Source organism: Microcoleus sp. B3-D7, assembly GCF_036705305.1.
In the GTDB taxonomy this organism is placed as follows: Bacteria; Cyanobacteriota; Cyanobacteriia; order Cyanobacteriales; family Microcoleaceae; genus Microcoleus.
In genome coordinates this window covers 1-57,671 of the sequence record NZ_JAUBUE010000030.1, presented here as the reverse complement: position 1 = coordinate 57,671, position 57,671 = coordinate 1, and the positions used below count along the sequence as shown (strand labels likewise).

Genomic DNA, 57,671 nt, shown 5'->3' with positions numbered 1-57,671 from the left:
TGCAATTTTAATGCAGTATTTCTAGGGATTGAAACTCCCGACGAAGAAAGCCTGCAAATGACCAAAAAATTCCAAAATACCCGCAATTCTCTGATAGAATCCGTAGAGTTAATTGCCAAATCCGGTTTGCGAGTAATGGCCGGATTCATCATCGGATTTGACGGCGAAAAACCCGGTGCCGGCCAGCGGATTGTCCAGTTTGCCGAAGCAGCAGCAATTCCGAGCACAACCTTTGGAATGCTGCAAGCTTTGCCGCACACTGCATTGTCCCACAGACTAGCAAAAGAAGGGCGGTTGCGCGACAAATCTGGCAACCTCAACCAGACTACCTTGATGAACTTTATCCCGACGCGGCCTCTCGAAGATATTGCCCGCGAATATGTCGAGGCATTCTGCGAAGTGTACGATGCTGAGAAATATTTAGACCGGACTTATCGCCATTTCTTAATGTTGGGTGCACCTACAGCAAAGATACCTGCGAGAGTTCCCAGTTGGATCGATTTGCGAGCACTGTTAACTGTGGTTTGGCGGCAGGGAGTCAAGCGCAAAACTCGCTGGAAGTTTTGGCATCATTTGTTCAGCATTCTCAAGCGCAATCCTGCGGTTTGGGATCATTATTTAACAGTGTGTGCTCACAACGAGCATTTCCTGGAATACCGCCAGATTGTGCGGGATGAAATCGAAGCTCAATTAGCCGAGTTTTTGGCTAATGAGTCTCAAACCGTCTATCAAGAACCTGTTGCTGTTGAGGAAAAGCAAGTGCAAGCGGTTTAGGGTTGAAGAATTCAACCGCAGATGAACGCAGACAAACGCAGATGAATGTAAGATTGTCTGCGTTTATTTTGTTTTTAATCTGGGTTTATTTTGTTTTTAATCTGGGTTCCAGGTTCGGGCTGGAAATGTCATATCCTGCCGCTATGCCACCTTTTGAGAGCAGGCGAGAGAGCCTCCCGAGGGATTCCCAGTTTCTGACAGAAAACTTGAAATACTACTATTGGCTGTAGCAGTTATTTCGGCAGATAGAGGCGCGATCGCCCGCAACTATGAAAATCTAATTACAAGCTCAAAAATATCAAAATAGCGATCGCCCTCAACCCGCCATGTTAGGAACAAATCAACTCAGAACAGCCGCTCTCTTAGGACTCCTAAGCGGTCTTCTCGTTTTAGGAAGTTATTATTTAATCGGCAACGAGCAAGGACTTTACATCGGTTTAGTGCTAGCAGCCTTCTCAAGTTTTAGCTCTTGGTACTATTCCGACACCGCCGCGTTAATGGCTTACCGCGCTCAGCCGATCGCCCGCAGCGAAGCTCCCGAACTCTACGATATGGTAGCATCGCTAAGCGAAAAAGCCCAAATTCCGGTGCCTAAAATATTTCTAGTTCCCACTCAATCTCCGAACGCATTCGCCACAGGAAGAGACCCGGAACACGCGACAATAGCAGTTACTGAAGGCATCATCAAGCTGCTTTCCCGCGAAGAATTAGAAGGGGTTTTAGCGCACGAACTTACTCACATCCGCAACCGCGACACCCTCACTCAAGCAGTTGCAGGCACAATTGCCGGTGCAATTACGTTTGTCGGGCGAATTCTGACTTTTGGAGCGCTTTACGGCCCGGTAACGCGGGACAGCAGACAAGGCGCGAATCCGTTTGGTTTGCTGTTTTTAATCATTTTAGCGCCACTATCAGCAACCGTAATTCAATTGGCGATTTCTCGGACGAGGGAATTTGCAGCCGACAGCGGTGCGGTGGAAATTACCAATAACCCGATCGGCTTAGCAAACGCCCTGCAGAAATTAGAGAAACTGGGTCATGAAATTCCCATGCACGGCAATCCTGCAATGTCGCCGCTGCTGATTGTGAATCCTTTTTCGACTAAAGGTTTGCAGTCACTTTTCCGCACTCACCCGCCGACAGAGGATCGCATTCAACGCCTTTTGGAAATCGCGCAGCAGCAGCAGCAAGGTACTCCAGTTATGGCCTACGTGCCCGGAATTTGATCGGTAGAAAATGCAGCAACAATATTTAGAAACCCGGTGTTTTGAAGCAGCCGGGTTTCTGTATGTTTATTGGGTTTTTGGTTATTAATTAGGTAGGGGCGATCGCTAGTATAAAACTTTTGCCTTCTTCATGACCAAACTCGCTGAATTGGATAAGCATCAAAAGCCTCATGGCGACCAATCAAAACCAGCGAATGATTCATGGTCTGTGCTACCAGAATGCGATCGAAGGGATCTCGATGATGCAGAGGAAGACCTGCATAAATCTCCGTGTCTTAAAGTGTAATTGGTAGAATTTGAGCGTTAATGTATTGCAATTCCTTCGGCAGGTCTTCAACTGGTCGATTCAGTTGAAGCTTACCGACATTAATTTGAATAGAGATTTCCCACAGGCTGGCAATACTAAAATATAAACCTGTTTTAGTATCGATCGCTTCTTTTGCTTTAGTACCTAGATTGGAATCGCCAAGCAAATACCACAGAAAGGCATGAGTATCTAAAAGGGATTCCATGTTACATATATTCCTTTAGATCGTCCAGCGGTTCATCGAAATCATCAGACATAACGATCTGACCGGCCCAACTACCATAACCATGAGGTTGTTCAAGTTGTTCGGGAGATGTTTCTGTTTTGGCGTGTTTTTCAAGTAGATATTTTGCATAATGCAATATCTCTTGTTTGAGAGATTCTGGCATCTTGACGACAGTTTGAAAAATCTGTAGCTCGATAGTGATGATTTCTGTACAATTTTTACTATGTCATATTCACCAATTATACTGTAATGGCAGTCAGAAGGTATTTGGTGCGAAGGGAGAGCGCCCTGTGATTGCTCTCCCTTAATACGATTACTTGCGATCGCACAAACGCGGGTTTGTCCGTTTGCCGTTGTCTGTTTCAGTCGGCTCATCGTGGAGTGCGATCGCAAAACGCAGATGATTTGGAATCATCTGCGTTCATCTGCGGTTTAATTAAACCCTATTAACCTCAAGCCGTAACCTTATCTAAAGCCCGCACTTGATGGAGAAATTCGCGAAGTGCATCGCCTTCCACCACTTCAGTTTCCAACAGCTTCTGCGTAATTGTTTCCAACAATTCCCGATTTGCTTTCAGAATATCCACAGCTTGTTGGTGTGCAGTTTCGACAATTTCCTTCACTTCTTGGTCGATCGCCTCCGCAGTTTGAGCACTGACAGCGCGGCGGGCATTTCCCATACCGTCGTTGAGGAACATTGCTTGCTGGCCTCGATCGTAAGCTAGAGGCCCCAAAACCTTACTCATCCCGTAAGTTGTCACCATCCGTTCAGCTAAATCCGTCGCCCTTTGCAAGTCGTTGGAAGCGCCAGTAGTAATGCTACCAAACACCACTTCCTCAGCCGATCGCCCGCCCAGCAGTGTAGCAATTTGACCCCGCAATTCCGATTCATCCAACAAGAAACGGTCTTCCGTCGGTACTTGCAACGTGTAACCCAGTGCAGCCATACCGCGCGGGACGATCGAGATTTTTGACACTTCGCCGCCGCCAGTCATCGCAGCACCCACCATCGCGTGCCCGACTTCGTGGTAAGCCACAATCTTTTTCTCTTTTTCGTTGAGCACCCGGCTTTTCTTTTCCAAGCCAGCGACAACGCGCTCAAACGCCTCATAAAAGTCTTCCTGAGCTACAGTTAGGCGCTTGTTGCGAGCAGCTAGCAAGGCAGCTTCATTGACCAAATTTGCCAAATCTGCGCCCGAAAAACCGGGGGTGCGAGTGGCGACCGCCTTCAAGTCAATATCCGGGCCCAACTTCACTTTTTGAGAGTGAATGTTCAAAATTGCTTCGCGGCCGGATAAATCCGGGCGATCCACTAAAACTTGGCGATCGAAACGACCAGGGCGCAACAAAGCAGCATCCAAACTTTCCGGGCGGTTAGTTGCAGCCAGCACAATTACCGTAGTATTGCCCGCCGCAAAACCATCCATTTCAGTTAATAATTGATTGAGAGTTTGTTCGCGTTCGTCATTCCCACCGAAGCTAGCGTTACTGCTACGAGATTTGCCGATCGCGTCCAATTCATCAATGAAAATAATACAAGGAGCCTGTTTCTTAGCCTGCTCGAATAAATCTCTAACTCTTGCAGAACCAACACCTACAAACAGTTCCACAAACTCCGAACCCGATATGCTAAAAAACGGCACGCCAGCTTCACCAGCCACTGCTTTTGCTAGCAGCGTTTTGCCAGTTCCCGGAGGCCCGACTAACAGCACGCCTTTCGGAATTCGCGCGCCAATTGCCGTAAATCTGTCAGGGGTTTTCAAAAATTCAACAACTTCGACTAATTCAGTTTTAGCCTCTTCTACTCCAGCCACATCAGCAAAAGTAATTTTAGCCGATTCGCCTTCTACATAGACCTTAGCCTTGCTTTTGCCGAGCGACAGCGCACCCTGCGGTCCGCCACCCTGTCTGTTCATAAAAAATTGAAAAATCGCCACAAAAATCAGCGGCGGAACCACCCAGCTTAAAACACTCCCGATCCAGCCATTTTTAGCCGGCGGAGTTGCCGCAAATTCAACGCCTTTTTCTTGCAAAAGTTTAGGCAGTTCCAGGTCAAAAATTGGAGTAGTTGACAGCACTTGACCGGGTTTGTCACCCTCGCCTTTGAGTTGGTAGCGAATTTCATTTTGGCCTACCGAAGCTCGGACTACATCTTGTTCTTGTACTTGATGGACGAACAAGCTGTAAGGCACTTGCGGAATTTGGGGACCGAACAAATTCGGTAAAAAGATGTTTGCCAGCAGAAACAAACTTGAGAGCAATAACAAGACATTGCTAATTTGTCGAAAACGAGGTGCTTGGGGCTGGTCTTTAATGGCCATTGATAACTGTCATCCTTTGATTTAACGCTGTTTTATTCATCTATTTTCTCATCAAATACCCACACACTGTTAAGCGGATTTCCTCACTTTTTCGGGTGGGTTAACCCGCTAGCACGGATTTGCTATTATTAACAATGTTTTTTTTAACGAACCGCGAAGACGCTAAGGACACAAAGGGAGAGAAGAGAAGAGGGTTATAGTCTGTAGGGTGCGCCCAACCACACCGAATATTTATGCAGCTTCTGGGTTTAATTGAATCATTTCCCAAGTAGTATAAGTGCCGATCGCACCCCAAATCGCGTAAGGCAAAAGTAACAAAGCGGCGGTTTGAGAAATCGGCAAAACAGCCAACGCCAGCACAACTCCCAAAATCTCGCCAGCCCCTCCCAAAATTGTTCCTACTTTGAGACTTTTGGCTCTGAGAGTAGCAGGAATATAAGCAACTGTGACAATTTCTAAAAGCAAGTACAAAGCCATCAACAGCCATGTTTTAATGCTCCCTGGTTCCTGTTCCCACACGAAAGTAGCGCTGCCGGCCCCGCAAGCAAAAATTACCGTCCAAATTAACGGAATTGCAGGCTCAAAAAACATCCACTCCGGTCTTTCAAGTTTGACTGCCCAGTTAATATCGCGCAGTTTAAAAAACAGAGTGCCCATGGCGACTGAGAAAGTCACGCCGCCGATAATCATCCAAGATTGAATCATGGTTTTCAACTTTCCAATTGCTCGATCGCTCATTAAGTCGATCGTGCCAACTCCCAGCCGAACTTAGATCCGCCTTTAGTAATAACTTTTGTAAAGCCCTATGCAATTATTGCTAACCGCCCGACACATTCTTAGCAAACTCTTCGCGTCCAGACACCAAATTAGCTGGAACGCCGTTAGGGTAATTTTGCGCGATTAAAGCTTGCAACTTTTGAACTCGGTTTTCAGGGTTTGGGTGAGAACTCAAAAACTCCGGCGGCGCTTCGCCCTTCCTAGCAGCACCGAGGATTTGCATTACCTCAACAATACCTCTAGGATCGTAACCCGCCTCCGTCATAAACCGAAAACCGAGCCGATCGCTCTCAAGTTCGTCAGACCTACCGTACCGCAAACCGACAACTTGATTGACAGCTTGAGCAATTAATGCTGCTTGCTGACCCCCACCGCGATCGTCGCTAGTAGCCACCCCAACCGCCGTTACCAAAGCCCTGCCCAACTGCTGTTTTGCCAAGTGTTCAGCACCGTGGCGGGCGACAACGTGACCGCTTTCGTGCCCTAGTATAGCGGCCAACTGAGCCTCGGAATTTAGCCGGCGCAGCAGCCCCGCAGTAATGAAAACTTGTCCCCCCGGTAAAGCAAAAGCATTGACAGTTTGGGCATCTCGCAGCAGGTGGAATTCAAACGGATAACCTGCTTGTTTCGCCGCCGAACCGTTGACAACTCGTGCTCCTACTTGATCGATATACTGCTGAATACTTTGGCTGGGATAAAGCCCCCCGTGCTTGGCTGCCATTTGATCTCGCGCCTGCAATCCCAAAACTATCTCCTGGCGGGGAGAAAGCTGCACCCGCTGTCTCTCTCCTGTTACGGGATTTTGTACGTCGTTTGTAAAATAGGTAATTGCCCCAAAAAATGCCATTAATAGTCCGATCGCGGCTCGAAATAAAAATTTGTTCACAGGCTTTTACCTAAAAAGTTTCGCGATTAGACTACTACACTGACAGCTACCTCCACATCTGCCTGAAGTATCAAAAATGGAAAGTTGTTAGAGTTTTTTGGAATATTTTGCGAGCAAGGCTTTTTTTAAGAACCGGGAAGGCGCAAAGAACACGCAGGAAGAGAAGAAGAGAAGAAAATAATAGAAGAAGGTTATAGTTATTAAATCGGTTAAATCTGTTGAATCTATTACACAATCCGTTGCCGAACTTCCTTCGCAATATGTTTCAAGCTACCCGACGCCGCCTCGCTATTTGGTACACTGCCGTTACTGCTGTATTGTTACTTGTATTTGCCACGGGTTTCTATTTCTACGTCCGCACTACTTTGATCGATCGCATTGATGACACCCTCAATCATGTTGTAGAAGTAATAGAGCGAACTCTCGTTATCGAACCGCTAAGTTTGCCTAATACCCACGATAAAAAAAATAAATTGCAAGTTAATATTCAAGCCAGTTTTCGAGATAGCACCGATGCTGTAGAAGACGACCACATTGATTTAGAATGGTTCAGTCCTACGGGCGAATTGCTGTGGTCTACTTTATCGGAACCCCTGAATATTCCCATTCATGCTAACCGCACCGGCGAAACAGTTTGGATAATTAATAATAAGTTGCAGTTTGAGGGTACAAATCAGGTAGAAAAAAGTTTGGCAACAGGCCATGTACGGGATGTCACGGATTTAATGGGTAGAGGGAAGAGGGATTTAACCGCAGAGACGCAGAGGGCGCAGAGGGAAGAAAGAAGAGATTTTGATGGCGGTTTGAATGCAGGTGGGCAGGAAAATCTAAATTTAGGTAGTGAAAAGTCTATTGCACAAAATACAAATCGCGTTTCTACCAAACCAATTAGCATTCGGACAACTCAAAACTATTCCCTCAGACAAGTAACGCAGCGAGTACAAATCGGCCGCCAAGTTCTGGGATATTTGCGAGTTAGCCATCCTTGGTTTGAAGTGACAAAACCCATCCGCCAATTAATTCTCGATTTGATTTTGGGCGCGAGTTTAACTCTAATTTGCGTGGCGACTATTGGCTGGCTGCTGTCGGGATTGGCTATGAAACCTGTGCGGGAATCTTATCAGCGTCTCAAACAGTTTACTGCTGATGCTTCTCACGAACTCAGAAATCCGATCGCCACTATTCAAACTAACGTCCAAGTAGCTTTGGCGGAACCGGATATCGAACCGCAGCAGCATCAACAGCTACAAGTTATCGAACGCCTTACCCGCCGTTTGGGGCGCTTGGTTGACGATTTGCTATTTTTAGCCAGACAAGATAGCGGCATCGTGCAGCAGCAGTGGATTGAGGTTCCTCTCGATGCTTTGCTGATGGAAGTAATTGAAGAACAACAGGCGATCGCCACAACCCAAAATCTCTCTCTTTCTTTGGAAATTGTCGATCTGCCCAACGCTGAGGACAACTTTACACTGTTGGGCGACTGGGATCAACTAGCCCGACTGTTTACCAATCTCGTCAGCAACGCCGTGCAGTACACGCCCTCTGGCGGTCAAATTGAAGTAGAATTGCAACTCGCAGGTAAACACAAAAGAAATTCGCCGATCTTAAATCCAGCGCTGCAAATAAAAGTAACAGACACCGGCATCGGAATTTCCGCAGAAGCACTGCCGCATTTGTTCGATCGATTCTACCGCGCAGATCCAGCCCGAACCCACCGCAGCGCCGCTGGTTCCGGTTTGGGGTTAGCCATCGCCAAGGCAATTGTCGAAAATCACCGTGGCCAAATCCGCATTGACAGCCAAGTCGATCGAGGTACAGCCGTTACCGTCACCCTCCCCGCCCACAAATCCGAAGCATCTCGCGTCTAAAAATTCCCTCTTCCTCTCTTCCTCTGCGCCCTCAGCGCCCTCTGCGGTTAATAAAAAAACAGGACTTAAGCAGAAACGATGAAAAATAGACCCGGAGATTGCTTCGTTTTTTTCTTCGGACACAAATCCGCCTTTAAACTTCCTCTCTTCCCCTCTTCCTGTACGCCCTCGAAAGATTAATCACAAAATCTACCCCTCAAGCCTGATTCTTTCTACCTTGGGCCCAAACCAAGCTATTAAAATTCAATTCCCGCATAGATTAACATGAACTTTGTTGGAAAACCTCGATCAAACTTGTGAGGAGTTATTTATGTTTCGCCACAATCTACCGTTAAAAAAAATCAGCTTGCTAGCAGCCACCTGCGGAGGTTTACTCGTTAGTCTCGCAACACTTTCCCAAGCCGGCGGCCCCCCGCCCCAACAAGGAAAACCCGTTTCCCAACCCGCAGAGACTCCCGCAGCCACTGAAGAGCCCGTCAGCGAACCAACTCCGGCTGCGAGTCCGGGCCTCAGCGGGATGCCCTCTACACCAACAGACGCGCCTGCCCGCTTCCCCATGCCCAGTGCGCGAGTTACGCCTGCCGAAGGCATGATAGTAATTAAACTGGTGAATACCACCAATGCTGTCATCAATTATCAAATCGTAGGCGTGACCCAGCCGCGCACTCTGGGCGAACAATCTGAAATTTTGCTTCAAGCCCTCAAAGTGCCAATCACCCTCACTTATCAGCGCCCAGACGGCGGATTGGTGCTAGTTCGCCCCCAAGCAACCGCGATGCCGGGAATGTTGCAAGTCAGTTTCGGCGCGACAACTGAGTTGGACGCTGATACAAAATCGCTGCAAATTCAGGAAGATGGCAAGGTAATTTTGAATTAGTTTAACTGTTGACTGTTGACTGTTACCATTCGTGTCAACTTAAGACTCAAATCCATAATAAATATCGTTTATAGTTTAGTTGCGATCCCCCCTAACCCCTCTTAATAAGGGGGGGGGGGACAAGACTATTCTTACCTCCCATCTAACTCCCATTAATAAAGGGGAAAGAGCCTTCAAAGTCCCGCTTCTTAAGGGGGATTTAGGGGTATCGAAACTTCGATACAAACGAGATATACACAGGGTTTTAGTATTATGTTGACACCGATGGGCTGTTACTAATTCCCAATTTCCAATTCCAAATTCCCAGTCAACCGTCACTCGCCGAGTAACAAAGGAGGTAACTTAGTAAAAGGTAAATCCTCGTTTACTGCATCAATTTCTTGCTGTTCTCTTTCGTTAATTTGACCGATATAAGACTTGAGAATTTGGGCCAGACGGTTGTTATAAAATCGGTGCAAACTATAATTTGGCGTAGCTGGAAAGCCGCGCCGTTTTTTGTGCCGCCCGCCGGCACCCGGATCGAAGCTTTGGATGCCCCGATCGATCGCCCATTCGATCGGCGTATAGTAACAAGCATCGAAGTGCAAGCAGTCGATTTCCTGCAAACTTCCCCAATAACGCCCGTACAGTCGATCGCCCTTATACAAACAAAAAGACATACCCACAGGCTGTCTGTCATCTTCCTTGTCGTAGGCGGCTACAAATAAAACTCGATCGCGATAATTGTGGTGCAACTGTTCAAAAAATCGCTTAGTCAGATACTTGCTTCCCCACCAACCAAATTTGTCGCAAGTATTCTCATAAAAAGCATACATTTGAGCAAACATGGCTTGGGGAATTTCATCGCCCGTCAGCGTTTTTATCAACAAACCAGCTTGATCGACTGCTTTGCGTTCGCGTTTGATATTGCGGCGCTGGTTGGCATTAAATGCGCCTAAATAATTGTCAAAATTTTGATAGCCTTGATTTTGCCAAATATAACTGTGGTGCAGCCAACTGCTGAAACCGTGGCGTTCCATGCGCTGCCGCCATTCAGGATCTACATAAAGGAAATTGCAGCCGGAGATATTGTGGCGATCGCAAAAATGGTCGATTGCGCTTACCATTACTCCCGTTAACTCGTCTTCATCTTCTCCCTCGGCAATCAAAAACCGATAGCCTTCAGCCGGAGTAAAGGGCGTCATTCCCATCAATTTGGGATAATAGTGAACACCCAAACGTTGGGCTAAATCCGCCCACTGATTATCGAATACAAATTCCCCGTAACTGTGACTTTTGACATAAAGTGGCGCGCAAGCAATCAACTGTTTGTCTCGCCAGACTGTTAAGTGATGCGGTAGCCAACCGGTTTTACCTGTCGCACTTCCCGAGACTTCGAGATTGTTAAGCCAATCCCATTCCAGAAATGGAGTTTTTAGTGGCATCGCCAGGGCATCCCACGACGCTTGCGGGATTTCGCCTATTTTGCTAATCCAGGCTACAGAATATTCAGGTTTTGGCTGTTTCAGCATAGGGAGATTTGAGCGTAGAGCGATCGAACTTCATTTAAGTTAATATAATTTCCCCTGTTCGACACTTCTTACCAGGCTCTTCCTGGTAACGCAGATCCAGAGTTCGAGCCTCGATTTTCCTTGCGCTTGCGAGGCAGAGCCTCGCTTACATGGGTTTCCAGGCAGAGCCGGGGAACCCGTTACAAATGCGCGACTATCGATCGACCCGATAATGCAAAAATACCTCTTGTCCCACCTGTTTAACCGTCAAAAGCTCCAATTTCGGAGCTAAATCTGCCAAAAAACCCTCTCCCTCCACTGGTGTCGGTGCATGCGCCCCGCCCAAAATTAACGGACACACCGTCAGCCAAAGTTCGTCTACCAAGCCTGCAGCCAGCACAGAGGCTACCAATTTTCCCCCGCCCAGAATCGCCAAGCGTTTGATATCGAAGCTTGCTAGCTGTTGAAACGCATCAATCCAATCAATCTCTCCACCTCTGGTTTTCGCATAGATAATTCGATCAAACTTACTGTTTGTCATCGGGTAGGGAGATGGCAATGCCGTTTCCCTACTGTCTTGCCCCGTCAGCAGCCAGCGAGGTACCGGTTGCTGGAAAAATCGCAAGTTTGGGTCAAATTGGGACGATCGCGAACACACAATTTGCACCGGTTGTGGGAGCTTCCCTTGCAGTTCCCTCTGTTTGAGCAATTCCGGCGAAATCACTCTCATCGTCGTCCCATAAGCCTGTAACGTGCCGTTGCCGAACAAAACCGCGTCGCTTGCTGCTACTTGCTGTTCGAGGTGGGCTTTGTCGTTGGCAGAACCGAATCTCGCGGGCGATCGTAGTGCATCTGCTATTTTACCGTCAGCGCTGATCGCGAGTATTACTGTTGCGTGAGGTTCAGTCATTACTTATCAGAATTTCGCAGAACTTTTAACTGTAGCAATTCACAACTATTTGTAAAGTTTTTTTTTCAACTCGCTCGCACTGCTTTTATTTGACGGATAATGTGAGTTTATTTATTTTGCAACGGTAGCGATCGCCCTACCAAAGTATTTACTTTTCTTTACAAACAGCAGACAAAAAACGGCGCGGGAGGTAAAAAATTCGTTGCAGACTTTAAATGCGCCGCGCGATCGACTAGAGTAAAAAAAATGGCTTGATCCGTTTATTCATCGCAAAGGAAAAAAAGCTCATGGTTCAACGCGGTTCAACAGTCCGGATTCTCCGCAAAGAATCCTACTGGTATCAAGAAGTGGGCACCGTTGCTACGGTAGACCAAAGCGGCATTAAATACCCAGTTATCGTTCGCTTTAACACCGTAAATTATGCAGGCGTCAACACCAACAACTACGCCGAAAGCGAATTAGTGGAAGTGGCAGCACCCAAAGCAAAAGCGAAAACAGCGACTGCTGTAGCTTCCGGCGGCAAACAAACCACGCTCGACGAGAAAACTCGGAAAACCGGCAGCGGAGGAGCCCCCTCGCAGCCGAAAACTTCGACGGACAGCAAACCCGGCGCCGAAGTGCCCGGCACCGTCGAAGGTTCGCCTCAGGGTCAAGGAACAGAACAGCGCTAATTGTGCCAGAACTGCCAGAAGTTGAAACTATTTGCCGGGGTTTGAATCAAGCAACCCTCGATCGAGAAATTTTGGACGGGGACGTGTTGCTAAACAGCACGATCGCCCGCTCAATCTCTGCGACCGATTTTTTGACGAAACTCAAAGGAAAGTCGATCGCCCGCTGGTACAGACGCGGCAAATACCTCCTGGCAGAACTATCTCAATTCCCAGAAGGAGAAAGAGAGAAAGGGAAAGGGGGAGAATTTAGGGATCAAACTCCAAGCTCTTCCCCTCTTCCTTCTTCCTTCCTCCTTCCTTCAAAAGCCGGCTGGTTGGGCGTTCACCTGCGGATGACTGGACAACTGCTGTGGGTGAACCGATCCGAACCCCTGCAAAAACACGCGCGAGTGCGGCTATTCTTTGAAGGAAACCAAGAATTGCGGTTTGTAGACCAGCGCACCTTCGGGCAAATGTGGTACGTGCCTGCAGAAACCGAGGTTTCCAGCACAGTCATCGGTCTGAAACTTTTAGGGCCCGAACCATTTTCCGAGGAGTTTACAACAGAATATTTGGCCCGCAAGCTGCACCGGCGGGCGCGACCCATAAAAACAGCTTTGCTAGACCAGGCACTGATAGCGGGTTTAGGCAATATTTACGCAGACGAAACTTTGTTTTTGTCGGGAGTGATGCCCACAACTCTGTGTGCGGATTTGACAGCAGAGCAAATTGGGCGCATCCATACAGCTATTATTCAAGTTTTACAGAAGGCGATCGAATCCGGGGGCACCACTTTTAGCAATTTTCTCAACGTCCAAGGTGTCAACGGCAACTACGGCGGCGTCGCTTGGGTGTACAATCGCGCCGGTCAACCCTGTCGCACTTGCTCCACAACCATCGAACGTATAAAATTAGCAGGGCGATCGACTCATTTTTGCCCCGCGTGTCAGCAATAAGCAGAAGGAAGTTCGGCAACGGATTCGCTTTCTTCGGATGTAACGGATGTCAGTCCGATGTCCGTCGGAAGAAGGAAGAAGGAAGAAGGCGGAGAGGAAAGAAGGAAGAAGGAAGAACTGATATCTTGTACCATTGTCAATAAGGCTGTCAGGGGCGGGCGGGACACCGAGCCCACAATAATATTGAACTATTGTGGAACAGGCCGGAAATCTTGTTAAGCGAGAATGATGCCAGATGTCAGAAGAAATAAGAAGTCCTTTCCCGCCAAATCTAGATTAAAATTTGTATAGTTTTTTAAACTAAACAAAGCAAGTTATGGCAATCAAAAAAGGCAGTATAGTTCGCGCTGTACGCGAAAAATTGGAAAACAGTCTAGAAGCCAAAGCCAGCGACCAGCGCTTTTCCTCGTATATATTTGAAACAAAGGGCGAAGTGATGGATGTTCGCGGCGACTATGCCTTCGTCAAATTTGGCAAAGTACCCACCCCGAATATTTGGCTGCGGGTAGACCAACTCGAAGATTTTAAGTAACTCACCAAAACTAAACATCACTGTTCTTAATGTAGCGAAGGGTGCGCGGTGTGCACCTTTCCGCAATTAAGCTGATTGCTAAAATCTAAAATCTAAAATCTAAAACCTAAAATCTAAAATCCAATGAATTCTCCATCAAACCGCGTATCAATTATTGGTGCAGGCAAAGTCGGCAGTACGTTAGCCCAGCGAATTGCTGAGAAAAATCTGGCAGATGTAGTATTGCTAGATATTGTGGAGGGTTGGCCGCAGGGCGTTGCTTTGGATTTGATGGAAGCTAGGGGAGTGGAACGCCACGATCGCCAAATTGTCGGTACAAATAATTATACAGATACGGCCAACTCAAATATCATCGTAATTGCCGCTGGAGTGCCACGCAAACCCGGTATCAATCGGGAAGATTTAATTAAAATCAATGCTCGAATTGTCACCGAAGCCTCAAAACAGGCGATCGAGCATTCTCCCGAAGCAATCTTAATCGTCATCACCAATCCCCTAGATATCATGACTTATTTAGCTTGGGAAGCTGCGGATTTGCCCAAACACCGAGTCATGGGGATGGGGGGAGTTCTCGACTCCGCCCGCTTTGAAACTTTTATTGCCATGGAATTGGGCGTTTCAATTGCTGAAATCAATGCAACTGTCATCGGTTCTCATGGCGATTTGATGGTTCCTTTGCCTCGCTATTCCACTGTCAACGGTATTCCCATCAATCAACTTATGGATGCTGGGGCGATCGATCGAATCGTACAGCGGACTCGCCACGGCGGCGCAGAAATTGTCGAATTGATGAAGATTAGTAGTGCTTATTTTGCACCCGCATCTTCTGCCTGTTTGATGGTGGAATCTATTTTATTTAATCAGTCGCGACTCTTGCCTTGCTGCGTTTATTTGCACGGCGAATACGGTGTGCAAGATATCTTTTTAGGAGTTCCCTGCCGCTTGGGATCTCAGGGAGTCGAACAAGTAGTCGAACTCGAACTCAGCGATACCGAAAGAGCAGCCTTTATCGATTCGGGCAAATTGGTTGCCGAAAATATTGAGGAAGCCAGGGCGATGCTGAAAACGGCTTCTTAAGCTTGTAGCAATTCGTTGATCACAGCAGTCTGCTGGCCACTTCAATATAATAATTTATATTGAGTATGAAAGTGCGATCGCTCTGTCGGAAGTTGCCTTATCGGATTTCAACCGCGCTTTGATTAATATTATTGATCGTGTTTGTTAGGCTATATTTCACAAGCCCAAAAATGGCAGCAAAGAACCGATCGATAAATATAAAATTTCCTCTCAAAAACTTGCTAAAAACGCAAAAACTGGCAAGCAAAAGCAGTTAAACTTGGTCGGCGCGAGAATACTCTCAGAGTTTCTCTAGAAATTAAAGCAAAAATCTGCCATATTTTCTTTACTACTAAACCAACAGCAGAAGCAGTCGGTTTAGGATTATCTCTCACTCGCGCTCGCATTGTCCAACAACACCGTAGCACTTTAAAGGTAGAAAGCGAAATGCGAGTTTCTACGGAATTTTTCCTTACTTTGCCCAAACTTTAATCCTCGCGATCGCCATTTCTATTGATCAAGATTGAAATACCTTTACTTTAGCCCAAAATGTGATACCCTAAATATTTGTATTATCTAAAATTTTTACAGTTGTCAAAAATCGCAAAAATCGGGCAAAAAGTCTCCGCGCGTGCGGAAGCTATCCCGAACGCGCGTGCGGGCTCGTTGCGGTAGGGAATCCCCCTTGAGTTGAGCCCATTTAACCACAGCCTGCAACTACCTCAACTGTTTGACCGAAAACTAACCTCTGATTCGGTGAATTTTAATCAGTTTTAAAAATCCCATCCCTCGCATGAAATAACGAGAAGGCAAGGAAAAATCTCTAAAATTTCTGCTGATCCTAAAGATTGTAAAAAATCTAATTTAGGAGAGATAAATCGAGCATTACTTAAAACTTTATAAAAGGCGATCGCGTAAGTTTAAACAAATTCAAATAAAGGCGTTACCAACAGGATATTTTCTCGCCAACACAAGGAAACCATTAATCGAGTTTGGGGTAATAATAAAAAGGTGACAATTGCAACCCAATGCGAACAAAAAAAATGTCAAAATTAGTCAGAGACGCTCCTCCAGCTCGCGAAATGGAACCGGGTTTCTTGTTTCCACTTTCGGAGTTTTCCTGAGTTAATTACGTTAAGAAACCGGGTTTATGGGTAAGTTTTGTTAGCATTAGTCCCACTAATTGACAATTAATGAAGTAGCAAATTATGCAACTTTTTCAGTAAATATACGGGAGCTAAGATGGTCGATAGACCTCCAAATATCGAAAAAATACGGAAATGCAGTGTGAGTAGCTGCTAAGTGCTAGCAGAATGAGGAGAATATGTTCTTTGCCTTTTTGAGTTACCAGGCTCAACTTGCAGAGCGCTATTGAGATGCCATCAACCTCGATAACAAACCGCAAAATAACTAAATAAAAATCATTATGTTTCATGAATACCTGTATCACGAAGTCAGCAACCTGCGCGAGAAACTAGCTCACCTAGAAAGAGAAACGCAGTCTCAAACCTGGTTCAAAAAGCTGCAGGCGCTGATGGGAGTTATTAGCAAAATTCGTGAATCCCTAGACTTAGAAACAATATTCACAATCACAGCCACCGAAGTTCGGCAACTCCTAAATGCCGATCGAGTCGCCATCTACCGCTTCTTTCCCGAATCCGAATGGAATGAGGGCGAAGTAGTGTCCGAAGACGTACTGCCCCAATACAGCCCCTCTTTGGGAAGCAGAGTCCGCGACAATTGCTTTGGCGAACAATTTGCAGCCAACTACACCAAAGGTTACGTTCAAGCAGTCACGGACATCTACAAAGCCCGGTTGAGCCCTTGTCACCTCAAAATCCTCAAGCGGTTTCAAATCCGGGCCAACTTAGTCGTACCGCTACTGCAAGGGCAACATTTGTGGGGATTGCTGTGCATTCACTCCTGCGGTCAACCCCGCCAGTGGCAAGAAGACGAAATCGAATTTGCCAGACAAGTAGGCGACCATTTAGCCGTTGCCATCTACCAAGCCGAACTGCACTTGCAAACCCAGAGGCAAATAGCAGAAATCGAATCCGCGCAGCAGAAACTCCGCGACAGTGAGCAAAAATATCACCAAATTCTCGATTCGATCGGCGATATGGTATTAGTCAAAGGCCCCAAATCCAAAATTGTTTGGGCAAATCAAGCATTCCGCAACTATTACGGCATGACTGAAGAGGAACTTCAAGGCATAGTAGACGCACCTTTCGCCGATACCGACAATACTCTCCAGTACATCAAAGATGACGCCTTCGTCTTTGAAACCGGACAGACTCTGCAAATTTCCGAAGAACCGGTGACGCGCTACGACGGAGAAGTGCGGCTGTTCAGCACCGTCAAAACACCGATCCGCAACGCAGACGGCGCAATCGTCATGACTGTCGGCGTCTCCCGCGACATGACGGAACGCAAAAAAACAGAAGAAGCGGTCAAAGCCAGCGAAACCAAATACCGCAGCCTGGTAGAAACCTCCCAAGACATGATTTGGTCGGTCGATGCGATCGGGCGCTATACCTTCGTCAACCCAGCAGTTAAGTACATCTACGGTTACGAACCAGAAGAAATGATCGGTCGGCCCTTCTCCGACTTTGTGACACCAGAACAAAGCCAGAAAGATTTAGAAGTGTTCGCCCGCCTGTTTGCCGGAGAATCAATTTTCCAGTACGAAACCACCCAAATCGCCAAAGACGGTAGCATGAAACATTTGATGTTTAACGCCATCGGCCTCTACGACGAAACCGGAAACTTCCTCGGCACCACGGGCACAGCCACCGACATTACCGATCGCAAGCGAGCAGAAGCAGCCTTACAACACGCCAACGCAGAACTAGAGCGCAGAGTAGAAGCACGCACGGCAGAACTGCGCCAGACTTTTGCCGCCCTCACGGCCAGCGAAGCCAGGTTCCGGACGATCGCGGCCACCATCCCCGGAGCTCTGTTTCAGTTTTGCAACCGGGACGGAGTTTGGCAAGTTGACTACGTTAGCGATCGCATCTTCGATCTCACGGGCGTCACAGCAGCAGAAATGACGCGAGACTTAAATACATTCATTTGTCGCATCCACCCCGAAGACTCGGAAAGCCACCTCGCTTCCGTCAACGAAGCCGTAGAAAATCTTTGTCCCTGGCACTACGAAGGGCGGTTAGTCAAGCCCGACGGTGAGATTCGCTGGTGGCAGGGCGACTCCATGCCCACCCGCAGCGAGAACGGCGAAATAATATTTTGCGGCGTTTTGCTCGACATCACCGATCGCAAAGTTGCCGAAACCGCCATCCGCAACAGCCAGCGGCAGCTCAAAGAAGCCCAGAGACTCGCCCATGTCGGCAATTGGGAACTTGACGCAGCCACCGAAACCCTCACTTGGTCGGAAGAACTTTTCCGCATCTTCGGGCTCGAACCGGCCCCCATCGCGCCCAACATAGCCGAACAGGTAGCTCTGATTCATCCAGAAGATTTGGAATTGTGGCAAACTCAAGTGCAGCAGGGACTCGCAACAGGCATCCCTTTTGAGTTTGACTTTCGCCTTTACCGTCCCGACGGCATCTTGCGACACGTGAACGCCCTGGGCAAAGCCGAAACCGATGTGAACGGCAAGGTTGTAAAACTGTTCGGTACGGTGCTCGACATTACCGATCGCAAAACCGCCGAAGCAGCACTGCGGCAAGCAGCAGTCGAGTTAGAAGACAGAGTGAGCGATCGCACGGCCGAACTTTCCCAAGCAGTCACCCAATTAGAACAAGAAATTGGCGATCGCAAACAGGCAGAAGCAGCGCTGCAAGTTTCCGAGCAAAACCTGCGGACGATATTTAACAATGTTTACGATGCTATCTTCATTCACGATTTAGAAGGAAACATTCTCGATGTCAACAATCGAATGTTAGAAATGTACGGAGTGAGCCCGGAACAAGCAACAAAATTATCAATTAAAAACGACTATTCAACACGCAGCAATCCCATTGAGAAAATGGAAGAACTTTGGGAAAGAGTATTAGCCGGCGAAACAGGTCGCGTGGAATGGAAAGCGAGGCGTCCCAACGACGGTTCAACTTTTGATGCAGAAGTGGCCCTGTCCAGAATTAATCTCAACGGCAATCTCAGCATCATTGCCAACGTCCGAGATATTAGCGATCGCAAACAGGCAGAAGCAGAACTGCAACACGCTCAAAATTTTATGGAATCAGTCCTCAAAACCATACCCGTAGGAGTGGTTGCCAAGGATGCCCAAGAACTGCGCTTTGTTCTGTGGAACCCAGTAGCTGAACAGTTGCTCGGTTTCAGTGAAGCAGAAGTTATCGGCAAAAATGATCACGACTTTTTCCCAACAGAACAAGCTGATTTTTTCACCGCCAAAGACAGGGAAGTGCTCAACAGCGGGCAAATTGTAGAAATCGCCGAAGAAGAGATTGAAACCAGCCAAAGAGAAATGCGGATATTTCATACCAAGAAAACATCAATCCTCGATGCTGATGGGAAACCGCAATATCTATTAGCTGTCATCGAAGACATTACCGATCGCAAGCGGGGAGAAATTGCCTTGAGGCGATCGGAAGCCCGACTCAGGCAGCAAGCCGATCGAGAAAAATTGCTCAACAACCTCACGACTCAAATCCGCAATTCCCTCGATTTCGACAGCATTATTGCTGTCGCCGTCCAAGAAATTCGGGCTTTCATGCAGATCGATCGGTGCTATTTTTCCTGGTACCGCCGCGAACAAGAAGAGGCTTTTTGGGAAATTATTCAAGAATCTCGCAGAAGAGAACTTCCCGATTTAATAGGTTGCTATAAAGCTTCTGACTTCGGCACTATAGGAGAACAGATGTTGCGTCTAGAAACGCTGCAAATTGATGATGTCGGAGCGCTCGCAGACCCTGTTTGGAGAAAGTCTCTTAATTCTATGGGCTACCAATCTGTGTTGGCAATTCCGATGCAGGCACTTTCGGGAGTAGTGAGCGTTGTTACCTGCGCCCACTCCGCTGCTGTGCGACCTTGGAGCGAGGGCGAAGTAGAATTATTGCAAGCGGTTACAGTTCAATTGGCGATCGCTCTCAACCAAGCCGATCTTTACGCCCAAACTCGCAATAAAGCTCGCGAATTAGAGCAAACCTTGCAGAAATTAACCAGCACTCAATCGCAGTTAATTCAAAATGAAAAAATGTCAAGTCTCGGTCAACTTGTGGCAGGAGTCGCCCACGAAATCAACAACCCAGTTAACTTTATTTACGGCAATCTCAGCCACGCCAACGACTATACCCAAGACTTGCTGCACCTGATCGAACTTTACCAAAACCACTATCCCGATCCAGTCCCGGAAATTCAAGAGGAAGTAGACAATATTGAACTCGACTTTTTGATGAAAGACTTGCCAAAGTTGCTTGCTTCAATGAAAGTCGGTGCAGACAGAATTCAACAAATTGTTGCTTCTCTCCGCACATTTTCCCGCATGGACGAAGCGGAAATGAAAGCAGTCAACATCCACGACGGCATAGATAGCACCCTGATGATTTTGCAGCATCGGCTCAAAGCTAAACACAATCATCCAGAAATTGAGGTGATTAAAGAATACGCTCAACTGCCCTTAGTAGAATGTTATGCCGGACAGTTAAATCAAGTATTTATGAACATCTTGAGCAATGCTTTGGATGCTTTGGAAGAACGGGACCTGCGCCGTTCTGCTGAGGAAATGCGGCAAAAGCCCAGCAACATCCGCATCCGCACTGAAATATCGCCAGCGGGCAAAGTAATCATTCGGATTGCTGACAACGGGCCGGGAATACCGGAGACTGTCGGCACTCGGCTTTTTGACCCATTTTTTACCACTAAACCTGTGGGTAAAGGCACTGGGATGGGGTTGTCGATTAGCTATCAAATTGTTACAGACAGACACAATGGGTCGCTGAAATGCACTTCTTCGCCGGGACAGGGTACAGAATTGGTGATCGAAATACCCCTCAAAGCTAATTGTTAATAGGGAATTGGTAAGTTGTAAGTTTTAATTGGCAATTGGCAATTGCGAAAGTGTTACTGTGCGTCAGCTTTGTAATTCTCAACCATATCAATTCCGGTAGCATCGTCGTCGGACGTAAAATTTCCTCAACAATCAGTAATCAGGGACGGTACAACCGGAATTGATCTCATTCATCTGCGTTACTCAGTGTTAATCTGCCCTCATCTGCGGTTTAAAAAAGAGAATTTTTCTGACCGCAGATGACAAGGGATTAATGCGGATTCACGCAGATGAAGAATTCCGATGCTAACCAATTTGATATGAGCACCGAAAATCTAATTTTGATGCACCATTTATTCCCTGGTGCATCAGTTTTGAGATTGTGAGTTTGTAGCAAAAATGTCTTCACGGGGTGAGGCACTATTTACCAATCCGTCCCTCACTCATTCCATAATTGCTCTATTACCGAGATTTATCAGGATTTCTGTCACGGCAGAACTGTCCAAAGGTTTAGAAAACCAATATCCCTGAGCTAATTCGCAGTCGAGTTCTCGAAGCTGTGCTAACTGTTCGCCTGTCTCTACACCTTCGGCGATCGCATTCAATCCCAAATTGTGAGCCAAAGTTACGATCGCCCGCACAATCTGCAAAGGCTGACCCCCGTCGTCACCGTTTTCGGCAGCCCCCAAGCGGCTCACAAAAGATCGATCGATCTTCAGTGTATCCAGCGGAAAACGGTGCAAGTAACTCAAAGACGAATAGCCAGTACCGAAATCGTCGATCGACAATCGAATATTTCTACCTTTTAATTGGGCTAGCACAATATTGGCTTTCTTGACATTTTCCACGATCGCGCTTTCAGTAATCTCCAATTTTAAACAGCTCGAATCGCAGCCTGTTTCTGCTAAAATTTCATCGATTTCATCGATTAAATTCGGCATACCTAACTGTTTAGGAGAGAGATTGACGCTCATTGTTAATTGCGAAGGATCAATAATGGGTAATTTAAAATTCGGAATTGGTACCTGGGAAGTTGTACTGAACGTAGCCGAAGTATTGGTAATTGGGAATTGGGAATGGGTAATAGATGAGTGGAAATCAGTAATCGGGAATTGGTAACTGGGAATTGGTAATTTTTTACCGATTCTTTCTTCCCTGTGACCAATATTGGGGCTAGGCTCAGTAAAAGTTCCGTGTTCCTCATTCCCTGTATCTGTTACATCAGTTAAATTCCCTCCATTGCCCGTTGCCCTCTTCTCTGTTGTTACCCTGAGCGAAGTCGAAGCGCCTTCTTCCTTCTTGTTACGCTGAGCTACTCGCCCTGAGTGCAGCCGAAGGGAGTCGAAGGGCCTTGTTCCGACTTCCATGGGACTTCTTCCCTGTTGCTCGGTTAACATTTCTTGCCAAATCCGCAATTGCTGACAAGCTTCCCGCAACACCCAGGCTCCCAGAGGCACGATCAAACCTGTTTCTTCAGCTACAGGGATAAAAGTAGACGGCGGAACTAGACCCCGAACAGGGTGGTGCCAGCGCACCAAGGCCTCAAAACCTTCGAGCGCACCGCTGGCGATCGAAACAATCGGTTGGTACTGCACAATAAAGTGCGAACGTTGATCCTTGCTCTCTCCTAATTCCTCCTTGCCCAAAATAGCCAACCGCAGGTCAGTTTCTAACTGCAACAGCGACATAGTTTGGTCGTGCATCGCCAAATTAAACACTTCGTGGCGGGCCTTACCCAAAGCTTTAGCGCGGTACATAGCGATGTCAGCATCGCGTAGGAATTCTTCGGGGTGAGTGTACGAATTTAATTCGCCACTGGCGGTGGCTTCGCCTCGACTGAAAACAATGCCAATGCTAGCGGTGGTAAATACTTCGTGTCCTTCGAGATGAAACGGCTTCGTCAGTTCTTTTTGTATCTTTTTAGCTGCGAGGGTGGCGTCACTGAGGCTCTGAATGTGGTCTAGCAGGATGGTGAATTCGTCTCCCCCCAGTCGGGCGACGGTATCAGAAACGCGGACGCAGGTTTGCAGTCGCTCCGCGAGGGCGATTAGCAGTTTGTCTCCTAAAACGTGTCCTAAAGAATCATTAACTACTTTGAAGCGGTCTAAATCTAGGAAAAGTAAACCAAATTTGTAATCGGGGGACTGATTGGATCGGCGGATGGCTTGTCCTAGCCTGTCGATGAACAAAACCCGGTTGGGCAAACCCGTCAGCGCATCGTGAAAAGCGCCGTGCAGCAGTTGCCGTTCTACTCGCTTGCGCTCGGTGACATCTCGGATAATAATCTGGCCAGCAGTCGAGCCTTGATAAATAGCGGGGATGCCCGCCATTTCAACGTCTATTATTTGTCCGTCGAGCCTCATCAGTTTTTGTTCGGCAAGGTCGAGTGGCTGATTTTCTATCTCGACTAGCCGAATGCGCTCTGTGGCTATTTCCACATAGTTTGGATGGACGAAATGCAATATGGGAAAGCCGATTAGCGCATCGGGAGAGTTCGCACCGAGGAGTTTCGCGCCGGCAGCATTGATGTAGGCGATTTTCCCTTGACTGTGAACGGCGATCGCTTCGGGAGATAGTTCTACTAAACGGCGATAGCGTTCTTCACTTTCTTTGAGAGAGACTATTAACTCGCATCGCTCTTTTTCAGCTTGCTGGCGTTCGACTTCCATTTGGTGAACCGCCAGAATTTTGCCAATACTTTGAGCCATCAATTCTATAATTTCTATTTCCTCGTACTTGAACTTTCTTTTCTTTATTTCTGGCGAACTAAAACTCAACGTGCCGTAAGTTTTATTGTTAACAAATATCGGCGTTCCAATGTAAGATTCCGCCTTGCAGTTCTGATAAGCAGGATGTTCGCGCATCTCAATATCTGCTCCTATATGAGAATACGCAACTGTTTTGTTAAGTTTAATGACTGCGGCGCAGTAAGTATCGCTGAGGTTCAATTCTAAGCCTCGCACGAAGTATTCTAAATCGCTTTTAGCTGCTCTGACAATAAAAGTCTCGTTGTCAACTTCAGCCATGATGCCCATAGAAAGTCCAAACATCAAACAGCCTGCTGTTAGATAATCGTCAACCAGTTCTTCAAAGTTTTGATAATGATAAGTTGTAATCCGATGCAAATGTTTGAGATTAGCGCTAAATGCTGCTAAAGCTTGAGAATTTACAAATAATTCTTCTTCCGAGCGCTGGCGGTCGGTAATGTCTGTTTGTACTCCAATAAAGTGGGTTAAGTGTCGCCGCGAGTTGTAAACTGGAGCGATCGAAAGTTCGTGCCAAAAAGGAGTGCCGTCTTTCCGAAAGTTGCGTAATATAACTTGAGATTCTCTGCCTTCTTCAATCGCAATTCGCAATTGTTTGGCAGCGGGGGTGTCAGTGTCTGTACCCTGCAAAAATCGGCAATTTTTCCCCATTAACTCGTCTCTGCGATAACCAGTAATCCGCTCAAAACTGGGATTGACATAAATAATCGGATTATCTGCAACGGTTGCGTCGGTGATTGCAATGCCGTTGCTGCAACTTTCGATCGCCCGTTCCATCATTTGTAAGCGCTCTTGCGATAGAATGCGCTCGATCGCCGCAGCTAACAAGTTGGCGATGGCTTCTACAAAATAAACGTCATCTTGGCTGAAAACGCGCCTTTGGCTGGTATGAACCCCCAAAATGCCCCAGGCCTGCGAGGACGAACTGTTTGTTGGTTCTGCTTGTCCCCAGTTGCTTCCCAGTTTTCGATTGCCGGGAATAATTACAGTAACGCCGCTGACAGCCCGGTGGTTGTGTAGTAGCGGCAACTCGCTAAAGCGCGTTTCCACCCGCAAATCTTCGACGATTGTCGGTTCGCCCGCTAGCAATGTGTAACCTGCTTGCGATCGGGCAGAAGCGGCAACAGTAGCGCTGCCGACGAGGCCCTGCTGCCAGCCCACCCCCGCTCGCAGCAGAAAAGCATGACCGGAGGGCAACAGTTCTAACAACTGGCAATAATCAACGTCCAGGGTTTGAGCAATTAAAACCGCAGCTTTGTCCATCAGTGCAGACAAATCTGTTTCTGCCAGGGCCTGCTGCCCCAAGTAAGCGACGGCCGCTTGCTGGCGGGCCCGCGAGTGGATTGACGTGAGCAATTCCTGCTCCTTCGCGGCGGCTCGTTTCCGATCGGTAATGTCGCTGAACACCGACAGAACAGCTTTCCCCGACACCAATATCAGATACCGCATCGATACACTTGCCCAAAACAGCGTGCCGTCAGCTTTTTTAAGCCGGACTTCTCTCTCGCAGACGTGTTCGTTGCGGGCGAGCCGCAACAGCAATTCCTGGCGATCTGCAGGTTTGTGGTAGAGTATTTCGGCTTTTTGGCCGTCGATCGGCTTGAAGGCTGTGAACCCGAAAGCCTGACGGCATAAATCGTTACTATAAAGAATTGTGCCGTCCGCCAGACTGCTGACGATCAGTGGCATTGGCATCGAGTTGGCGATCGTCAGCAGTAATTCTTTGGTTCCTTGCAGCTCTTTGTACAAGTCTGGCTTGGAGGTCCAGCCGTGACAGTTTTCAGAGTTTTCAGGGATAAAACTTTCCATTGTTTAATCGATCCATTAGCAGGACAACTTTTTTAAACTTGTGGTAAATGACGATTTCCGATGCAGAGCATTGGTAACAACTGAAGACTTAATGTCATTTGTCAGTCAGTAAGATTACTCAAAAAAACTGCTTTTCTAGGAGTAGAAAATTCGCGATTTGGGAGTGGGTGGGTCTAAATATGGCACTCGGCATGATTCCTCGATCGCGCCAATCTGAGTTTTGTACCCACAATCCGAGTAAATTCTGAGCATAATTGCTCATTGACAAATGCTTCCCTAGCTTTAGTTGTTAGGGATGGATGCAGAGGACGATCGATCGTAGCCCACAACACATTAATCTTAACCACAACAATGCAACTGACGGCCTCTACACTGCTCGGCTGGAGTGCGATATCGTACACTCGGAATGGAGAACACATCTATCTTTGGTATGACAATCTACTGTTTTTAAAGTTGCGTTAAGTTTTTATAAGAGCGAGGTACTTTACTCAATGTGCAGCGGAAGCTCCTAATCTAAAAAGTAAAGTCACCTGCTTGCCAACCACTGAATATTATCCGAGGAGAGAGGAGAAATGCTTGAATCTTACCGCCGTACCGCTGCCGAACGGGCCGCTTTGGGAATTCCACCGCTGCCGCTAGACGCCCAGCAAACGTCGGAACTGTGTGAACTGCTGAAAAATCCGCCGGCTGGAGAAGAAGAGACCTTAATAGAATTATTGCGCGATCGCGTCCCGCCAGGAGTAGACAGCGCCGCCTACGTCAAAGCTGGTTTTTTAACTGGCATTGCTAAAGGCGAAATCCACAGCCCCTTAATTGCTCCCAAATGGGCAGTTTACCTGCTGGGGACAATGATGGGCGGTTACAACGTCCAATCTTTAATCGATTTGCTCAATCCTACTGCCGAAATCGCCATTCCCGCCACCGCCGCCCGGGCACTGAGCAAAACGTTGTTAGTATTCGACGCTTTCCACGACGTTATAGCTTTGTCTGATACCAATCCCTACGCCAAACAGGTAGTCGATTCTTGGGCGGATGCCGAGTGGTTTACAGGCCGTCCTGTCTTGCCAGAAGCGATTACCGTTACAGTCTTCAAAGTTCCTGGAGAAACCAATACTGACGACTTATCGCCTGCACCTCATGCTACCACGCGGCCCGACATTCCCCTACACGCTTTGGCGATGCTGGAAAGTAAGATGCCAGGAGCTTTGCAAACCATTGCAGACTTGAAGCAAAAAGGTCATCCCGTAGCCTATGTTGGTGATGTTGTCGGTACCGGTTCGTCACGAAAATCGGCGATTAATTCCGTGCTCTGGCACATTGGCAATGATATTCCGTTTGTGCCGAACAAGCGCAGTGGCGGTTATATTTTAGGAAGTGCGATCGCCCCGATTTTCTTCAATACCGCTGAAGATTCCGGCGCTTTGCCGATCGAATGCGATGTCTCCAAAATGGAAACAGGAATGGTGATTATCATCCATCCATACCAAGGCGAAATTACCAACGAAGCCGGAGAAATCATCTCCACATTCACCCTCAAACCCGACACAATTCTAGACGAAGTTCGCGCAGGTGGCCGAATTCCGCTATTAATTGGACGAACTTTAACCGACAAAACCCGCGCAGCTTTAGGACTCGCACCTAGCACTATTTTTACCCGTCCCACAATCCCAGTAGATACGGGAAAAGGCTTCACTTTAGCGCAAAAAATGGTAGGCAAAGCTTGCGGTTTGTCAGGCGTTCGTCCCGGTACATCTTGCGAACCAGTCATGACAACAGTCGGCTCGCAAGATACCACCGGGCCAATGACTCGGGACGAATTGAAAGAACTTGCTTGTTTGGGATTTAGCGCTGATTTGGTTATTCAAAGTTTCTGCCACACCGCCGCTTATCCAAAACCAGTGGATGTCAAAACTCACCATGAATTGCCCGATTTCATGGCAGAGCGCGCAGGCATAGCTTTGCGCCCCGGAGACGGCATTATTCACTCTTGGCTGAACCGAATGTTATTGCCGGATACAGTGGGAACGGGCGGCGATTCTCACACTCGTTTTCCTTTGGGAATTTCCTTTCCTGCGGGTTCGGGATTGGTGGCATTTGCTGCTGCTTTGGGCGTCATGCCTTTGGATATGCCGGAATCAGTTTTAGTGCGGTTTAAAGGCGAATTGCAGCCCGGAGTAACGTTGCGGGATGTTGTGAATGCAATTCCCTATGTAGCAATTCAAAAAGGTTTGCTGACAGTCTCGAAACAGAATAAGAAGAATGTCTTTTCTGGGCGGATTATGGAGATTGAAGGTTTGCCCGATTTGAAGGTCGAGCAGGCTTTTGAATTGACCGATGCTTCTGCCGAGCGTTCTTGCGCTGGATGCACGATTAAATTGAGCGTAGAGACTGTTTCGGAGTACATTCGCTCCAATGTCGCGCTGCTGAAAAACATGGTGGCGCGGGGCTATCAAGATGCGCGGACGATGATGCGCCGCGTAGCGAAGATGGAGGAATGGCTGGCAAATCCGGTGCTGATGGAGGCGGATGCTGATGCGGAATACGTTGAAATCATCGAAATAGATTTGAACGACATTACAGAACCCATTGTGGCGGCTCCGAATGACCCGGATAATGTTAAGTTGTTGAGTGAGGTTGCGGGCGATCGGGTTGACGAAGTATTTGTCGGTTCCTGCATGACAAATATCGGTCACTACCGCGCCACAGCGAAGGTGTTGGAAGGTGCAGGGGAAGTGAAAACTCGCCTGTGGATTTGTCCCCCAACTCGCATGGACGAACAACAACTCAAAGAAGAAGGTTATTACAGCATTTTTGGAGCCGCTGGAGCGCGTACAGAAATGCCCGGTTGCAGTCTTTGTATGGGCAATCAAGCGCGGGTTAAAGATGCGACAACGGTGTTTTCAACTTCTACTCGCAACTTTAACAACCGCATGGGCAAAGATGCACAAGTTTATCTCGGTTCGGCGGAATTGGCTGCGGTTTGTTCGCTGTTAGGTCGCATTCCTACAGTCCAAGAATACAATGACATTGTGTCGAAGAGAATCGATCCTTTTGCTGGGGATTTGTATCGGTATTTGAATTTCGATCAAATTGCAGGTTTTGAGGATGAAGGCAGAGTGATTGCTTTGGAAGATATGCCTCGAATTGAGGATATTTTGGGAATTCCAGATGGTGTGTTGAGCAAGTAAAAAGTGCGGCGGGCTAGGGCCCGCCCTTTGTTTATAATAGGAGTAGGGGTTCACGCCTGCATCTCTAATTCACGTCCAGGATATTGATCGACCCGCCCCCCTCCCTTTTTCGTAAATCAATTGAACTTCATATAAATCTGAGAAAGGAGAAAAGTGATTATGCCTGACCAAGCTTTAATCAGGGAAAGCCAAGCGACAGCAACTTCAGCGCCAGAAACTCGCATAGGCGAAGAAATTGTAGATTTTTTGCGGGAGATTCAGCAAACTCCGAGAGAATATTGGCCAAACTTACTTCAGATGATTCGGCTATTTCGCGAAACAGTAGAAATGAAGCCAGGAACCCCCGATACTTCGATAAAAGCTACAGACGAAATTAAGACCATCGATCCCCTACAGCAGCACGAAGCTCTGAGCAAATTGCTACAGTCTTGGGTTGACGATGGAGATGAACACGAGCAAACAGAAACCGCTGAAGTTCTCCGCAAGGCACTAGAAGAAAATTCCGTGCATATATAAGATCATTCCATGAGCCGAATAGTGTTCTTAGATTCTGGGCCGTTAGGAATTGTTACCAATCCCAAAGCCACATCTCCTTTATATCAAGAGGGTAAACTTTGGCTGCAATCTTTGCCACTGAAAGGTTACATTGTAATACTCCCTGAAATTGCTGACTATGAGGTGAGGCGCGAATTAATTCGTGCAGGTAAGGCGGCCGGCATTAGACGACTTGATGAACTTAAATCGCAACTTCCCTACCGTCATTTGACTACAGAGGTAATGCTTTTAGCGGCTCAGTTGTGGGCTGATTCGAGAAGGAGAGGAAGACCAACAGCCGAACCTAATGCACTTGACGGGGATGTGATTTTGGCGGCGCAAGCAATATTGGAGGCAAGTGAAGGCGATGAGGTGGTAAATGCTACAACAAATGTGGGGCATTTGTCGCAATTTGTTGATGCTCGCGAGTGGCGACTAATTGAGTAATGTTTAAATCGATCGCACTTACCCTATCCCTGTTATACTTTGAACTACAGCTATTTTTGCAAACACCGTTGGCGAGATAAACAGGATGGTGGAAACAGTGGACACAATCGAAAAAATTGACGATCGCACACAAACCCGCTATTGGGGTCAAGTTACAGTCATAGACGCGGGCGATCGTTATAAGATCAATCGCATTGAAGTCAAGCCGGGGCATCACATCAGCACCCAAATGCACTATCACCGCAGCGAGCACTGGGTTGTTGTCTCCGGTACCGCTAAAGTTATCTGCGACGACAAAGAGACGATTCTCATGCAGAAACAGTCAACCTACGTTCCCATGAATACTGCTCACCGCGTAGAAAATCCAGGCGTTATTCCTCTGGTGATGATTGAAATCCAAAATGGTGAATACCTCGGCGATGATGACATTATCCGCTTCGCCAAAGATGCTAACGAGGAAGATTGATCCTAGATCCAAATATGAAGCAATCGCAGACGCCAGGGAAAAGCTTCGCACACCGAACAATGACCGAAAGCATCCAGGATACAAGCCCTCGGATTCATCCGTGGAGAAATAAAAAAAACCTGTATCCGATGAAACTTGCCCCCCGGATTTATCCGTGGGGTCAATGCTTCAATTTTTTAATCTAAAATCTAAAATCTAAAATCGATTGACCTACGCAGCGACCGGAAACAAGATAAATCATACAATTAAAACTATAGGGGCAATTTCAGAATTGCCCCTACCTTATTATATTAAGTTTGTTAAGCACCAGCATTTGATATAGCAATTGGCGATCGTCCTACGGCAAAGAAGCGTTTTCTAAATCTACATTTGCCATATTGGCATTCTTTAAATTAGCACCTGTCAAGTCTGAACCGTTCAAATTGGCACCGTTCAAATTTGCATTGGTCAAATTTGCATCCCGCAAGTTGACTCCCTGTACGTCTATTCCCGACAAACTGCCACCTCTGAGGCTGATATTAGCTAAATTCGCTACAGACTGGCGAGCATTTCTCAGGTTTGCACCCGCCAAATTGGCGCTTTCTAAATTAGCGCCGATTAAATTAGCGCTGGTGAGGTTGGTATTTTTCAAACTTGCAATCACTAAACCCGCCAAACTCAGATTAGCGCGGCTCAAATCAGCACCCTCCAAATTAGCCCCGTGCATTTTAGCCCCAATTAAACTCGCACCTTGCAATTTAGCTTGTTTCAGATTTGCTTCATTCAGTTTGGCTTCGTCCAAATTTGCACCGTTCAAATTTGCACCTCTGAGATTCGCACCGCTCAAATCTGCCCCGCTCAGATTCATACCAGCAAGTTGCGCTCCTGTCAAGTCGCATTGGTTACATTTTTTAGTTTCTAATAATTGCTTGACGTGGGATACGTTTTCTGCCTTTACTCCCGAGGCTAAGCCCATCGCAATTACCAGCCCTGTTGTTGTTAAAATCCCAAGTTTCATATACCCACCCTCAGCAATATCTCTCTTTTAATAATATCCCACATTATTAAATAGGTTAGGGTGATCAGTCTCTTTGATAAACTGTGACAATCATCACCCTATTGTGTACAAAATATGCAATAATTATTGACGTTTCAACTCCCCTCTATTATTGTAACGAATTATTGCTTTTTCAGGAACCAAAAAGGAAAAGATTGCGTCGGTTCTAGACGGACGCCGGTGATGCTGTTCTGAGCAAAAGTATAGTCCTTATCCTGCCAAAGAGGGATGAAAGGTACATCTTTACCCAGTATGTCTTGAATTTCGGCAAATATGGCTTTGCGGGTTTCAGGGTTTGTTTCTTTGCGCTGCTTGTCGATCAGTTGATTTACCTGATCGCTATAATAAAACGAACCCTGACCTTGACTTTGACCCTTGGAGCAGCCCTCAGCCTCGGAACCTGTCGCACAATCTAAAAACGGGTGGATGTAATTGTCAGCGTCAAAAAAGTCGGCGGACCAATCCACTAAAACCGCAGGATAAATTCCCTTCTCTATGTTTTGAAACAAAGTCGGAGATTCCACGCTGTTAATTTCTACCTTCATTATCCCGTCCATTTTGAGTTTAGCTTGCGCCTCCATCATGCTCACCACTAAAGCTCGTTTTGTGGAAGATGAAGCATACCAAATTGGCAGAACGAAAGGATTTGTGGCCGAGTATCCCGCTTTCGTTAAAAGTTCCTTAGCCTTTGTCGTGTTGGCATCACCGTAGAGTTCTTTAAAAACCGGTTTTTGAACGTCGAAGTTTGTGGGAATCAGACTGTAAAGCGGTTGTGCTTGTCCCCGCAGTACGCGCTCGTTAATCACCGGGCGATCCATCACTGCTGCGATAGCCTGTCTGACTTCTAACTTGTCCAGCGGTTTAGACTTGGTATTCAGCGTTATGTAATTAACCGTACTGCTTTCCCCCGCGATTTCCTGCCATTTCCCTTTTTTTGCTCCCTCGTCCAAGCTTTGAACTTGGTCTGCATCCAGAGACAAATAAGCCACATCAACGGCACCAGTCTGAAAAGTATTGAACAAATTTGACGAACTAGAAAGCAGCAAAATGTCAATTCCTTGATTAACCGGCTTTTCCCCCCAATACTTTTCAAACACGTCAAACTTGAGAGAATCGCTGCCGTACTTCGCCAGCTTGTAACGTCCAGTTCCCACAAACGAATCGGGTTTAAATTTACCCTGTCCAATCTCGTATGCTTTCGGAGAAACTGCACACATACCGGAAAATGTCAACAGGGAAGGAAAAGCAGAAAAAGGCTTTTTGAGTTGAAAAGTTAATTCATATTCGCCCGTGGCTTTCACCGATTCTACTGCATCGCTCAACAACATAGCCGGACTGCCACCATTTTTGATAAACCGCTGCAAGGAAAATTCCATTGCTGCGGCGTTAAACGGTGTGTCATCGTGAAAAATAACGCCTTGACGCAAGGGGATTGTATATGTCAATCCGTCTTGGCTAACTTTTGGCATTGCTGTCGCTAAGTGGGGGATTAACTTTGTAGTTCCAGACTCGTAGGTGTAGAGAGTGTCGCCCAAATTTCGCAGCAATTGTCCTGATAATGTTTCGTAACCGTCCGCAGGGTCGATCGTCCGCAATTTCAAGGTTGTGCCAATAGTAATGCGGTTATTAGCATTTTCGCCGCTCGCATTCACCGATCGACGTGATCCCTGCCCGCAACTTGCAGTTAACAAGCAGCACAGAAAGAACAGAGCTATCGCTTTAATCACTGAAGGTTTTATATGTATTCTAGGCTGGTGCTTGTTAATTCCCATCGTCTTTTTTTGACACTCCAAATTATTGATTATATTATCAGGACTTACGCACTGTTAGACTAGAAACCGGATTTATTGATAGATTCTCCTGTAATACAAATATCGCTGCCTAACCAGAGCAACTTAAAAGCTTGGTGGTGTCCGCTCGGTCTGAGATCCTTCGGCTCAATTTTTATAGCTGGCTGGCTCATGAGTGTTCTTGCTAAGAAGTGCGGCGATCGTCTTAATTAATTTATCCGGTTCGATCGGCTTTGCCAGATGTCGGTGAAATCCAGCTTGCAAAGCTTGCTTTTGATTAAACTCCCCCGCATAGGCAGTCAGGGCGATCGCGGGAATCAGCCCACCCCGTTCTGGCGGCAGAGCTCGCACTTGCCGCAACAGCATATAGCCATCCATCCCCGGCATTCCAATGTCGCTCAACAAGACATCTGGCTGGAAATTAGTCAACGCTGTGAGAGCTTCTTGAGGGACAGCAACAGTCAGTACCTCTGCACCTGCATCTTCTAGCGAAAAGGAAATCAAGTCTCGCATATCCGGCTCATCATCTACAACCAGTATCCGCATCCCCGATAACGGTTCATCCGCAGTCGATCGTTCGGAAAGTCCTGCAAGAGAGTTTTCTTGTCCCTTTACCTTCTCTGATAGCGGCAGTCTTACAGTAAAAGTAGCTCCTAGCCCTTCACCCGGGCTATCTGCCCCAACGGTGCCGCCGTGCAGTTCCACTAGATGGCGCACGATCGCCAGCCCCAATCCCAAGCCCCCAAACTTGCGGGTTGTGGCGCCATCTTTTTGCCGGAAGTAGTCAAACACGTAGGGTAAAAACTCCGGTGCGATGCCAATCCCTGTATCCGCAACCGTAATTTGAGCTTGATTGCCAACACGAGTTAAGCGCACCTCAACCCGCCCTCCGGCTGAGGTGAATTTGACCGCATTGGAAACAAGATTCCAGATTACTTGCTGCAAACGGCCCGAATCCCCCAAAATCTGTCCCACCTGAGGATCTAACACAGTCCGAATATCAATGGATTTGGCAACTGAAGCCAAATTGACGGTTTCGATCGCCGATTCCACCGTTAAAGCTAAATCGACTGGACGCATATTAAGACTGAGCTTGCCTTGAAGAATTTTCGAGACATCGAGCAAATCTTCAATCAGTTCACTTTGCAGCTTGGCGTTGCGTTCGATCGTCGCTAACGCCTGTGCAGTTTTGGCCGCATCCAGCTTGCCAGTTTGCAGCAGCTTTGACCAGCCCAGGATGGGATTGAGGGGCGATCGCAATTCATGGGATAGTACCGCTAAAAACTCATCCTTGATCCGATTTGCCTGTCTTAGCTGTTCCGCTTGCTGCTGGAGTGAATCGTTCAGGTTTGCCCGTTCCAGAGCGATCGCGATCTGGTCACAGGTCGATCGCAGCATATCGATTTCTGCAGGCGTAAAGTGCGTCCGAGTCCGGCTGGCAAATGAGAGCGTTCCTAATAACTGCCCTTGAGCGATTAACGGTTGACCCGCGTAAGCCGTGATGCCCATTTCATAGGCGACTTTAGCATTCGGATGAGTGGAGAGTTCGGCTTGATTCAAGACAAGTTGCTGCTGCGTTTGGGCAACGAGTCCACAGAGATATTCCCCTAATTCGATCCATGCGAGCGCCTGCGCCCTTTCTTCAGAGATGCCATCATAGTTTCTCAAATGCAGCATCCGGCGGTTGTCTTTTTCTTCCACCATGAAGTTGTAGTAAAAGTGCAGATCGAGTTGCACAGCAAGTTTGCGGAATAGCGTGTCCATCAAAGCCAGAGGCTTTTCTGTCTGCATCAGATCGCGGGTAGTTTCATACAGCAATTGCAGTCGCTCACTTGCTTGCCGTTGTGCGGTCTTGTCCTGCATGATTTTGACAAATCCCTGCGGACAATCCGCTTCGTTAAGCAGGGGCATCATCAATCCACTGGCCCAAAAGCGATTCCCATCTTTGCGGACGTGCCAGCGTTCGTCTTCTGCCCGTCCTTGCAGTAGAGCCGTTTGCCTCTCGTGCTCGGGTTGTCCTTGTTCGTTATCTTCGGGCGTGAAGATCATCCTAGCGGGGCAACCAATTGCTTCTGTCTCGGTATAGCCCAACAACCTTTCTGCCCCTGAGTTCCAACTGGCAATGATGCCGTTAAGGTCGAGGGTGAAGATGGCATAATCTTTGGCGCTTTCAAAGATCAGACGGAGGCGGGATTCACTCTGGCGCAGGGCTTCCTCAGCTTGCTTGTGGTCTTCAATATCGACACAGGAGCCTATGTACCCCAAGAACTGGTCTTCCAATCCGTAGCGAGGAACAGCTTCATCCATAACCCAACGGTATATGCCATCAAAGCGTTTCAAGCGATATTCCATCTTGAACGGTTGACGGGCATCAAAGGCAGTCACATAGGTGCCTAAACACCGATCGAGGTCGTCGGGGTGGACTCCTTCTGCCCAACCATTGCCGCTTTCTTGCTCGATCGTCCGTCCCGTAAAGTTTAGCCACGGGAGGTTGAAGTAATAACAGAGTTTATCGGTGCCAGCCATCCAAATCAGCACAGGGGCGGCATCTGCCATCAGCCGGAACCGTGCCTCACTTTCCCGTAGTGTGGCTTCGGCTTGTTTGCGATCGGTGATATCGTTGACCAGTGCTACAAACCCTTCAACTTTTCCCTGGCTATTGAAGCGGGGAACATAGGTTGCATTGACATAACGGGTTACACCATCTTTGTAGGGAATTTGGGTTTCAAAGGTCACTTCCTCTCCTGCCAAGACTTGCTCAACATAAGGACGAATCCCTTGATAGCCAGTTTCACCTAAAACCTCTCGGAGATGCTTGCCGTAGATTTCTTTTGCCTGAGGTCCAAACCATTCTTCATATGCTCGATTGTGGAAGCGGTAGCATTGATCTGAGTCTACCAAGCAGATCAAGGCAGGCACGGCATTGGTGACTAAACGAAGTTCTGCTTCTCGTTGTTGCAATACCTCCTCGGCAAGTTTTCCATCGGTGACATTTCGGAAATAAATGGTAATCCCGTTCGCGGCAGGGTAGGTGCGAACGTCATACCACCGATCGTGGTCGGGATAAAACGCCGTGACTGATAAAGCCGCGCGCTCGTTGGCCACGCGCCGATAAACCCGCTCAAACTCGCTGCCCTTGAGTCCTGGGAATTCTTCCCACAAATTCTTCCCCATCAGATCGCCCGAAGTGCGGTCTAGCAGAATTTCCGCTGACCGATTCAGGTATGTGAAACGCCAATTCTCATCCAGGGAAAAGAATCCATCATCAATGCTTTCCAGAATGTTCCGACTCTGCTCTTCGCTTTGACGCAACGCTTCTTCGGCTTGTTTGCGATCGCTGATGTCGATTAATACGCCCCGCGTCGAAATTAGGATGCCCTCAGCGTTGTAGGCGCAATCGCCCTTTGCCAAAATCCAACGAACGGTGCCATCTGCCCACAGCGTCCGATACTCTATTTCAGTATGCGGTTGATTCGCTTTTAACTCACTGAGGACGGTGTGAAGGAATGGGCGATCGTCGGGATGCACGGCTTCTAAAAACACCTGCATCGACATTTCTGTATTGACAGGTAAACCAAACATCGCTTTGGCTCTATCCGTAAAACTCAGCGTGTCTGTTTCTATATCCCAATACCACAAACCAAAATTGCCGCCTTCGCAAGCCAATCGGAGCTGTTCTTCGCTCTCGCGCAACGCCTGGAACGATCGATCGCGCTCGAAGGCGATGCTGGCAACTTGGGTGCCGAACTCGGCGAGTTTATGTTCCCAATCCGTCGGCCTCCGCGCCTCGCTAAAGCACAGCATCAGCGACCCCAGAGCTAGATTGTCCTGCCTGAGCACGGGCTGAGAATGACACCCTAGAATGCCATGAGCCACGCATAAATTTCGCCATGCTTGCGACCAGCGATCGTCGTTGGCAATGTCGGCGCAGGTCACGGGCTGACCGCTATACAATGCTTTGCCACAGGTTCCAATGCACAAATCGTTAATCGGAGCATCTTGGAGTCCTTCACTAAAAGACGGTGGAAAGTCTGGAGTAATTGATCTCTTAAACGTCAGCCCCTGAGCATCTGCTAGCAGGAAGCCCGCGCGGGTACCCGGATTCAGCCTGGATACTGAGTCACACACGGCTGCCAGACAGTCGTCTAGTGGCTGTCCGAATGCGATCGACTCCAGCAGTCGTTTCTGCTCGATTAGGAGGAGTTCCGCCTGTTTGCGATCGGTAATGTCAGCAAGCACAACGGTCAGTTCACTGGGCGAAGGGTAAATTCGATGGTTGTGCCAACCTTTCCAAGGTGAGTAGAGATAATCAAACTGGAGCGGCGTTTGTGCGCGCATTGCCCGATGAAACTGCACGTAAGCATCGGTGTCAACTGCAGCGGGAAATAGCTCCCAAACGTTCTGACCCAGAATCGCTGACCGCGGCATTCCAACCATTTCACAGTAGCGATCGTTGGCATAGGTGTAGCGCCAATCGCGATCGAGGATGTAAAACCCATCGTTGATGCTAGAAAGTACCGTTTCTAGCTGTTCTTGCGCCTCAGTCACCGCAGCTTGTGCTGCTTCGCCCTGCATCTGTTGTTCTAGTTCCATTGCCTGCTGTAAATTTTGCAAGGCTGCTTTCGCGTTTTTTATAGCAGTGCGCCACGATAGATTGAGTGAAGCGATCAATCCTGCCGCGATCGAAAACATACCCAGCCGAACAATTGTCTCTACATTAGCGATCTGTAAGGAATATAACGGCTCAATAAAAAAATACTTAATTGCCAGCGTAGATAAAATTGTTGCCAGAAACCCAGCCCCGAAACTGCCATACCAGGAACTCACCATCACCGCGATGAAAAACAGGGGCGTCGTGGTTGGGTAGATCCACGGTAAAAGCGATCGGGTTAGCGCCAGTGCCAGAGCCACGGAGAGGGTCGCCACACCATAGGGAAGTAGTCGAATATTTCTGAAAATGCTGTTGATTCCCTCTACACTCACCCTTTGTACTCCTTATCCGAAAATATCTTGCTCGCAGCGCCTTACTGCATTCGCGAAGCGTTGCATCTGACGAATTACCTAACTCATCCAGCAATATCTCAATTTGCTTGAGTGGCAAGCGAGAAGTTGTAGCGTGTCCATTTTCCCAACGATTAAACGATTAATCGGGGTAAGGTCATCCCTAATTCATTCGCCAACTTTTTCTGAGACAGGTTCAGCGCGCGCCGCCGTTCTCGCACCAAATTACGGATCGCTGGTTTTTCCGCCCTAAGCTGTTCTATTTTGAGAACCCTCAGAAGTAACAAGTATAAAGCTATTTATATTTTACACCTTTTACAGATTTTAGGAGTCAGTCACCACTCTCAAGATATATTTTAGTTGTAGTGTCTTGAAAATATAAACGCTTCATTTTAAAACCCAGTGTCGTACCAGGGATAATTTGGCTTTTCTTGAAAGTCTCTGGGTTGTGCCTAAAAGCTCGATTGTTGATGATGTGGAGGATTTTAAACACGGGACAGGCCTCTGTTTTCTTCATCCCAGAAAGCTCTCCGGGCTTGGATTACTTTGAGACGTAAGCTGTTGTGCATTTAAATTTTGTGTTGAGGGCGGTCTTTCGTTCTCACCCCACAAGAGTGAAAGTTTATTTGACCATGCAATTTAAAGGCGCATTAGCTTAGCTTTTTGTGGAACAGGTTGTCGGGGTCTGTTAAGCAAGAATGGTGCAAAATGTCAGATGTAACCGGATTTGAAATGAGTCATGAGTCATGAATCATCCCAACAACGGATACTGGTTTTCTGACAGAAGTCGTAACCAGCTCAAAATTTTAGACTCTTGTTCAATATCCCCGATTCATCTGTGGAGTAAATCTAAAATCTAAAATCTAAAATCTAAAATCGACTAACTTGCTTTAAATTCCTTTAAGGAGCGATCGCCAATCCCGACAGCGTTTCAGGTAAATGCGAGCTACATGATCGCTGGGATTTGTTCGCAAACACTCTTCAAATAATTTTCCAGCTTCTCGGAAGTCCTTGCGATCGCACAGTAACATAGCTTCATTATATAGAGACAAATTTGCTAGCTTTGCCGACAAACTTTCCGGCGGGTCTGCATCAAATACCTCATAGACTACGACATATTGAGATTTTCCTTTTACCTGTACTTTATCCACAATCCTAATAGCATAATCTGTCGGATTTCGCAACCGTTCCAAAGTCTGGTGAGAAATTAACAAAGGTACGCCGTAATCTTTGGTCAATCCTTCAATGCGAGATGCTAAATTAACAGCATCGCTAATCACAGTGCTGTCCATTCGGCTTATACCCCCGACTGTCCCCAGCATCAAAGAACCCGAATTGATGCCAATGCCAATTTGAATCGGGACGTAGCCGACGCCTTGACGGTATTCGTTATAATTTTTCAGGATATTTAGCATTGCAATACCCGCTTTCACTGCATCATCTGCAAAGTCACTAAACAAAGCCATAATTGCATCGCCGATGTATTTGTCAATAAACCCGTTATTGCTAGTAATTGCAGGCTCCATTCGTGAAAGGTAAGCATTGATAAATTTAAAATTTTCTTGGGGAGTCATGGTTTCGGAAAGCGTAGTGAAGTCGCGGATATCCGAAAATAGCACCGACATTTCCTGCTGCACTTGGTCGCCTAAATGGACATCTATAATACTTTCATATCCCAACAAATTTAGAAATTGGTGCGGCACAAATCTACCGTAGGCATCAGTTAAGTCTGATTCGGCATCCAGGGATTTTTCTAAATTTTGGTTGAGGTCAAATAGTTTCTTAATAAATAAATGGCGATCGGCTTCAGCTTCTTTGCGTTCCGTGACATCTTGAAAAACTGCGATCGCAAAAGCAATTTTGCCACCCTCGTCAAAAATTGGCGTTCCCCAAATCTCAAGGGGAACTTTCTTGTCGGGTTGATGAATTTCCAGATTTTCAGCCGTCGCGTTTTCGCCCCTCAAAGCTCGGACGATAGGCAAATTCTCGAAAGGGTAGATAGTGTCAGTTCCCGCAATATAAATTTGATAACTTTCTGACAAATCCTCAACTGCCTTTAAGGGTAAAACTCCTTGACCGAGTAACTGCTGTCCGGCGTGATTTACGTAGTAAGGTCTGCCTTTAGAATCTAGCACGAGCACGCCTATGGGAATCGCTTCTAGAAATTGAGCCAGCTTGATTTCACCTTCGCGCACGGCCTCGAATGCGCGAGAGCGTAACTCAGTTTCAACCGTATCGGAATGTTCAGCAGTAGTTTCCAGCAAGATTTCCAGATCCGCTTTTTCCTCCTTCAAGTCTTCCACTTGCTGGCGCAATCTTTCTATCTCTAAAAGTAGCTGTTCTCTAGATGGTTGTTCTTCCAGCATAACTCTAGAATTTGCGCCTCGACTAACAAGAAATTGCTCAACAGCTCGCACCCTAAAAGTAATAGTCTATCTATAGAAATTCCAACTGCAAACCCGGCATCAGGCGCTGGAAATTCCTCAAAGATTTGCCGTGCCAACCTATGCTTTGAGAGCCTTGTACCGCCATTTGCACCCGGGCGGTTTTGCGGATCTCGATAATAAACTTCGATAGCATATTGATGCCTGAACTGTTCAAAAATTCTAACTGCTGCAAATTGAGGGTAATTTTCGCCGGTTCCAAGTCGCCAACCTTCGTCAGGAACTGCGCTATCGGCGCGTACTCCGCAGGCCCGCTCAGCCTTAGAGATCCAATAAAACTCACGGTTGCCGTTGCTGGATCGTAACAGATCCGGTAATCTTCTGTATTAATTTCCATAGCCACAAAAAAAAAGTCCCTTAGATATTATCTAGCGCCAGCGTTGCTTATACTGTTAATTGCACCATAGTTGTCACCGCAATTACTTCCGGGTCTTTGTGTACGGTCTGGAATTTCCAGCCAAGTTTGACGCTATAATCTGTGAGCATGGTCAACAAACCCAATCCAGAATTGGTACAGCTTTCGTCAGCAGCATTTTTTTCCAACCGCTGAATGTAAAGTTCGCTGGGATCGGAGGTCAGCAACTGGTGAATGTAAGCCTGAAACTTGTCCACAGATTGGGGAGAGATGCTATTAGCAACTGAGAAAATCATTCCGTCGCTCTCTAATTGCAGTTTAATATCGATCGGGTACTCCGAGGTTTGATCATTAAACTTCATGGCATTTTCCAATAACTCGTTGGCAATGTAGCTAACAGCGCTTTTTATTTCAGCTTGTCTTTCAATTGTCGAGGGATCATCTTGGTTGCCCGGAAAAAAAGTCGTCAGGTAGTCAGCCAGAAAATCCGCCGATAAACCGTTGTTCCGCCACCGCTGCTTGAGAGGAACCGAACTCGGAGAAAATCCAATTATTAAGTATTCTTGGCTAGCGGGCTGCTCGATGAAATCGCCGAAAATTTGACTCATATCGATGTGAGAGCTAAAGTTTGAGATGATGGGGATCACTGAATATATTTTAAACTTTAGAAGGGAGATCCAAAGAGTTATTTTTGTTTGAGTCCCAGCAAGGTGATGTCATCAAAAACTTTTTGTTCGCCGATGTGCGATCGCACGTCCTTAATTACAGCCTGGCTGATTTCGCCAGCCGAACGCTGCCAATTAATCTCTATTACCTCAATTAACCTATCTAAACCATAAAGCAGTTTATCCATATTTTTAGCTTCCGTAATCCCGTCAGTGTACAGCACTACCACATCTCCTGAATGCAAATGCACAATTTTTTCAGCAACAAATTCAGCAATATCTGCATCCAGCCCGATCGGGAAACCCAAATCCATCGTATCAAACCGCTCGACAGAACCGTTACACCGCACGACAATCATTTCTTCGTGTTGGCCGCTCAACTTCAGCATTCCTTGCTGATAGTCTAGCAAAGCAAGGCTGGCGTTTTTATCGGATTTCATCCGCTGCACGTTATCATAAATTACACTGTTAATAGCAGTTAAAAATCTCACCGGCTCGGCTTCGTTATAGGCGAGCAAAGTTCGCACTGCCGTTTGAACCATAATCATTAACACGCCGCTCTCCAATCCGTGTCCCGTCACATCGCCAATGCCAATTTTCACTCTACCTTTGTGCTGCAGTACATCGTAATAGTCGCCGCCTACTTTCTCAGCAGCTTCCATAAATCCCGCAATACCTAAGCCGATAACTTCCTTGAGATCTCGGTCTTTCGGCACCAGCATCTGCTGAATCGTGCCAGTAACATCTAGTTCTGCGCTCATTCGCATATTTTCAGCTTTTAGGCGAACGTTGAGAACAGTAATTTTTTGATTTGCACCAACTAAGGCATCGGTAATTTTGTTGAACGCACCCACAAGTTGCCCGAGTTCATCTCTGTTATCCAAAATAATTTTGTGGTCAAGATTGCCGCTTGCCATCTTTTTTGCAGCTTCGTCAAGGACAAATACAGTTTGCATAACTGTTCGGTAAGAACTTACAAATAAATAAATAAATATGGCTAAAGTTATTAACACCACAATAGAAACTATGCGTTTCTTGGCAACAAAACTATCAATGCGTTTTTGCAGAAAAAAGTCTAATTAATTGAGAGTTCCATCCCACAGTTAAAAACTAGAATCCAGAACTCGATCGCTCCCATCAAGATAGGCATAATATTCTACTAAGGCTGTGGGATTAATCAGTTTATCTAGTTGCTCATTTAGGTGTTCTACTACCGAGTTAAAGTTGGTCAAATGCTTACTTGATTTCGGGCTCAGATTCCCGTGAGAATTATTGCTAAGTCCTACCTCCATATTGATAGCTAAATCCTGATTAAGTTCTCTCAATTTGCGGGTTAAAGTAATCAGTTTCGCTCTTTCTTTAGGTGTGGCATCGGAACGCAAGCTGTTTATTTGAGAAATAAACCTAATCTCTGACAGAATTTTTGGAATTTCTGGAAACTTCAGCAAAGTAGCATCCATCAAATAATAGGCATCTAGATCGGGGTCTAAAATTAGATTATCAGTATCGCCGACGCGAGCGCTCAGTCTATTAAGTTCGGCAGCTAAACGTTAATCTACAAAATTGTAAGTTTCTAAACTACACTGGCTGTGGCGAAGTTTGAAATTTTGCCAATTTTGATAAATTTTATTAAAGTTTTCACTGGACATTAATATGTTTCCTATCTGGCAATCTGTATTTGCTAGCGCTTGAAAGTTCTTGTCTATCTTCTTGGCTTCTTAATCGGTTCGGGATTCTGAATTGCTTAAATTAGGATTGAAACTATGATAATTTAACAGTTGAAGTTTCGGTATGTATTCCCTCAACTGGCGCAGCGGGCGCAGGTATTGATTACCGTAGATTTCTTTTTTGGAAAAATCAACCCTGCTGTTAATTTCGGAAATCAGCAGGTACATGATCAAGGTTAACGGTATTGCAAATAGACAACCGATTAAGGTAAATTTTTGAGGATAGCTCAGCCGATTCATTAAATGGATAGCCAAGGATTTTCTGTTCATAATTGATACATTTAAATAAGATTATACTAAAAAAGTAGCGATCGCTACTAAAGTAGTTTCGGGGACACTCGCTCTAGAAAAGCACAATGCTAATACAATTAATCAGCGATAGCTGATTTAATTTCTAAGGCGTTTTCGTCCTGTTGCAACAAATTTTGTGGCATCCCTGTGATATCCTTGGCTCAGTTCGCCTTCCACAGTCTAAAACACGTTTAGCAGTTTTGGAACGCAGAATAGTAATTTGTACTGAGATTCGGGGGCAGGATTAGAGGCTTTTAAGAATATTTACTTAAGCATAAATTTTTCTTAATACCCGGAGACAAAAAGTAAAAATTAAGTAATAACTGGGTAGTGCAAGTTTCCTGAAACACAACTGCCGGCAGCAAGTAGGAAATACTTCCCCCGCACCAGCAACCAGCAGTCAAGTCGGTTCTGCACAAAGGAACCAATAGCACCAGCAATAGTGTCTAAGTAAGTATCTGCAGTTGAGTGTTCAGGAGCGATCGCGCATTGTGTAAAGTGAGGCAGAGGGCGTATGATGAAAAGAATCTCCAAAAATAAATCCCCAAAGAATAAAAACCGAGAGCAAAAGCAGCCCAATCCTGTAATCTTGGCTTTGGTGCTGACAGGAATTCTGGTATGGGAAATGTATCCGGCGCTAAGACACACCGCTGCGGCTAACGCGGGCGCTCTCAAAGATTCCCTTGCCCAGTTGGAAAGGCAACAGCAGCAAACCGCGCAGCAATTTTCCTCAGCCGCGGTGTCCCATAAAATCAGCTATTCGGTATTGGCACTCAATACTCTAATTTCCGAACCGGGGAATTTTGCCGAGGGTACGCGCAAAAATCCCCCGAACAAATTGCCCGCCACCGTAGCAGCAGCAGTTCGCAGAGAGTTGTCGGACTCCACTGGCATTGGTGCTGACAAGTTGAAAGTAACTGAATCGAGCGAACAAAGTTGGCCGAATACTTGTTTAGGACTCTCGAAAGCGGATGAAATTTGCGGTCAAATGATTGTCGAAGGTTGGCGGGTTGTGGTTTCTGATGGTAGGCAAACTTGGGTTTACCGTACTAATGCTAGGGGAAATATCTTGCGTTTGGAAAAAAAGTTAGCTAGGTAAATGTACCCCTGTGAAATGAAATATAAGTTTCCTTTTGGAACAGGCCTCTTGCCTGTTCCACAAAGTGTGAATTTTCTTGTGGGAAGTTTCTTGTGGGCTTCTTGAAACAGGCAAGATGCCTGTTCCAAAAAGTGTGAATTTTCTGGTGGGAAGTTTCTTGTGGGGTAAGCACGCCTGTCCCTTAAATCAACCTGGGAGTTGGTTTCTTTCGATGATGCCGCCGCCCAACAGCACTTCTCCGTCATACCAAACAGCCGCTTGTCCGGGGGTAATGCTCAACTGCGGTTCGTCAAAAATCAACTTAACTCTTGTACCGCCGACTTTTTCCTCTGCTTGGGAGGATTGTACAGGAATAATGGTAGCGGGGACGGGTTGCGATCGATATCGAATCTGTACCTGAGCCCGAATCGGAGCCATCGGCGCAGCCACAGAAACCCAATTCACTTTCTGGACTGTACATTCAGATTCTACTGCCAACTGTCGATCGCCCACAATTACCCGATTGCCAGCAGCATCGAGTTCAATCACATACAGCGGTTCCGCGGCAGCAATTCCGAGTCCCTTCCGCTGCCCGATGGTGTAGTGGTGCACACCGTCATGCTGTCCGAGCACCCGCCCTGACTTGTCCACAATGTCACCCTTTTGCGGCGCAATGTACTTATCCAGAAAAGCCCGCATCGAACCGTTACTTTCCACCAAGCATAAATCCTGACTTTCCGGCTTATCAGCAGTTGTCAAGCCAAATTCTGCCGCAATTCTGCGAGTTTCTGTCTTGGTAATTTCCCCCAAAGGAAATTCCGTACCCGCCAACAAATCCTGTGTTAGATCGTACAAGAAATAAGACTGATCTTTCGCAGGGTCGATCGCCCGCAGCAACTGATAACGACCCGTAGCAGCATCGTAAGTAATCCGAGCGTAGTGCCCTGTAGCGATTTTTTCAATTCCCAGTTCTTCGCGAGCATACTTAAGCATTGGCCCGAACTTCACAGTTTTATTGCACTGCGAACAAGGCAAAGGCGTAACTCCTGCACTGTAACCCTCCACCAAATAATCGACAATACTTGCCTGAAAGACCTCGCGGCTGTCAACAATGTGGTGGGGAACGCCCAAATCTTCGCAAATTTTAGCTGCATCGACCATTCCCTCAGAGCAGCACTGACCTTTGCCCTTCATCAACCACAGCGTTAAACCCACCACTTCATATCCCTGATGGTGTAAAATTGCGGCTGCTGCGGAACTATCGACCCCGCCGGAGAGGCCTACAACAATCTTGTTCATGGTTGGAGAGAAATTGCTATTTTACTGTTACTTTGTTCGATCGAGCTAATTTATTATACCACAAAGATACTACAACTTGCCACTGCTGCTGTTAGCTGAAATTTTAGCACTAATATGACTATTCAAAAATTTGTTGTCACCGCCGACCAAATGCGGCAAATAGAAACGAGAATTTTTGCTGCTGGAATGCCAGTCGCAGCTTTAATGGAAAAAGTCGCGGGACTGATTGCTAGACGCATTCAGCAGCTTTTGAAGGTGGAAGGAAGTTCGGCAACGGGCAGTGTAAGGGATTTAACGGATAGAAGGAAAAGGGAAGAAGGGAAAAATCTTGTTAATTCTCAATTGCCAATTATCGGCGTATTGGTTGGCCCAGGACACAACGGCGGCGATGCTTTGGTTGTTGCCCGCGAATTGCACTTTCAAGGGTTCCAAGTAGTTATTTACTGCCCGTTTTCTAAACTAAAAGAACTAACAAAAAATCACGCTGATTATGCGCGTTCTTTAAATATTCCATTTGTTGACAAAATTGAAAATTTGAAAAACTGCGATTGGCTTGTAGATGGTTTATTTGGATTCGGATTAGAACGAGAAATTAATAACGCCACTGCGGCAGCTCTTGACGAAATAAATAATTTAGACATACCCATTTTAAGTATAGACATTCCATCGGGAATTCATACAGATACCGGAGAAGTTTTGGGAACGGCAATTCGGGCAAAACATACATTATGTTTGGGTTTGTGGAAAATGGCTTTTCTGCAAGACAGAGCGTTAGAATATATCGGCAGTTCCGAATTAATTGATTTTGATATTCCCGCAGCAGATATTGCAGCAATATTGGGTGAAACGCCAGCAATACAACGCATTACAAAAGCCTCGGCAACTCAGCATTTGCCGTTACCCCGATCGCCAATTTCGCACAAATACACCAACGGTCACTTACTAATTATTGCAGGTTCCCGCCGCTACAGCGGTGCAGCAATTTTGGCAGCATTGGGAGCAAGAGCAAGCGGCATCGGAATGCTGTCAATCGCTGTTCCTGAGTCGATTAAACCGATGTTGAGCAGCCAGTTGCCAGAGGCATTAGTTATAGGATGTCCCGAAACCCAAAGCGGTGCAATTAGCGAGTTGCCAGTAGCAATTGATTTGGGCCTCTATGATGCGATCGCCGCAGGGCCAGGTCTGACATTGGAAGCGGCAATAGCTGTAGAATCTCTACTGGAGAGCGATCGACCTCTGGTTTTAGATGCTGACGGTTTAAATATCCTCGCTCAACTCGGCACAGTCCCGATTTTGTCGGAACGTTCAGCACTTACAATTATCACGCCTCACCCGGGTGAATTCAAGCGTTTATTTCCCGAATTAGCCGACGAAACCGGCGATGATCGAATTGCGGCAACTCAAGCAGCAGCTCAGCTTTGTGGCGCAACGATATTGCTCAAAGGAGCGAGAGTTTGCATAAGTTGGAAGGATGAGGGCGATTCCCTACGGGATAGCTACGCTTCACGTATCATCACCTATCTCAATCCCGAAAGCACCCCAGCCCTCGCCAGAGGCGGCAGCGGCGATGTTCTCACCGGCTTGTTAGGGGGACTATTAGCAACAGCGATCGCCCGCAAGTCCCCCCCCAAATTAGTTGCTGTAACAGCAGCTTGGTGGCACGCTCAAGCGGGAATCATGGCTGCCAAAGAACGGACGGAATTAGGAGTAGATGCCTTTACTTTGACACAGTATTTAATTCCAACATTGCGAGAATTTACTGAGTAAACAATCAACATTAGTTGGTAGGGTGCGTACCTCGCATCTTTGTATTGGGTAGGTGTCCACCGCGCACCTTACCCCTTGGTTTGTATTGACAACGGAAGTCCTCATAAAAATATTACAACTTGTATTCGTTATGACAAACCAACGGGTAACTCAAACGAGTGACACTCACATGAGTGACACTCCAAAAAGTGACTGTGCATCCACAAATCCCACCAGTTATACCTGAAATATCAAAGACGAAAACTTAAATGTTGAGAGGAACCACATTATGTATACCGAAGAAAGAAGCTTGAACAATGAAACTATGGCTCTTGTCGCCGATACTACTGCTCAATCAAGTCTTACATTTGCTGAAACCACTGGAGTAAACAAACCCACTTTACAAATGGGTTCAACAGGTCAAGCTGTCAAGGAACTACAACAGCTTCTATATCATTGGGCTTATTATTTCGGGCCGATTGACGGTATTTTCGGCGTCCAAGTTCAAAACGCCGTCAAAGGCTATCAACACCGCGTCTTTTTAAAAGAAGATGGGATTGTCGGCCCTATCACTTGGGAAGCACTATACTCTGGTGCACCTGTGAATATGCCGATCGTCATGAAGGGCAGTTCTGGTAATGCTGTTAAAATTGTTCAGAATGTCTTGAAAATCAATGGATACTATTTCGGCTCCATTGACGGATTCTTCGGGGCGATGACAGATGTAGCAGTGCGGCAATTGCAACTGAGCAAGGCTTTACCGCAAGATGGAATTGTAGGCTACAGAACTTGGCACGCCCTCAGCAAGTTACCGCATTAATGACTGGTTGGCTTCACTTTCAGTCATCGCCAAAAATCGGTAGCTCAATTAGGGATTTAGGCTTTACCTAAGTCCCTAATTATCGTTAAGGGGAAGGCAGCGCGCGGGAAGGGCGATCGCAAATTCTCTTACCGTTCTCGGCGATAAAAAATATTCTCGACTTTTCCGTGTTTATTTCTTACTATATCTTAGGAAATTGGGAGTCACAATCCGGTTTATTTCTCTTCTGATTTAGTTGTAAATAGTTGCAATCATAAAATTATTATTCCGATACTTACCTAACAAGACTTAGGCATGGAGGGCTTATTCCCGGTTTCTACGAAAAATTCCAGGTTTAGTAACAAGAAATTTAGGAATCAACCGGGTTTTTAAGCCAAGCGCACGCAAGTCCCGAACTAGCCTTTGATGAACTTTTCTAATTTTTGAGCCATCTTCTCTATCATTCCCTCCGAAGTATCTCCCGCCGATGATTCAGCTTCAATACGCTTGACCACATCCTCTGAAAGATTCAGCAACTGCACTAATTTTTGATAAGCTGCGGCTTCTTCAGCGTTAATTTTTGGTTCGTCAGGAGTGCGAGAACTAGATGAAATCACTTCATAGCCGAGTTGCAGGACTAATTCCCTTTCATCTTGAGTTTCTAGTTGACCGATCAACTCGTCAAGGGGAATATTTTGCATAATATAATCCCGCAGTTCTTGTTGCATTTGTTGTCCGTCGGTATCTGGGGCAAACAAACTGCAAAAACGATCGAGCATTAAATCAACTTCTTCTGTCGCGAGTTGGCCGTCAGCCCAAGCCATAGAAGTAACAATCCTCAGCAGATTCATCTGGCGGGGCGTAATTGATGGAGGAGGTGGGGTTTGCATAATTAAAATGGGTAATTGGGAATTGAAAATTGGGAATTGGGAATTGGGAATTAGGAATTGAGCCTGATTCCTTCTTGTCTTTTCTTTCCCGTTCCCCTTCATTTATGTCACAATTTCGACAGAGGAACTCCCAGCCATCCAGTAAAGTTTTGTTTCTGAATAGCGGTGGGCTGTTCCACCGGCACGATCGAGTAGCGGCCAGGCCGCGGCGGCGCGAGAGTCACACGACAAGTCCGCAGTTCGTCTTGGTGAAAAACTGTCACCGAGACGATATCCCCAGGCTTGAAATCTTTTAGTCTCTCGCCCGCTTGTTCTGAATTTACCCGAAAACCTTCGATCGCCAGCAACTCGTCCCCAGCGTCAATTCCCGCCAATTGTGCCGGAGAGCCTATTTCGACAAATTTAACCATTTCCCGCCCGTTTTCCGATCCCAACGTCCAACCGATGCGAGGCGTTCGGTCAGTTTCATCTACCCAAATTTGCAGCCCGAAAGGTTCGAGATATTTGTTGTAAGGCAACTCTTCTGTACCGTCTATATAGCGCGCAAAAAAGTCGCTCAAATCAATGCCGGCGACGGACTCGATCGCACTTTGCAACTCTTCGGGAGTAAAGCCTATTTCTGCGGGCAGCGAAGGAGAATTTAAGTGTCCGTTTGATGTCAAATGCGCCGACTTGCCGTCTGTTTCCGACTTCAGGTCAAAATCGCCATTTTCAGTCGAATTAGCATTGCCAAACTGCTGCCACATCAAACGCATCACATCGTCGAGCGATCGCTCATTGCCGTGTCTAGCTCGAATCAACAAATCGAGCAAAAACGAAACAACTTCCCCTTTCAAATAATAGGAAATCTGCGAATTATCGCTGTTAGCATCCCGGCGATAAAGTTTAATCCAAGCATCCCAGCTCGACTCGCTCAGAGGCTGCACGTTCCGCCCCGGAGTCGTCTGCAAGCGAGTAATTTCCTTAGCCATACCTTGGAAAAAACCTTTCACGCTGTAGAGACCAGCTCGAAAAGGAATCACCAAATCGTAATAGCTGGTAGTCCCTTCAGAAAACCATAAAGAAGGAGTATAATTCTCTTTTTCGTAGTCAAATACTTCCAGAGCTTTCGGTCGAATGCGCTTGACATTCCACAGGTGAAAAAACTCGTGAGCTACCAACTGAATAAAGCGTTCATACTTTTCCTTAGCCCGAAAACCAAAACGCGGATAGTTGAGAGTGCAGCTCTCCTTGTGTTCCAAACCGCCAAAACCAGAGCCAGACAAATGCAGGAAAAACACATAGCGTTCGTAAGGCAAACCGCCGAACATTTTTGCCTCGACTTCGATCACTTTTTGGATGTCTCGAATCGTGCGATCTGGTTCTAAATTGCCTTTCCCCCAAACAACTAGCTGGTGGGCTTTTCCCATCACTTCAAACTCGTACACTTCGTGATAGCCAATCTCAAAAGGACTGTCTACCAGAGTGTCAAAATCCGCAGCAGCGAAAGTAAGATTTTGGCCAGAAACAGGTGGCAAAGTAGTAACGGTGCGCCATTCGGGCTGCGGCGGCACAACGGTTACGGTGTAGCAGTTGCTCTCAAAACCGGGCAAGAAAAAGCACAAAGCCGCCGGATTGAAATAACCGTGAGTCGAGTCTAAATGATTGGTTCGCACTGTCAGTTCATTGGCAAAAATGCGGTAGAAAACCGTGACATCTGACACGGAATTTGTCTCGATTTGCCAGTGATTTTTGCTGAGCTTGCGCCAAGGTAAAGCACGCGCGGCGTAGCTATCCCGTAGGGAATCGCCCACCTGTGAGCTAAAATCTTGCAGGTGGCGGGCGTACTCTCGAACCAAGTAAGAACCGGGAGTCCAAACAGGCATTTTTAAATCCAGAACCTGCTCCGACCAACCTTGCACGCGCAAAGTTACTTCAAAGAGGTGGGATTCAGGATTGGGCATCGCCACCGAATATTGAATTGTCGGTGCTGTTAGTTGCCCCTGACTGTTGCCGGCAGCGGACGAAGTATCCAAACAAGTAACATCAGTCATTGACTTGCCAAATTAATCAAGTGCTTGAGGTTGATCAAATGGATAGTTTGGCGGTCTGGATCGATATTGATCCAACCTTTACTATCGAGTTTTTCCATAATTTTGCTGGTTTCATCTAGGGTGATATCTGTGACATCAGCTAAGTCTTCATAAGGAATATTGAAGATATCTTTGCCCTCAGCAGTTTTCTGACCGTAGTTTTCTGCCAGCTCGACTAAAGTATTTGCTAGTTTAACCGCTGGCTGGCGGTTGCGGAGTTGATAGCGGAGATTGGTTTGGCGCAGCCGCCGTACCATCAGTTGCAGCATCCGGTGGTGCAATTGCGGGTCTTTAAACAGGGTTTGGATAAATCGCTGAGCTGTGACGCTGAGAAGTCGCACTGGCGATAGAGCAAGTACGTCATTCGATCGGGGAGATTCGTCCAGAATGGCCATTTCGCCGAAGAAGGCACCCCGTCCTAAAATAGCCATTGATACAGCTCGATCGTTTGACAAGCGGCGGACTTTTACCCAGCCAGACACGACAAAGTAAATCGCGTTGCCCCAAGAATCCTCCATCACTACAGCTCGGCCCGGGGGATACTCATGCTTGACGGCATTTGATAGCAACCCTCCCAAGGTTTCTGGGTTAGCACCCTTAAATAGAGGGAACAGCTCACTGAAAGCTTCTGTCTTCATGCAAACTCGCGGAGGTGGGAAATATGATTAGGCGACACCCAACAGCTAGGGAACGATCGATGTTTGGGAACACAAACAATCTGTTGCTCCTTTAATTGATGATAAGGGTGCAGAGGCCCGGTTCACGTAAAATCGGCAGATTCTTTAATCTTAAACGGGTTTACAAGCCGGCCACTGCCTGTTGAACTTTACCCAACAGAGGTTCTATGTATTCCGGCCAGCCGATCGCGATTGACTGTGTGTGGGCCAGAGTTTCCGGCTCGATCGCATCTTTAGTCCACCTCAGCGGTTGACCTTGCAAGTCGCAACAAACCAATCCGGCTGCTTTTGCTAGAGCCAGAGGGCCGGCGGTATCCCAAACTTTAACTCTGCCGTTGAGATACAAATACAAACCGGCTCTACCGAAGATAACTTCCATCACTTTTAAGCCAAAGCTGCCCAGCGAGTAAAATTCGGCTCCGGGGATGCTTTGGGCGATCGCCCGGGCGTAGTTTTTCTGGTCTTTGTCTCCAAGAATAATTTTACAATTTTCCGCTGTCGGAGCCGGCGGTTTGCACAGCGCGATCGGCTGCGGCGCTTGGGTTCCCACACTTTGGAACAATCCCCAATCTTTGCCACCAAAATACATTTGGTCAAAAGCCGGGGCGTTGAGCCAGCCGGCCACCGGTTCCCCTTCAAGCAGCAGCCCCACCATCGAAGCGTAGTGCAGTTTTCCCCGAATAAATTCTTCAGTCCCGTCGAGGGGATCGATGCACCAGAGGCGTTGGTAATTGGCCCCGTAAGCTGCTCTGGAGGCGCTGTTTTCCTCGGTGATCCTGCCGTCTTCAGGAAACAAAGCGCTAAATGCTGCCGATAGTTGTCGGTCTAGGTATTGATCGATACTCGTCACGTAGTCGTTGGGCCCTTTCTCGGAAACTTCAAAAGGTTCGGCGGCTAGCTTGTAAGCTTCTTGACCGCACTCGCGTAGGGTGTAGCGAATTTTTTGGTCTTGCTCTGGAGAAATATACATGAGGTTAAACATAAATTCTTTAGCTAACTTCAGCATAAAAGCTTAAGTCCTTTGAATCGATCGGCGCGAGTCACTGTTTTTGAGTCGTACAGGATTTGCGCCCGGTTGTCCATAAACCCGGTTTCCTAAGCATGAGGGCCGTTGCTATACAAGTCCCAGACAGGAGTGGTGGAATTAAAAAAATTTAGACATGACGGAGAACCCCCAGATTCATCATGTGTAGAGTCAATCTAAAATCTAAAATCTAAAATCTAAAATCTAAAATCGACTGACTGACCGCACCACCACTTTCAATAGTTGAGGATAGAATTTTCTGAGGTTAGATAATTTGTGCCAGCACCAAATTGCAGTTTGTTTGGTGGACAATAAATATGCTGCTGGAGTGCAGGTTTTACTGGAAGCAATGGCCGCCCGGTCGTCATGACTGGGACTCAAGGTAGGGTCGATTATTTAGCTGCCCCGGATCTTGCCAAAGTTGTAAATGTGGGAGATGCAACAGGTTTGCGGGATGCGATCGTCCATTTGCTAAAAAATCCTCAAGAAGCTGAATCTCAAGCGCAGCGCGGCTACGAAATGGTTGTGAACCAGCACAGCAGCGAACGTTATGTCGATGTTTTAGCCCAGAAGTGGCGATCGCTTTAATAAAACTGTAGGGTGCGCCTCGGCGCACCATAAATCACGTCTGCAGGATGCACAATGCACACCTTACTGACATAGATAAAAAGCCCAACTATTTATTACCTAAGTCATATAGCGAGCGCAAATGATTTGTAAATCATCGAGCGTGTATAATGAGAGATGTAAATCTAAGTAGAAGTTGAGATGTCCCGAGAGAAATCGTCAGACAAATTCAAAGAAGATGCAGCCCAGGCTTTATTATAACTCGAAAATTTTATTGCCGGCAATCCCGACCCAAGAGAACTAAAAAGAGCTGTCTTCTGTTCGGATGCTAATTGAAGGGATATGTCGCAAAACTATCCCAACTATTTTGGGAGTATCATCTCCATTTATCAGCAAGTGGAAAATCAATTATGCGTTGTATGGAATTGAAGGATTGCTCTTAAATCATCGAGGCTCGCAGGGACAGCTTAAGCCAGAAGAACGAGAGGAAATTATCCAATGGTTAACCGATAAAAATCAGTGGGATATATCTGCTGTTGCCAATTATATAGCAGAGCGATATCAGATTGAATTTAAATCTCAAACCAGCTACTATCAACTCTTTAAGTCAGCGGGAATTAGCTGGAAAAAGTCTCAAAAAAAGAACCCAAAAGGTGATGAAGAGCTTGTCAAAAAAAAGCACCAAGAAATTTGTGAAACTCTCGAAGAACATCGAGAAGCTATAGAGTCGAGAAAGCTTGTGGTGTATTTGATTGATGAGTGTCACCTTCTTTGGGGAGATGCCTGTGGCTATGTTTGGGGAAGGCGCAATGAGAAAATAGAAATACCAGTGGTAAATGAGAGAGAAAAACAAACTTATTATGGTGCGACCGATTATTTAACCAAACAGTTTGTTCTGCGAGAATATGCGACTGCGAATTCCGAGAATACGGTCGATTTCTTAAAGTATTTACAATGCTTAAATCCTGAAGCGAGACACTTGATTATTTGGGATGGAGCTAGTTACCACAAATATAAAGAGATGAAGGCTTACCTAGAAGAAGTTAATCGAGGCAAACCGAAGGATGAATGGCCTTTAACTTGTGTCCTATTTGCTCCCAATGCTCCCGAGCAAAATCCCGTAGAGGATATTTGGCTCCATGCCAAAACTTGGGTGAGAAAATTTGGGAATCGGATCGGTTCTTTTTCCTTGGTTAAATGGTTCTTCAATTTTACCATACAGCAGCAAAGATTTGACTTTCCCAAGCTACACAAGTTTGGTGATTTTGAGCTAACATTCTCATAAAACTCATGCTCGATCGAACCCTCAATCGATTTATGAATGATTTGCGATCGCTATATTTAAAAAATCATCAATTATGAGTTGCAGTTCCTAATTAAATCTCACAGCAGTTACTTACCTAGTAAATAAACCGGGTTTGACAAAGATAATCGAAAGGCTTAAGGAAGTATTTTCGTTCATCAAACTCGGTTTCTGTGCCTAAAACGGTTTCACTCAAAACTCCGAAATCAAAACTATTAAGACTCCCGTCCACTCGCCCACTTATCCCGCCATTTCACAGTCCCTTCCGAAACTAAAACCCAGCGGCGACAAACCAGATTTTCTCGCAGCGGCGACAGTCCTTCCCGTAGCAGCGCATACTTATAAGAAATCAACTTCCCCGCACTTTCATTAAAAGGAATTTCCCCAAACCAAGTATTAGTATTGATATACTCTAAGGGGTAGCCCTTACTAATATCCCAATTCCCCAATTCAGGACAATCTCCAATCACCACAATTCTTTCCCCAGGCTGAGTTCTAACGCTGTTAAGCTGCGCCCGCACAATAGTTTTCGCCTTAACTCGCTCTCCGACGCGGCTAAAAATCATTACTTCCCGCGAACCCAACTCTAAGTTGTACAGCATTCCATCTTTAACTTCAAACTTACGGCGGGATAAAACCTCCGTATGCTCTCCATCAGGCAGCTCAGTATCCACCTCTTTAAGTGTCACAGAATTGCCCCGATTCATCGCTACAAACACCACGGAATCGCGATAGCGACGCACGTAACAATAAACATCAGCAGTTAGATATTTTTGCCACTGACTCCCCATCGAAATAGCTGGATTCAGCCGCCGCAAGCCCGACAGCAACCGCACATCTCGATAAATCGGCGAATCAGTATCCCACTTTTCCATCATCGGGCGGTTGTAGGGGTCGTTTCCCCCTTCGGTATCATCGTGAAGATACTGTTCGGTGCCGTAATAAATGCAGGGAATGCCGCGAGTCGTCATAATTAAACCTATCGCCAACCGCAGCATTTCTGGATCGGGATTCAACGACTGAAACCTCGGCATATCGTGGTTGTCAATAAAAGTAATCAACTCCGTCGCCCCGTAGTAGCGGTGATCCAAATTCAGGACATCTTGGACTAACTTAAATCCCGCCTCCGCACCCTTTCCCAATACTTCTCGAATTGCCACGCACAGACCAAAATCTAAAATAGTCATCCCCGACTCGTTGACAAATTCCACAGAACGATCGTTTCTAGGGTCGCTGTAAATCCATTCGCCAAAAATGAAAACATCAGGTCTGTGTGTTAAAATGTCAGCATTAAATTCCTGCCAAAACCAAATAGGCATATGCTTGACTGTATCAACCCGCAAAGCATCAACGCCTCTGTCCAGCCATTGTTTAATTGCTGACTTAATGTAATTGCGGTATGCAATATTGTTTTCGTTGAAAGTTGCTAAACCAGAGAGTTCGCAGTTTTGGACTTGCCATTCATCTTCCCAGTTTGTGACTTCGCCGTAGTGGTGATACCAGTCATCTTCATCGTCGTTAAAGTCAGCTATTTTTACGCCGTCGTCGTAGAGTTCCCCTTTTTTACCACTAAAATCTGGGTTGCTGTGATTGCAGACAATATCGAGCACGAGTTTCATATTTCGCTGGTGCAACTCGTATACTAATTTGTCAAATACGGTATCTTTAGTTTCTTGTGTTTGGTTGATAGAAGGATTGTCGCCTGTGGCAATGAAGCGGGGATTTAGTCGCTTAAAATCTTTAGTCCAGTAGCCGTGAATTGCAGCTTGTTCGACAAATAATGCTTCAACTTGCTCGAACAGTGGAGTCAGCCAAACTGCGGTAACTCCCATATCTTTTAAGTAATCGAGTTTGTCGATAACTCCCTGCAAGTCGCCGCCCCAATATTTGCCCCAATCTTTGCCTTCTGGATCGTAAAGTTCTGGGTTGGGGCCTTCGTTATTTGCGGGGTCGCCGTCGTAAAAGCGATCGACTACAATGAAATAAATTGTTTCTTGTCGGAATTCAATGTCTCTGGTGTAGAGGAATTCTAAATCGAGTTCGCTTTCTGGCTTAACTTCTTCTACCAGAGAGTCAATTTTTTCTTCGGCTTCGCTAACTTCGTATTGAGAGGAAGTTTGATTTGGAGTGACTGATGTCATGAGATGTATTTTTTTATATTGTAAGATTGGTCAGTTATTCGGAGCTACAGTCGGAGATAGCTTTCCCCTCTAACTGACTTTTAGAGCATCATACGGAATTTACTCGTTTAATGAAATCTTCCTTTAGAGAGAGGGCAGGCTCATCCTTGAGTATTAGGTGGATGAGAGTTAATATTTAGCGTAATTCTCAATCACAGAGGCAGAGCCTCAAAAACCAGTGCTACCAGGCTGAGCCTGTTAACGAGAAAAGGTACACTCATTGTGTGATCGCACTTTTTCCCTTGCTTCTATTCCTCCCGCAAGTTTTGGATATCTTCAACGCTCAAACCAGTAGTTTGACTAATGGTTTGATTGTCAAGGACATTGAGAAGTTGCCTAGCAATTTATAGAGCCTTTTCTCTCATTCCTAGCGCGAGTCCTTCTTCTCTGCCTCCTGGGATGCCTTGTTCTCTGCCTTGTGCGATGCCTTTTTCAATTCCCTTGAGCAAGACACGCTGCTGATCGAGAATAAACATTTCGTGTTCTTCTAAATATGCCAACTCCTCTGGATTCAAATTAGTTTCATTGGCAATCGCAAAGGCTTGCTGTATTTCCGATACTGTTTCCATTGTTGACGGCACTATTTCCAAGCTGGGAGCATTTTTCTTAAAATAAATCCACTTATACCAATTTAATATGAAGCTGCATAGAATAGGGCTTCAAGAATAAAATTGTAAGATGACAACGAACAGATTTC

41 protein-coding genes and 1 pseudogene (1 of these 42 running past the window's edge) are annotated in these 57,671 nt (G+C 46.6%); 18 read left to right on the top strand and 24 right to left on the bottom strand.

The window, feature by feature from the left end; all coding sequences use genetic code 11:
• Together QUB25_RS19600 and QUB25_RS19595 are read left to right on the top strand one after the other, a co-directional pair.
• Positions 1-774: the 3' portion of a B12-binding domain-containing radical SAM protein gene (locus QUB25_RS19600; protein ID WP_333039780.1), read on the top strand. Its footprint begins 819 nt before the window's first position; 774 of the gene's 1,593 nt are visible here — the last part of the coding sequence; the start codon falls outside the window, past its left edge; its stop codon occupies positions 772-774.
• 326 nt (positions 775-1,100) lie between these two features.
• Complete coding sequence (locus QUB25_RS19595) at positions 1,101-2,000, top strand: M48 family metalloprotease (protein ID WP_333185256.1); 900 nt, start codon at positions 1,101-1,103, stop codon at positions 1,998-2,000.
• 275 nt (positions 2,001-2,275) lie between these two features.
• Here the strand turns inward: QUB25_RS19595 and QUB25_RS19590 are convergent, their stop codons facing one another.
• The 5 genes from QUB25_RS19590 to QUB25_RS19570 all read right to left on the bottom strand — a co-directional run bounded on the left by QUB25_RS19590 (position 2,276) and on the right by QUB25_RS19570 (position 6,517).
• On the bottom strand, positions 2,276-2,512 hold the full coding sequence (locus tag QUB25_RS19590; RefSeq protein WP_333185254.1) for a type II toxin-antitoxin system VapC family toxin: 237 nt from the start codon (positions 2,510-2,512) through the stop codon (positions 2,276-2,278).
• A 1-nt stretch (position 2,513) separates the two neighbouring features.
• Positions 2,514-2,717, bottom strand: a complete 204-nt coding sequence (gene vapB / locus QUB25_RS19585) for a type II toxin-antitoxin system VapB family antitoxin (RefSeq protein WP_333185306.1) — start codon at positions 2,715-2,717, stop codon at positions 2,514-2,516.
• Between the two features lie 268 nt (positions 2,718-2,985).
• Positions 2,986-4,854: an ATP-dependent zinc metalloprotease FtsH4 gene (ftsH4, locus tag QUB25_RS19580; protein ID WP_333072710.1), complete on the bottom strand. Its 1,869-nt coding sequence runs from the start codon at positions 4,852-4,854 to the stop codon at positions 2,986-2,988.
• 231 nt (positions 4,855-5,085) lie between these two features.
• Complete coding sequence (locus QUB25_RS19575; protein ID WP_333185252.1) at positions 5,086-5,559, bottom strand: tryptophan-rich sensory protein; 474 nt, start codon at positions 5,557-5,559, stop codon at positions 5,086-5,088.
• Positions 5,560-5,671: 112 nt separating this feature from the next.
• Complete coding sequence (locus tag QUB25_RS19570; protein WP_333185251.1) at positions 5,672-6,517, bottom strand: M48 family metalloprotease; 846 nt, start codon at positions 6,515-6,517, stop codon at positions 5,672-5,674.
• A gap of 260 nt (positions 6,518-6,777) precedes the next feature.
• Here QUB25_RS19570 and QUB25_RS19565 point away from each other — a divergent pair, with 260 nt between their 5' ends.
• Entirely contained in the window at positions 6,778-8,385 is a 1,608-nt protein-coding gene (locus tag QUB25_RS19565) for a HAMP domain-containing sensor histidine kinase (RefSeq protein ID WP_333185250.1), read from the top strand.
• A gap of 310 nt (positions 8,386-8,695) precedes the next feature.
• Positions 8,696-9,262, top strand: coding sequence for a hypothetical protein (locus QUB25_RS19560; RefSeq protein WP_333037677.1), 567 nt, complete (start codon positions 8,696-8,698; stop codon positions 9,260-9,262).
• 314 nt (positions 9,263-9,576) lie between these two features.
• On the opposite strand, the gene QUB25_RS19555 is transcribed toward QUB25_RS19560, so the two are convergent.
• Both QUB25_RS19555 and QUB25_RS19550 read right to left on the bottom strand, forming a co-directional pair.
• Entirely contained in the window at positions 9,577-10,773 is a 1,197-nt protein-coding gene (locus QUB25_RS19555) for a GNAT family N-acetyltransferase (RefSeq protein WP_333185248.1), read from the bottom strand.
• A 193-nt stretch (positions 10,774-10,966) separates the two neighbouring features.
• Positions 10,967-11,662, bottom strand: a complete 696-nt coding sequence (locus tag QUB25_RS19550) for a RibD family protein (RefSeq protein WP_333185246.1) — start codon at positions 11,660-11,662, stop codon at positions 10,967-10,969.
• A 287-nt stretch (positions 11,663-11,949) separates the two neighbouring features.
• Here QUB25_RS19550 and QUB25_RS19545 point away from each other — a divergent pair, with 287 nt between their 5' ends.
• The 5 genes from QUB25_RS19545 (at position 11,950) to QUB25_RS19525 (ending at position 20,842) form a co-directional block, all read left to right on the top strand.
• Entirely contained in the window at positions 11,950-12,333 is a 384-nt protein-coding gene (locus QUB25_RS19545; RefSeq protein ID WP_333037683.1) for a photosystem I reaction center subunit IV, read from the top strand.
• A 2-nt stretch (positions 12,334-12,335) separates the two neighbouring features.
• Positions 12,336-13,268 carry a DNA-formamidopyrimidine glycosylase gene (locus tag QUB25_RS19540; RefSeq protein WP_333185243.1) on the top strand — a complete coding sequence of 311 codons (933 nt, stop codon included), beginning with the start codon at positions 12,336-12,338 and terminating at the stop codon, positions 13,266-13,268.
• Positions 13,269-13,584: 316 nt separating this feature from the next.
• A complete protein-coding gene (locus QUB25_RS19535) occupies positions 13,585-13,800 on the top strand; it encodes an NAD(P)H-quinone oxidoreductase subunit O (RefSeq protein WP_015178120.1) in 216 nt (71 codons plus the stop codon).
• Between the two features lie 123 nt (positions 13,801-13,923).
• Positions 13,924-14,877 carry a malate dehydrogenase gene (gene mdh / locus QUB25_RS19530; protein WP_333185241.1) on the top strand — a complete coding sequence of 318 codons (954 nt, stop codon included), beginning with the start codon at positions 13,924-13,926 and terminating at the stop codon, positions 14,875-14,877.
• Between the two features lie 1,405 nt (positions 14,878-16,282).
• Positions 16,283-20,842, top strand: a complete 4,560-nt coding sequence (locus QUB25_RS19525) for a PAS domain S-box protein (RefSeq protein ID WP_333185239.1) — start codon at positions 16,283-16,285, stop codon at positions 20,840-20,842.
• Between the two features lie 422 nt (positions 20,843-21,264).
• Here the strand turns inward: QUB25_RS19525 and QUB25_RS19520 are convergent, their stop codons facing one another.
• Both QUB25_RS19520 and QUB25_RS19515 read right to left on the bottom strand, forming a co-directional pair.
• Positions 21,265-25,395 carry an EAL domain-containing protein gene (locus QUB25_RS19520; RefSeq protein ID WP_333185237.1) on the bottom strand — a complete coding sequence of 1,377 codons (4,131 nt, stop codon included), beginning with the start codon at positions 25,393-25,395 and terminating at the stop codon, positions 21,265-21,267.
• A 173-nt stretch (positions 25,396-25,568) separates the two neighbouring features.
• Positions 25,569-25,814: a hypothetical protein gene (locus tag QUB25_RS19515; RefSeq protein ID WP_333185235.1), complete on the bottom strand. Its 246-nt coding sequence runs from the start codon at positions 25,812-25,814 to the stop codon at positions 25,569-25,571.
• Positions 25,815-25,967: 153 nt separating this feature from the next.
• Here QUB25_RS19515 and acnB point away from each other — a divergent pair, with 153 nt between their 5' ends.
• The 4 genes from acnB to QUB25_RS19495 all read left to right on the top strand — a co-directional run bounded on the left by acnB (position 25,968) and on the right by QUB25_RS19495 (position 30,030).
• Positions 25,968-28,583 carry a bifunctional aconitate hydratase 2/2-methylisocitrate dehydratase gene (acnB, locus tag QUB25_RS19510; RefSeq protein WP_333185233.1) on the top strand — a complete coding sequence of 872 codons (2,616 nt, stop codon included), beginning with the start codon at positions 25,968-25,970 and terminating at the stop codon, positions 28,581-28,583.
• Between the two features lie 159 nt (positions 28,584-28,742).
• Complete coding sequence (locus QUB25_RS19505) at positions 28,743-29,099, top strand: hypothetical protein (RefSeq protein WP_333185231.1); 357 nt, start codon at positions 28,743-28,745, stop codon at positions 29,097-29,099.
• A 9-nt stretch (positions 29,100-29,108) separates the two neighbouring features.
• Positions 29,109-29,564: a nucleic acid-binding protein gene (locus QUB25_RS19500; RefSeq protein ID WP_333185229.1), complete on the top strand. Its 456-nt coding sequence runs from the start codon at positions 29,109-29,111 to the stop codon at positions 29,562-29,564.
• Positions 29,565-29,649: 85 nt separating this feature from the next.
• A complete protein-coding gene (locus QUB25_RS19495; RefSeq protein ID WP_445242214.1) occupies positions 29,650-30,030 on the top strand; it encodes a cupin domain-containing protein in 381 nt (126 codons plus the stop codon).
• Positions 30,031-30,367: 337 nt separating this feature from the next.
• Here the strand turns inward: QUB25_RS19495 and QUB25_RS19490 are convergent, their stop codons facing one another.
• From QUB25_RS19490 to QUB25_RS19455, 8 genes are all read right to left on the bottom strand, one after another.
• Positions 30,368-31,027 carry a pentapeptide repeat-containing protein gene (locus QUB25_RS19490; protein WP_333037700.1) on the bottom strand — a complete coding sequence of 220 codons (660 nt, stop codon included), beginning with the start codon at positions 31,025-31,027 and terminating at the stop codon, positions 30,368-30,370.
• A gap of 161 nt (positions 31,028-31,188) precedes the next feature.
• On the bottom strand, positions 31,189-32,838 hold the full coding sequence (locus tag QUB25_RS19485) for an ABC transporter substrate-binding protein (protein WP_333037701.1): 1,650 nt from the start codon (positions 32,836-32,838) through the stop codon (positions 31,189-31,191).
• Between the two features lie 165 nt (positions 32,839-33,003).
• Positions 33,004-37,839, bottom strand: a complete 4,836-nt coding sequence (locus QUB25_RS19480; protein WP_333185226.1) for a PAS domain S-box protein — start codon at positions 37,837-37,839, stop codon at positions 33,004-33,006.
• 908 nt (positions 37,840-38,747) lie between these two features.
• The gene (locus tag QUB25_RS19475) at positions 38,748-40,223 is read right to left on the bottom strand and encodes an adenylate/guanylate cyclase domain-containing protein (RefSeq protein ID WP_333185224.1); all 1,476 of its coding nucleotides are present in this window, start codon (positions 40,221-40,223) and stop codon (positions 38,748-38,750) included.
• A 70-nt stretch (positions 40,224-40,293) separates the two neighbouring features.
• Entirely contained in the window at positions 40,294-40,638 is a 345-nt protein-coding gene (locus QUB25_RS19470) for a slr1659 superfamily regulator (RefSeq protein WP_333063675.1), read from the bottom strand.
• Between the two features lie 47 nt (positions 40,639-40,685).
• Positions 40,686-41,264, bottom strand: a complete 579-nt coding sequence (locus tag QUB25_RS19465) for a DUF6272 family protein (RefSeq protein ID WP_333063673.1) — start codon at positions 41,262-41,264, stop codon at positions 40,686-40,688.
• A 77-nt stretch (positions 41,265-41,341) separates the two neighbouring features.
• Complete coding sequence (locus QUB25_RS19460; RefSeq protein ID WP_333185222.1) at positions 41,342-42,277, bottom strand: SpoIIE family protein phosphatase; 936 nt, start codon at positions 42,275-42,277, stop codon at positions 41,342-41,344.
• A 147-nt stretch (positions 42,278-42,424) separates the two neighbouring features.
• The gene (locus QUB25_RS19455) at positions 42,425-42,784 is read right to left on the bottom strand and encodes a hypothetical protein (protein WP_333185220.1); all 360 of its coding nucleotides are present in this window, start codon (positions 42,782-42,784) and stop codon (positions 42,425-42,427) included.
• Positions 42,785-43,853: 1,069 nt separating this feature from the next.
• On the opposite strand from QUB25_RS19455, the gene QUB25_RS19450 reads away from it, so the two are divergent.
• The gene (locus tag QUB25_RS19450; RefSeq protein WP_333037715.1) at positions 43,854-44,438 is read left to right on the top strand and encodes a hypothetical protein; all 585 of its coding nucleotides are present in this window, start codon (positions 43,854-43,856) and stop codon (positions 44,436-44,438) included.
• A gap of 186 nt (positions 44,439-44,624) precedes the next feature.
• On the opposite strand, the gene mnmA is transcribed toward QUB25_RS19450, so the two are convergent.
• A complete protein-coding gene (gene mnmA / locus QUB25_RS19445; RefSeq protein ID WP_333037717.1) occupies positions 44,625-45,716 on the bottom strand; it encodes a tRNA 2-thiouridine(34) synthase MnmA in 1,092 nt (363 codons plus the stop codon).
• Positions 45,717-45,830: 114 nt separating this feature from the next.
• Here mnmA and QUB25_RS19440 point away from each other — a divergent pair, with 114 nt between their 5' ends.
• Both QUB25_RS19440 and QUB25_RS19435 read left to right on the top strand, forming a co-directional pair.
• Positions 45,831-47,483, top strand: a complete 1,653-nt coding sequence (locus tag QUB25_RS19440; RefSeq protein WP_333185217.1) for an NAD(P)H-hydrate dehydratase — start codon at positions 45,831-45,833, stop codon at positions 47,481-47,483.
• A gap of 268 nt (positions 47,484-47,751) precedes the next feature.
• Positions 47,752-48,282, top strand: a complete 531-nt coding sequence (locus tag QUB25_RS19435) for a peptidoglycan-binding protein (RefSeq protein ID WP_333037722.1) — start codon at positions 47,752-47,754, stop codon at positions 48,280-48,282.
• A gap of 395 nt (positions 48,283-48,677) precedes the next feature.
• Here the strand turns inward: QUB25_RS19435 and QUB25_RS19430 are convergent, their stop codons facing one another.
• The 4 genes from QUB25_RS19430 to QUB25_RS19415 form a co-directional block, all read right to left on the bottom strand.
• On the bottom strand, positions 48,678-49,151 hold the full coding sequence (locus tag QUB25_RS19430; protein WP_333062604.1) for a TerB family tellurite resistance protein: 474 nt from the start codon (positions 49,149-49,151) through the stop codon (positions 48,678-48,680).
• Positions 49,152-49,258: 107 nt separating this feature from the next.
• Entirely contained in the window at positions 49,259-51,184 is a 1,926-nt protein-coding gene (locus QUB25_RS19425; protein ID WP_333185215.1) for a M61 family metallopeptidase, read from the bottom strand.
• Complete coding sequence (locus QUB25_RS19420) at positions 51,181-51,861, bottom strand: Crp/Fnr family transcriptional regulator (RefSeq protein WP_332985141.1); 681 nt, start codon at positions 51,859-51,861, stop codon at positions 51,181-51,183. Before QUB25_RS19420 ends, QUB25_RS19425 begins: the two co-directional genes overlap by 4 nt.
• A 160-nt stretch (positions 51,862-52,021) precedes the next feature.
• Positions 52,022-52,906 (bottom strand): inositol monophosphatase family protein, encoded by an 885-nt coding sequence (locus tag QUB25_RS19415; RefSeq protein ID WP_333185213.1) that lies wholly within the window; start codon positions 52,904-52,906, stop codon positions 52,022-52,024.
• Between the two features lie 384 nt (positions 52,907-53,290).
• On the opposite strand from QUB25_RS19415, the gene QUB25_RS19410 reads away from it, so the two are divergent.
• A complete protein-coding gene (locus tag QUB25_RS19410) occupies positions 53,291-53,512 on the top strand; it encodes a glycosyltransferase (protein WP_333185211.1) in 222 nt (73 codons plus the stop codon).
• 180 nt (positions 53,513-53,692) lie between these two features.
• A pseudogene (locus QUB25_RS19405) lies at positions 53,693-54,776 on the top strand (IS630 family transposase).
• Between the two features lie 233 nt (positions 54,777-55,009).
• Here the strand turns inward: QUB25_RS19405 and QUB25_RS19400 are convergent.
• Together QUB25_RS19400 and QUB25_RS19395 are read right to left on the bottom strand one after the other, a co-directional pair.
• The gene (locus QUB25_RS19400; protein WP_333062611.1) at positions 55,010-56,935 is read right to left on the bottom strand and encodes an alpha-amylase family glycosyl hydrolase; all 1,926 of its coding nucleotides are present in this window, start codon (positions 56,933-56,935) and stop codon (positions 55,010-55,012) included.
• A 383-nt stretch (positions 56,936-57,318) separates the two neighbouring features.
• A complete protein-coding gene (locus tag QUB25_RS19395) occupies positions 57,319-57,543 on the bottom strand; it encodes a hypothetical protein (protein WP_333185208.1) in 225 nt (74 codons plus the stop codon).
• Between the last annotated feature and the right edge of the window lie 128 nt (positions 57,544-57,671).

Coding starts and splice junctions, on each gene's coding strand:
- QUB25_RS19410 (WP_333185211.1), top strand. CDS start 53,291: ATGACTGGGACTCAAGGTAGGGTCGATTATTTAGCTGCCCCGGATCTT.
- QUB25_RS19495 (WP_445242214.1), top strand. CDS start 29,650: ATGGTGGAAACAGTGGACACAATCGAAAAAATTGACGATCGCACACAA.
- QUB25_RS19505 (WP_333185231.1), top strand. CDS start 28,743: ATGCCTGACCAAGCTTTAATCAGGGAAAGCCAAGCGACAGCAACTTCA.
- ftsH4 (WP_333072710.1), bottom strand. CDS start 4,854: ATGGCCATTAAAGACCAGCCCCAAGCACCTCGTTTTCGACAAATTAGC.
- QUB25_RS19565 (WP_333185250.1), top strand. CDS start 6,778: ATGTTTCAAGCTACCCGACGCCGCCTCGCTATTTGGTACACTGCCGTT.
- QUB25_RS19435 (WP_333037722.1), top strand. CDS start 47,752: ATGTATACCGAAGAAAGAAGCTTGAACAATGAAACTATGGCTCTTGTC.
- QUB25_RS19535 (WP_015178120.1), top strand. CDS start 13,585: ATGGCAATCAAAAAAGGCAGTATAGTTCGCGCTGTACGCGAAAAATTG.
- QUB25_RS19485 (WP_333037701.1), bottom strand. CDS start 32,838: ATGGGAATTAACAAGCACCAGCCTAGAATACATATAAAACCTTCAGTG.
- QUB25_RS19415 (WP_333185213.1), bottom strand. CDS start 52,906: ATGCTGAAGTTAGCTAAAGAATTTATGTTTAACCTCATGTATATTTCT.
- QUB25_RS19525 (WP_333185239.1), top strand. CDS start 16,283: ATGTTTCATGAATACCTGTATCACGAAGTCAGCAACCTGCGCGAGAAA.
- acnB (WP_333185233.1), top strand. CDS start 25,968: ATGCTTGAATCTTACCGCCGTACCGCTGCCGAACGGGCCGCTTTGGGA.
- QUB25_RS19400 (WP_333062611.1), bottom strand. CDS start 56,935: ATGACATCAGTCACTCCAAATCAAACTTCCTCTCAATACGAAGTTAGC.
- QUB25_RS19575 (WP_333185252.1), bottom strand. CDS start 5,559: ATGATTCAATCTTGGATGATTATCGGCGGCGTGACTTTCTCAGTCGCC.
- QUB25_RS19545 (WP_333037683.1), top strand. CDS start 11,950: ATGGTTCAACGCGGTTCAACAGTCCGGATTCTCCGCAAAGAATCCTAC.
- QUB25_RS19395 (WP_333185208.1), bottom strand. CDS start 57,543: ATGGAAACAGTATCGGAAATACAGCAAGCCTTTGCGATTGCCAATGAA.
- QUB25_RS19490 (WP_333037700.1), bottom strand. CDS start 31,027: ATGAAACTTGGGATTTTAACAACAACAGGGCTGGTAATTGCGATGGGC.
- QUB25_RS19595 (WP_333185256.1), top strand. CDS start 1,101: ATGTTAGGAACAAATCAACTCAGAACAGCCGCTCTCTTAGGACTCCTA.
- QUB25_RS19420 (WP_332985141.1), bottom strand. CDS start 51,861: ATGAAGACAGAAGCTTTCAGTGAGCTGTTCCCTCTATTTAAGGGTGCT.
- QUB25_RS19555 (WP_333185248.1), bottom strand. CDS start 10,773: ATGCTGAAACAGCCAAAACCTGAATATTCTGTAGCCTGGATTAGCAAA.
- QUB25_RS19425 (WP_333185215.1), bottom strand. CDS start 51,184: ATGACTGATGTTACTTGTTTGGATACTTCGTCCGCTGCCGGCAACAGT.
- QUB25_RS19550 (WP_333185246.1), bottom strand. CDS start 11,662: ATGACTGAACCTCACGCAACAGTAATACTCGCGATCAGCGCTGACGGT.
- mdh (WP_333185241.1), top strand. CDS start 13,924: ATGAATTCTCCATCAAACCGCGTATCAATTATTGGTGCAGGCAAAGTC.
- QUB25_RS19465 (WP_333063673.1), bottom strand. CDS start 41,264: ATGAGTCAAATTTTCGGCGATTTCATCGAGCAGCCCGCTAGCCAAGAA.
- QUB25_RS19470 (WP_333063675.1), bottom strand. CDS start 40,638: ATGGAAATTAATACAGAAGATTACCGGATCTGTTACGATCCAGCAACG.
- QUB25_RS19450 (WP_333037715.1), top strand. CDS start 43,854: ATGATGAAAAGAATCTCCAAAAATAAATCCCCAAAGAATAAAAACCGA.
- QUB25_RS19460 (WP_333185222.1), bottom strand. CDS start 42,277: ATGCAAACTGTATTTGTCCTTGACGAAGCTGCAAAAAAGATGGCAAGC.
- QUB25_RS19430 (WP_333062604.1), bottom strand. CDS start 49,151: ATGCAAACCCCACCTCCTCCATCAATTACGCCCCGCCAGATGAATCTG.
- QUB25_RS19475 (WP_333185224.1), bottom strand. CDS start 40,223: ATGCTGGAAGAACAACCATCTAGAGAACAGCTACTTTTAGAGATAGAA.
- QUB25_RS19520 (WP_333185237.1), bottom strand. CDS start 25,395: ATGGAAAGTTTTATCCCTGAAAACTCTGAAAACTGTCACGGCTGGACC.
- QUB25_RS19590 (WP_333185254.1), bottom strand. CDS start 2,512: ATGGAATCCCTTTTAGATACTCATGCCTTTCTGTGGTATTTGCTTGGC.
- QUB25_RS19440 (WP_333185217.1), top strand. CDS start 45,831: ATGACTATTCAAAAATTTGTTGTCACCGCCGACCAAATGCGGCAAATA.
- QUB25_RS19560 (WP_333037677.1), top strand. CDS start 8,696: ATGTTTCGCCACAATCTACCGTTAAAAAAAATCAGCTTGCTAGCAGCC.
- mnmA (WP_333037717.1), bottom strand. CDS start 45,716: ATGAACAAGATTGTTGTAGGCCTCTCCGGCGGGGTCGATAGTTCCGCA.
- QUB25_RS19515 (WP_333185235.1), bottom strand. CDS start 25,814: ATGTGTTCTCCATTCCGAGTGTACGATATCGCACTCCAGCCGAGCAGT.
- QUB25_RS19500 (WP_333185229.1), top strand. CDS start 29,109: ATGAGCCGAATAGTGTTCTTAGATTCTGGGCCGTTAGGAATTGTTACC.